We start from the raw sequence: 56,475 nt of genomic DNA on the forward strand, positions 1-56,475 counted from the left end.
ATTTTGGGATGGGAACCTAAGGTATCGCGCAGCGAAGGTTTAAAGATCACGTATGATTACTTTAAATCCCTGCCCGAACAGGAAATAAAACATAAGGACTTTACTTATTATAACAACAGGTAGTTATCAAATATCGTCAGCTTAATTGCTAACAGATAAGATACTTTAACTTTGCTGCTCTAAACACATTTTAATGAAAATATTGGTAACAGGCGGACTTGGATTTATTGGTTCGCATACGGTTGTAGAACTTGTAAACGCGGGTTATGATCCCGTGATTATAGATGATCTTTCTAACTCTAACATTAAAATTTTAGATCAGCTGGCCAAGATAATCGGGTTTAAGCCTGCTTTTCATCAGCTAAATCTTTGCGATGATAAGGCGGTAAGTGAGTTTGCAGAAGCCAATCAGGATATTAGCGGGCTTATACACTTCGCAGCCTTTAAAGCCGTTGGCGAATCTGTAAAACATCCGCTTAAGTATTACCATAACAACTTTTACTCGCTTATTAACCTGCTTAACGCCTATAACGGCAAAGCGCTTAATTTTGTATTTTCATCAAGCTGTACGGTTTATGGCCAACCGGATAAATTACCGGTAACAGAAGATGCGCCGGTAAAACAAGCCCAATCGCCTTACGGGAATACCAAACAGATTGCCGAAGAGATACTAAAGGACGTTGTTGCGGCAGGATCGGCATATAAAATTGTATCGCTACGGTACTTTAACCCTGTGGGCGCCCACAGTACCGCCCTTATAGGCGAGTTACCTATTGGCATACCTCAAAACCTGGTGCCTTTTATTACACAAACAGCAATAGGCAAACGCGAAAAATTAACCGTTTTTGGCGATAAGTATAATACACCCGACGGTAGCTGCATACGCGATTACATACATGTGGTAGATTTGGCAAAAGCACACGTAGCAGCCATAAAACTTATGCAGGAAGAAGGTTTTAATGGTTATGATGTGTTTAACATTGGCACCGGTAACGGCAGCTCGGTGTTAGAGGTGATCAAAGCATTTGAGCAAACTACGGGTGTTAAATTAAATTATGAAATAGGCCCTCAGCGAGAAGGCGATGTAGAGCAGGTTTGGGGCGACGTGACTAAATCTGCTGAGAAACTTAACTGGAAAGCTGAACTTGATTTAAGCACCATGATGTCGTCGGCCTGGGCATGGGAGCAATATATCGCCGAAAACCCGTTATAAATAAACATGCAGTCTACAAAAAAGATAATTATTACCGGCGGTGCCGGCTTCATCGGCTCACATGTAGTTCGCCGCTTTGTAAAAAACTATCCGCAGTATACTATTATCAACCTGGATAAGCTTACCTATGCCGGTAACCTGGCCAACTTAAAGGATATTGAGAATGAACCCAACTACAGCTTTGTAAAAGGGGATATTGTTGACATACAATTTATCAATACGTTTTTTGAGGAACAGCAACCGGATGCGATAATACACCTTGCCGCCGAGTCGCATGTAGACAGGTCGATATCCAACCCGTTGGAATTTGTAATGACCAATGTGGTAGGCACCGTTAATCTGTTAAATGCCGCAAAAAATTTATGGAAAGGGGATTTTGAAAACAAACGTTTTTACCATGTATCAACCGACGAGGTTTACGGTACATTGGGTGAAGACGGTATGTTTACAGAGAATACGGCCTATGATCCGCATTCTCCCTATTCGGCGTCAAAAGCCGGATCAGACCATTTTGTAAGGGCTTACCATGATACTTACGGTTTAAATACGGTTATCTCAAACTGCTCTAATAATTACGGCTCTTTTCACTTTCCAGAAAAGCTGATACCGCTGGCCATAAATAATATTAAGCAAAACAAACCTGTACCAGTATATGGTAAAGGCGAAAACATCCGCGACTGGCTTTGGGTTGAAGACCATGCCCGTGCAATTGATGTTATTTTTCATAAAGCTGCCGCCGGCTCTACTTATAACATTGGCGGCCATAACGAGTGGAAAAACATTGACCTGATAAAACTGTTATCCAGTATACTCGATAATAAACTGGGGCGCGATGAAGGCGAATCGGCAAAGCTGATAACCTATGTTACAGACAGGGCCGGGCACGATCTGCGATATGCCATTGATGCATCCAAACTTAAAAATGAGCTTGGCTGGGAACCATCAATAACATTTGAGCAGGGTTTGGAAAAAACCGTAGACTGGTACCTTGCCAACGAAAAGTGGCTTGATGATGTAACAAGCGGCCATTACCAGGATTATTACAACGAGCAGTATACTAACAGGTAAGGATGTTTGGGTTATTTAAAAAGAAAAAGGAAGAAAAACGCATAATTGACTTTAATTACAGCAGTATTATGGTTGATATGCACTCGCATGTACTGCCGGGTATAGATGATGGCGCTCAAAATCCGGAAGATTCTATAGTGCTTATCAATAAGATGATGAGCCTTGGCATAAAAAAAATAATTGCCACACCGCACATTATGATAGATTTTTACCGTAATGATGCCGACACCATCAACAATGCCCTTAACGTACTTAAATCAGAATTAAAAGCACGCAATATTGAGATAGACATATCTGCTGCGGCTGAACATTATTTTGATGAAACTTTTGAGCAACGGGTGGAAGACCGTAAGGTAATGACCTTCGGCGATAACCATGTTTTGTTTGAGCTTTCATTCATCAACCAACCGCCCAATGTTATTGCAGTAATACAAAAGATGAAGGATATGGGTTATAAACCCATCCTGGCCCACCCGGAAAGATATAATTACATGACTATCGACCAGATGAAGAATATCCGCAGTTGGGGCTGCGACCTGCAGTTAAACACTATATCGTTAACAGGTTACTATGGGCCACAAAGCAAAAAAATGGCAGAAAAAATGGTAGATGAACAGATTGTAGATTTTATATCCAGCGATATGCACCACCCCCGCCATGCGTCGGCCTTTGAAAAAGCGCTGCAAATGCCCTACCTGGAAAAGTTATTGTTTGATTATCCGCTAAAAAATAAGATGCTTTTATAGAGGTGCAGATTGTAAATGTGTAAATTTTAGATGTGCATCTGTGTAAATGAGCTTCTACACAATATGTTTATAATGATGAAGACAGCTTAAAATAACTCAATCTATATTTAATATCTATTTGTACATCTTTAATTTGTACATCTGAAATTTGCACATTAGAGTTACTCATACCGTAACGCCTCTACCGGGTCAAGCGAGGCTGCTTTTTTAGCCGGATAAAAGCCGGATGATAAACCAATAAGCGTACACAAGATAACTGCGGCGATAAGCCAAACCCATGGCACCACAAACGTACCGCTTATTTGCACAGCTATAAGGTTACCGGCACCCATCCCTAATATTATTCCCCCTAAACCTCCCATAAGGCATATTACTATAGCTTCAATCAAAAATTGCTTGCGTATAACTGCCGGTGTAGCGCCGATAGACTTTCGCAGGCCTATCTCGCGCGTACGTTCTGTAACGGATACAAGCATGATGTTCATCAAACCGATGGCCGCTCCTAACAAGGTAATGATCCCGATTGCAAAGCCGGCAACTGTCATACCGGCAAGCTGGCCAGAAAGCTCCTGCTGTATAGAATCGCTGCGAGATATCTCAAAGTTGTCTGGTTGCCCTATGCGTACTCCACGTATGTTTCGCATTAATGAAGTCGCTTCGCCTATGTTGGCATCAAGTACATCGGGGCTGTTCACGTTCACAGTAATAGCGTATGATAGCTTTCTGGATGTATCGGCCATTTGCCTTGCTTTTGCCAGCGGCACAATACAAAATTTATCCCCACCAAAACTATTACTGCCTTTGGGTGCAACAACGCCAATTATCCTGAACTTGTTGCTACCCAGCAATATGTATTTGTTAACAGGATCCTGATTCTTGAACAATTTGGTTTTAACTTCATCACCTACTATCACCACATTGGCACCATGTTCCAGCTCTGATGCCGAAAAGTTACGGCCAAAAGCCAGCTTGTGGCCTTTAATGGCAAGGTAATTATCATTACTGCCTGTTACGGATATATTGGGGTTAGATTTAATACTGTTATATTTGGCTACAGCCGTACCCGTAACGCTAAGGTCTACACTTACACGTGCGGGCAATTTATATAATTTTACAAACCGTTGTGCTTCGGCGTAGGTTATTGAAGGATACATTTTACGATGGCCGCCATTGCCAAAACTGATACCAGAGCCGCGGTTTTGTATGGTAAATGAATTGGCACCCAAACCGGCAAATGCATCGTTGGTAAATTGCTTTATACCTTCAATAGCAGTAAGTATACCAACAAGTGCCATTATCCCTATGGCTATGATTAAAGCAGTAAGAGAGGTACGCAGCCTGTTACCACTGATAGATTGCAATGCTATAGAAATATTTTCGCGAAGAGTGGTTTTTACCGGCATGCTGTAAAAAAATATAAACTTAAACTTTTGACAACAGAGTACAACAATTTGTTACATGCCGGCTAAATATTTATCTTATTTAGTGTTTAAAAGCTGTATCTTAATTCTGCTAAACTTTTCTCATGAAACTGATTGTAGTAATACTTGCCTGCTGCCTTGCAACTTTTAAAACGAATGCACAAAGTACCCAGGGCAAAAGCTCCGAACTCAATGAAAATACCATTGTAAAAGACTCGACAGGTAAAACACTTGCTTATGAGTACTGGCACCAGCGTGTTCTAAGCGGGCAATACACCATAAACAGAACTTATACAGGAAGGGATACAAGCGATTTTATACTTACCTGGCTAACACCAGTGCACAGGAAGCGATTAGACTCTTTAAGAGCAAAATTTCTTGCTGAACACACTCCGGTAAATCAAGCCGGCACCCAACAGGCGATCCCTCCTGTAATTAATAACAGCGTCCCTAAACGCCTGCCACAACAAAGCGATGGATTTAAAAATGGCGAAGAAATGGAGCCGTTTAAAGAAAGGGATATCAACGGCCAGAAAATAGATACTAAAGCTTTAAAAGGTAAAATCGTAGTTTTAAACTTTTGGTTTATCAACTGCCCGGCCTGCAGGGTTGAAATACCCGAATTGAATGAGGTGGCGGCCAGCTATAGCTCTTCTCCGGATATTGTGTTTGTTGGCCTTTGCCTCGATCAGCGCTGGGATATCAAAGACTTCCTTAAAAAAACACCATTCAACTTTCAGCATATTGCCAATGCCCGTTATTACGGAGATAAGTACAAAGTAAACTTATACCCTACTACAGTGGTGCTGGACAAGCAGGGTATCGTCAGGTTCAATTCCGTCGGTGCAGATAATACCGGCTATTGGATAAAGAAAACCATTGAAGATATTAAAGCAGAAAAGCTTTAAATACAAGAAAGCATCCCGGTTGAGGATGCTTTCTTGTGCTAATTATTAAAAAAGCTTATACTGAAAACGATGAGCCGCAGCCGCATGTACTTGCAGCATTTGGATTATTAAACGTAAAGCCGCGGGCATTTAAACCGTCCTGAAAATCTATCTGCATGCCGGCAAGATACAACCCATGGGCTTTATGCATAAAAACCCTTACACCATCAATATTATATTCCTGGTCGCCATCTTTTTTCTGATCAAAGCCTAAAACATAGTTCATGCCCGAGCAGCCGCCGCCTTCCACGCCTACACGCAGGCCAAAGTCTTCGCCAATTTCCTGCTGGTCCTTTAATTTAAAAAGCTCTTTTACGGCACCTTGGGTAAAAGATACAGGTGCAGTTAATGTATCAACAGTAGCACTCATGTTTATTTTTGTTTAACTATATACAAATATAGCGCAAAATACGGATTTTTGTTGCGACCTGATTATTTATGACCTCCTCCTAACATTCATTATTAGATGACAGTTTATAATTATTTACTTGATATTTTAAAGTATACCGTTGCCGGGATTGGTGTTGTATACATCGCTTTTTACCTTTTAAAACCCTATTTGGATAAAACACAAACCATACAGTTGCTTGAGCTAAAAAAAGCCGTCAGCAATCAAACCCTGCCTTTGCGGCTGCAAGCTTATGAACGCATAGTACTGCTTATAGAAAGGATTAACCCTTCAAATATGCTGATCCGCCTTAATGGTAATAGCCTTTCTGCAGCAGAGCTCCACAGTATTATATTAAATGAGGTACGTACCGAGTTTCAGCATAACGCTACACAACAGATATACGTAAGCAGCCAGGCCTGGGCCGCTGTTAAACGCATTAAGGATGATACAGCAAACCTGGTAACCAGCGCTGCGCAAGGGCTGCCTCAGGATGCTTCGGGGCTTGATTTGGGTAGGATCATACTCAGCCATTTAGCCAAGCTTGACCAGGACCCTTATGATATTGCTGCCGCTATTGTAAAAAAGGATATGGAAAACATATTTTAAAATAATGCCCGGAAAAAAATTCACAACCAGCTCTGGCATCGATATCAAGGAGGTTTATACTGTACCTTCAGGCATGAATGAACTGCCCGGTGAGTTTCCTTATACACGGGGGATACAGAAAGACATGTACCGCGGTAAACCATGGACCATGCGGCAGTATGCCGGCTTTTCAACCGCCAAAGAATCTAATAAACGTTACCATTACCTGCTAAGCCAGGGAACTATGGGCCTCTCGGTAGCGTTTGACCTGCCTACACAAATAGGATATGACAGTGACCATCCACTCGCTGAAGGGGAAGTGGGTAAAGTTGGCGTCGCTATAGACTCGTTACGGGACATGGAGATATTGTTTGAAGGCATTCAGCTTAAAGACATTACCACTTCCATGACCATCAACGCTACAGCTTCTATCCTGCTGGCCATGTATATAGCATTAGCTAAAAAGCAGGGGGCCGACCTGAAACAGCTCTCAGGCACTATACAGAATGATATTTTAAAGGAATATGCCGCACGGGGAACATACATTTATCCGCCCGGCCCCTCAATGCGCCTGATAACGGATATTTTTGAATACTGCAGCAAAGAAGTACCTAAATGGAACACTATATCCATATCTGGCTACCATATCCGCGAGGCAGGCTCAACAGCCGTGCAGGAGCTGGCCTTTACCCTGGCCAACGGCAAAACCTACCTGAAGGCTGCCATAGAAAAAGGGCTGGATATAAATATTTTTGCCAGGCGCCTTTCTTTCTTTTTTAACTGCCATAATAATTTTTTTGAGGAGATAGCCAAATTCAGGGCGGCGCGCCGTATGTGGGCAAATATAACCCAACAACTTGGGGCAACCGACCCGGGGGCGCAGAAGCTTCGCTTCCACACTCAAACCGGGGGCTCTACACTTACCGCTCAACAACCTATGAATAATATTATACGGGTAAGTAACCAGGCACTCGCTGCTGTGCTGGGCGGCACTCAATCATTGCATACCAATGGTTACGACGAGGCCCTATCGCTTCCAACCGAAGCGGCGGCTAAAATTGCACTACGTACACAACAGATCATCGCTTTTGAAAGTGGCGTAACAGATACGGTTGACCCGTTGGCCGGCTCATATTTTATTGAGGCGCTCACCAACGACTTGGAAAGTGCAGCCTATACTTATATAGATAAGATAGATGCCATGGGTGGATCTGTAAAAGCTATTGAGCAGGATTATATACAGCAGGAAATAGCTGCAGCATCCTACCAGTATCAAAACGATATAGAAAGCGGCGATAATGTAATTGTTGGTGTAAACAGATTTACTGAAGAGGCTGGAGTAACACCGCCGGTTTTCAGGATAGACGACACCATACGCAGGCAGCAAAGGGAGCAGCTGAACAGGCTTAAACAAGAGCGTAATAACGAAGCTGTGGCTGCAGCGCTGAAAGAGCTAAGGGAGGCTTCGGCGGGTGCGCAAAACCTGATGCCTTACATTTTAAAAGCTGTTGAACACTATGCTACCCTTGGCGAAATTGCTGATGAAATGCGCAGCATTTTTGGGGAATACTAAAAAAGAAAATATTGCTTATTAGTAGATTTTATATCCTATAAATATGCACAATTTTCATTGGCTTTTTTTAGAACTTTCGCATCAATTTGTTGTTGAAACTCGTAAAAATGCCATAGGATAAAACAGAGGCGCTTTTTGCTCTTTTACATGCGAAATATACTATTAAATATGTATTTGCGCCACAAAAAAGGCGTTTTTCGTGAAAAATATATTTCGCAAAAAAGTTCAAAATTTATTTTTTAATCCGCTTTTTTTTAGAATATTCGATGTTCCAAAACGGCCTAATAGGCCACCCGGTTGGGGGACTGGAAATCAAGAAATTACTGATACTTATATGGAAAAAACTTGTACTAACGTTTGGAATAGCTGCCTTCAGATCATAAAAGATAACATCCCGGCACAAAGTTTTAAAACCTGGTTTGAGCCAATTAAAGCTTTACGGATGGAGGGTAGTGTCCTTACAATACAGGTACCAAGTTTATTCTTTTACGAATGGCTGGAAGAGCATTATGTAGGCCTGCTGCGCAAAACAATTAAAAAGCAGTTGGGCGATGAAGGGCGGCTGGAATATAACATTGTGGTAGAGCAATCATCATCTCCAAAGCCTTACACTACAAACATGCCGTCTAACGGAAATGGTGCCGAAGCAAAACATCAAAGTATGCCGATACCTATTTCTATTAATAAGGACATTAAAAACCCATTTGTTATTCCGGGTTTAAAAAAGCTGAATGTAGACCCCCAGCTTAACCGTAATTACACCTTCGAGAGTTTTGTTGAAGGCGATTGTAATCGTTTGGCCCGCTCTGCAGGTTATGCGGTTGCGGCTAAACCCGGCGGCACCTCATTCAATCCGTTGATGATATACGGCGGTGTAGGTTTAGGTAAAACCCACCTTGCACAAGCCATTGGTAACGAGATTAAACGTACCCTGCCCGATAAACTTGTACTATATGTAAGCTGCGAAAAATTTACACAGCAGTTTGTAGATGCCTTAAAACATAACAACATCAACGATTTTGTTAACTTTTACCAGGCCATTGATGTGCTGATAATGGATGATGTGCACAATTTTGCCGGTAAAGAAAAAACACAGGACTTCTTTTTCCATATTTTTAACCACCTGCACCAAAGTGGGAAACAGCTGATCATCACATCAGATAAAGCCCCTAAGGATCTGGCAGGTTTGGAAGAACGCCTTTTATCGCGCTTCAAATGGGGTTTATCGGCAGATCTGCAGGTGCCCGATCTGGAAACCCGAATGGCCATCCTTAAAAACAAAATTTATCAGGACGGTATCGAGCTTTCTAACGAGGTTGTTGAATACGTTGCCCACAACATTGATAACAACGTACGCGAGTTGGAAGGCGCTATGGTATCGTTACTGGCGCAATCAACCCTTAACCGTAAGGAGATCGATCTGAACCTGGCCAAGCAGATGCTTAAGAATTTCGTGAAAAATTCTGCCAAAGAAATTTCAATGGAATACATTCAAAGCCTGGTTTGCGAGTACTTTGAGGTGCCAATAGAAATGGTTAAATCGCAAACCCGTAAACGCGAAATTGTGCAGGCCCGCCAGATATCCATGTACCTGGCTAAGGCACATACCAAAAGCTCTCTTAAGTCAATCGGTCATTTTTTTGGTGGCCGTGACCACTCGACCGTTATCTACGCCTGCCAGACTGTAGAGGATCTTATTGATACCGATAAGAAATTTAAAGGCTACGTGGCCGATATCCAGAAAAAGCTAAAAATGTCATAACCTGCTTAAACTATATTATCATTAAGCCCTGCCGAAAGCAGGGCGTTTTTGTTGATATTCTTAATCAGTCTTCCGAATTTATTTCAGCAAACACATGATTATCCTTATGGTGGATGCTGAAATAAATTCAACATAATTGTCTGATTATATTTATCTTGCCTATACAATTATCACAACCCATGCGAAGTCTTTTTGCTCTTTTAACCTTACTCACCCTTTCGGCACCGGCGTTTTGCCAGACAGATACCGATGATATTAAAAAAACCATCAATACCATGTTTGATGCTATGCGCAAGGGTGATAGTATTCTGCTCAAATCCACCTTCCATCCTGATATGGTTCTGCAAAGTGCGGGAGTTAAAAAGGACGGCTCCACTGTTTTGGAAACAGAAAAGGCTAAAGGCTTTATTAAGGCCGTAGGCACACCTCATAAAACTGTTTGGGACGAGCGTATTACCTGGGGCGATATAAAAATTGATGGGCCGCTGGCCAGTGTATGGACACCTTATAAGTTTTATGCCGGTACTAACTTCAGCCATTGTGGTATTAACTTTTTTCAACTAATTAAAACGGAGCAAGGGTGGAAGATCATTTACATTGTTGATACACGCCGCAAGGATAACTGCCCCGAATAATCTGGCTCTTTCAAACTCCGCAAGTTTCGGGTTTCATCAAGCTTAAGTGCAAGGTAAATTTGTGTTATAAATAACAATTTATGGAAACCCAAGAACACATTGATTACAACCGGGTTGCTGAGGCAATTGGTTATATCAGGCTGAACTTTAAAAACCAGCCAAATTTAGATGAGGTTGCAAAGAAAATAAACCTTAGCCCTTATCACTTTCAACGCATGTTTACTGATTGGGCCGGCATCAGCCCGAAAAAATTTTTGCAGTATCTAAGTGTGGAGTATGCCAAGAACGTTTTAAAAAGTCAACAAGCTACTTTAATGGATGCCGCTTTTGAAACCGGCCTTTCAGGCACTGGCCGCCTGCACGATCTGTTTATTAATATTGAAGGGATGACGCCGGCAGAATACAAAAGCGGCGGCAGGGCACTTGTTATCAACTATAGTTATGCCGAAACGCCTTTTGGGAATGTACTGACAGCCTCAACGCCAAAAGGAATTTGCTATATGGCCTTTGCCGATAATGAAGAATTGGCTTTAAAAGAGTTACAACAGCAATTCCCAAACGCCGCCTATCATCAAATGGTTGATATGGCACAGCAAAACGCATTACAAATTTTCAGGAAAGACTGGTCGGAGTTATCCGAAATAAAACTGCATCTTAAAGGCACTCCTTTTCAGTTGAAAATCTGGGAAACATTATTAGCCATACCTGCCGGCGGTTTAAGCACTTATCAGAGCATTGCAAACAAAGCAGGCATGCCAACTGCCAGCAGGGCTGTGGGCAGCGCTGTTGGGGCCAACCCTGTTGCGTTTTTAATACCTTGCCATCGCGTTATTAAATCAACCGGCGAGTTTGGGCAATATCATTGGGGCAGCAACCGTAAAACAGCCATGATAGGCTGGGAAGCGGCAAACTTAGATATCAAATAGCGCCAACATGAACCTGCACCAGCACATAAAAAACATCAACTGGAACGGGGTAACCGAATGTATGAATGCTAAAGGTTATGCGTTGATCCCCGGTCTTTTATCTTCTGAAGGATGTGATGAAATGATTGCCTTATATCCGGATGAAAAGAACTATCGCAAAACTATCCAGATGGAAAATCACGGCTACGGCATAGGGCAGTATAAATATTTTAGCTATCCCTTGCCCGGCGTTGTACAACAAATCCGCAAGGATATTTACCCCTACATTTCAGTCATAGCCAATCACTGGATGCATGTTTTAGGGCTTAATACTTTACCTGCTTCTTTCAATGAGCTTAATGCACTTTGCCACCAGCACGGGCAGTTGCGGCCAACGCCGCTTATTCTGAAATACAATAAAGGGGGTTTCAATGCATTGCACCAGGATTTATACGGCCAGATATATTTCCCGATGCAGCTGGTGATATGCCTGAACCAAACAGGCGCTGATTTTTGTGGAGGCGAGTTTGTACTGGTTGAGCAAAAACCACGTATGCAATCCAAAGCCTCTGTTATCAACCTTAATAAAGGCGACGCATTGCTTTTTACTACTAACTACAGGCCGGTTAAAAGTGTAAAGGGTTACTACCGGGCAAACATGAGGCACGGCGTAATCGAAATAACCAGTGGCGAGCGGTATACCTTAGGTATAATTTTTCATGATGCTATATGATACGTCATACCGACCTGGGCGCAGGCACTTATAGCAGGGCGAAAGCATTAAGTTTATTATTGCACACTGGCGCTATACAACTGGCCGGAAATTTTAAACTGAAAATATACGGAGCTTTAGACTGTAATTCGGGCAAACGGATGGAAGCTAAAAACAGGGTATTTTTTTCTGAAGAAGGAGAGGCGATAGATAAGGGCTTCAGGCCATGTGGGCACTGCATGCGGACAGCATACAATGAGTGGAAAAAATTAAACCATGCTGGTAACAAAAATTTGGTATAATGTATGAGGGCTGATGAGCGTTAATATATTAGTTTATCTTGAGCCAGGATTATTAATTATAAAATATGCTTAAACGGGCCGCCTTTTTCCTCATACTGATAATTTCATCATTTATAACTCGGGCACAAACGGCTGATGAGGTGTATAACAAGTACCTGGATTTTAACCTGGCACGCTTTGGAGGCGAATCGGAAAAGGCGCTGTCACTCGGTGAGGAGATCCTGCCAAACGTAGATAAGCTGAACGATAAGTCGCGCATTAGCTTTTATTATTCTATCGGCAACCTGTATGAAAACGACAGCCAGTCCGTAAAAGCCATCGAGTATTACGAAAAGGTGGCTGCCGCCGTGCCCGATTATTATGTGGCACAACGTGCATTAGGCTACCTTTACAACAAACAGGCTGATGAGATCAAACAGAAAACAGTTACCGACACTGCTTCACTTCAGCAATACCAGGATGCTATTAAAAAGGCCCTGCCCCACCTGGAAAAAGCACAAGCCTGCGATCCGGATGATGATACATTGGAGCTTATCAAAACCCTGTATACTAACATTAATGATAAGCAGGGACTGGACACATTAAATACCCGGCTGAAAATACTTTCTAAAAATTGTGTCGATTTGCTTGAAGAGAAATAAGCTAAAAATTAAGCGCTCTTCCCTGTTGCGGGTACATAATGCGTAGTTGCAGCTTATTGCGTTCATGCAATTGCTCCTTTATTCTGGCTATCTTATTATAAGGAGGTTTCAAATGTGTAATCACCACGTTTAAGCCTTTTAAAGGCACTCCAGCAAGCGTTTGGAGCTCTGCCATTTCCTGCATCAGCAAGCGTGGTGTCAGATGGCCAAAAAGGCTTTTATCAGGCTGCTCATCCGGAAAAGAAACCTCAATCATAATAGCTTTCAATGCCTTTGACCTTACCAGCGGGGCAACGGCCTGCCAAAGCTGATGCATGTTTTCACTTCTCTCCATACGATCAGCGCCGGTATCGCCCAAGTACAATAGGTAGCTGCCTTTGCTTTGTACCAGAAAAGCAGTACTGGTAAGATTAGAGTGGCTCAGTGGAAAAGCCTGCACCTGCATTGAGGTGTTAGCTATATCAATTTTTTCTCCGGGTTTTAAAATTTGATAATGGTACTTATTTAGTTTTGGAACTTCACCTTCATCTGCAAAATTAGCCCAGCTTTGCCAGGTAAAGTAATGAGTTTTGAGGGTTCCAATAGTGGTGTTCAATCCATAAACATATTTGGCCGTATCTTCGGGCGAATTAATGATCATGCCAGCCAGGTGATCTAAGTGCCCGTGAGAAATGAAATATGCCTTGATCAGCTTTTTTTGTACTTCGTTTACCGGCATAGTAAAGGCTTTATTATTTATTGCCTTTTGGATACCATAATTTATTGTGCCCGCATCCAGGCAAATGTAATTATCATCATGTGTGGGTGCCAGCATATACGCGGATAAGTTACTTTCATCAACACCACCCAATACACCAAGAGGCACTAACCTAAAGGCCGGCTTACTGCTTTGAGCAAAGCTTATAACAGGCCACAGTAAAAAAATCAAAACAGCGGTTTTGCAAATACGGTACATTACCTCAAAATTACTAATTTGGCCGCAATGAAAGCCAGTCAGATTGCCGCTAAAATTGTTACCCGCCTGTTCCTGATATTATTGTTAGTAGCATTGGTGCCTCTACTGCAAGGTGATAACAGTAAAATGCAGCACATTTATCTTGCTCCACAACATCTTTGGACATTAGCTCCACCAATTTTACTGATTCTTGGCTTTATTATCTTGCTGATTGTTTGTGCCCGGCAAAAATACAGCCAGCAGGATTTGAACTGGCTGCTGGTGTTGAACACTGTTATACTGATAATTTATGGCATAACGCTTTACATCCGAGTTTACCAGATGATCAATTAACCTACTCGGTCTTCATCTTTTCCTGCGCAGACTCTTTATACTCATAGTCGCCGCCTAAAAGGTAACCCCAGGGTTTAAGGCTTTCTATGCGGTCGAAAATAATCTTAAATATTGCTATAACCGGGATGGATAAAAACATTCCCGATAAACCCCATAACATCTCTCCAATAACGATACCTATAAAAGAGATCAAAGCGTTAAGCCTTACTTTTGAACCTACTATAGCAGGGAGTAAAAAATTGGCATCAATAGCGTGTATCACCACTACACTTACAGCGGTAGTAAGTGTCTGGCTGATGCTGCCGGTTGCAAACGTAACAAGTGTACTCAACAACAAGGCGCTAAAAATGCCTATGTAAGGTATAATATTGAATAAGCCTACTATCAAACCCAATAGTACAGCATATTTGATTCCTATTATCCAAAAAACAGTAATAGCCATAGTGGCAACAATTACCATCTCTATCATCAAACCGAAAATATATTGCCTTAAAATTTTTTGTATATTTTCCACAATGTCCATAACGATAGCCTTGCTGTCGCCTGAAAAAACGTTTATCAGAAAAGTCAGAAGCAGGCGCCTGTAAAACAATATGAAAAAAGTAAAAATGAGGATAAATACATAAAATAACATTAATGAAGATACCGCTCCAAAAGTTGTCCCCAGCACCTCGGTACCGGATGCCATTATTTTTTTGGCGGTGTTATTTACATACACCATCTGCTTATGGGCGTTAATATGAAAGGCATTTTCTACCCATTGATGCAAATCGCCAATGGATTGATCCACCTGTCTTTTTAACATTGGCCAGTCGTTAGCTATGCCGGATATTTGATTGCCAACAAGATACAATACCCCACCAACAAAACCTACCAGTAATAAAATAGAGATAAAAGAAGATGCGCTGCGCGGTAACCGGCATTTACGTTCAAAAAAATAAGATACCGGTAATAACAATATAGCAAACAAAAACCCGAATATCAGGGGGTCTAACAATTCTTTTGCCGCTATTACCAGATAGCCCACCACGCAAATGCCAATCAGTGTAAGCGCTAAACGTTCATAAAAAGGGGCAAGTAGTTTTTTTGATGGCATAAGTATTTGTGCTATTACCTGCTTGAACAGGCAGAAGTTTTATATGTTTTGCAATTATAGCTGATTATACAGCAATCTTTAACATGCATCTAAATTAAACTGGCAAGTACTTTGCTACATAAAAAGTAATATAATACATACTACCATGGCAAAGTATTCAAAAAAAGCAGGTGACAAGGTTGAAGAAACCATGCACGAGATGAAAGAAGGCAAATTGAAAAGCGGTAGCGGTAAAAAAGTTACCAGTAAAAAACAGGCTGTAGCGATAGGGTTATCAGAAGCCCGCAAAGAAGGCGCAAAAGTTCCTAAAAAAAAGAAGGACTAACATAAAAAGTAAGGCCTGCCAAATTTGGCAGGCCTTACTTTTTATCCTTTGTTATCAGCCTTCATTACATGAGTGGTATTCATGGATTGAATTTTTAACTGTTTTTGTATATGTGCATTAGTATTTACCTCGTGGTTTAAGTGAGGCGCAATAACCAGCGATACTATCGACATCAGTTTGATGAGGATATTCATAGACGGGCCAGAAGTATCTTTAAACGGATCGCCCACGGTATCACCCGTTACAGAGGCCTTATGTGGTTCCGATTTTTTGTAATAGATCTCACCATTAATCTCAACACCTTTTTCAAATGATTTTTTAGCGTTATCCCACGCACCACCGGCATTGCTTTGAAAGATACCCATTAACACGCCTGAAACGGTAACACCGGCCAGTAAGCCACCCAATACTTCCGGGCCAAAGGCAAATCCTATAACAATCGGAGTGATCAGTGCTATTAAGCCGGGCGCTACCATTTCGCGAATTGAGGCTTTGGTTGAGATAGCCACACATTTTTCATACTCTGGTTTTGCCTTGTATTCCATTATACCGGGTATTTCGCGGAACTGGCGGCGAACCTCCTCAACCATTGACATGGCTGCACGGCCCACTGCAGAGATTGCAAGTGCCGAAAAAATAAAAGGTATCATACCGCCAACAAACAAGCCAGCCAGTACATTAGCTTTGTATATGTCGATATGCTCGATGCCTGCAACCCCTACAAAGGCAGCGAATAGAGCTAATGAGGTTAGCGCTGCAGATGCAATGGCAAAGCCTTTACCAGTTGCCGCAGTAGTGTTGCCTACAGCATCCAGGTTATCGGTACGGTGGCGCACTTCCTCGGGCAGGCGGCTCATCTCGGCAATACCACCCGCGTTATCCGCAATAGGGCCGAAAGCATCAATGGCCAGTTGCATGGCTGTAGTGGCCATCATACCGGCCGCGGCAATAGCCACTCCGTATAAGCCTGCAAAAAAGTATGAGCCGTAAATACCGGCAGCCAAAACAATTATCGGCATTACTGTTGATTCCATACCGATAGCCAAACCACCAATAATGTTGGTGGCATGCCCTGTTGATGATTGTTTAATAATGCTCAGCACCGGGCGCTTGCCCATAGCAGTATAATATTCGGTAATGATAGACATTAAAGTACCAACCACCAGGCCTACTAAAATAGAGGCAAATACACCGTTTTTGGTGAACACCAATGCACCCGCTTTAACAGCCCCTGTCTCATCCAGATCACGTGTAAGATGCATGTTGCCGGCAGGCAGCATCCATTGTACAACAAAGTAAGTGGCTATAGCTGTTAATACTATAGATGCCCAGTTACCTACGTTAAGAGCACTTTGCACACTGTCTGTCTCTTTTTTGATCTTAACCATAGCAGCGCCTACTATAGAAAATATCAGGCCTAAGCCCGCTATAACCATAGGCAATAAAACCGGAGCAATACCGCCAAAGTTATCTGCCGAAACAATTTCACGGCCTAATACCATTGTAGCCAGCATAGTAGCTACATAAGAGCCAAACAAGTCGGCACCCATACCGGCCACGTCGCCTACGTTATCACCTACGTTATCGGCAATAGTAGCCGGGTTACGCACATCATCCTCAGGAATACCGGCCTCAACCTTTCCAACAAGGTCGGCGCCTACGTCGGCAGCTTTGGTATATATACCACCACCTACACGGGCAAACAACGCAATAGACTCAGCCCCTAATGAAAAACCTGCTAAAACCTCAAGGGCTTTTGCCATGTCTTCGCCATTTACATTACCACCTACGTTTTTTACATACATGGTATAAAAAACAATAAACAACGAGCCCAGGCCTATAATAGCCAAACCCGCTACCCCAAGGCCCATAACCGTACCACCGGTAAATGATACCTTAAGTGCCTGTGCAAGACTGGTTTTAGCGGCCTGAGTAGTGCGAACATTGGCTTTAGTGGCAATGCGCATACCTATATAACCTGCAAAGGCCGATAAAAACGCCCCTATTAAAAATGATACAGCTATAACAGGGCTGGATGTAGCAACTGTAGTGCCCGACCACGCCAGTAAAATGCCTGCTATAATTACAAAGTAGCTCAGTATCTTCCATTCAGCACGTAAAAATGCCATTGCCCCATCAGCAATGTAACCGGCAAGCTGGTTCATAGAAGCATCGCCCGTTTCCTGTTTGGTGACCCATGCAGATTTACCCGCCATAACGAGTATTCCTATCAAGCCAAAGACGGGGATCAGATAGATTAAGTAATTGTTCAAAAGATCCATAAATTTAGTTTATAAAGTGTTTAAGTGCTTTTTATGTAAAAGCAGATATAATTGGTTGATGCAAAATAGTAAATTAATTATTCACAATAGCGTGTCAAATTATAAAGTTTTTGAATAGTTTAGTGGTTTAAACCCTTTAACCCTAATGGCTAACGAACCCACTCCATCTAAACTAAAACACGAATTAAGTTTGCTCGACGGCACCATGCTGGTTGCCGGTTCCATGATCGGTTCAGGTATTTTTATTGTAAGCGCCGATATTATACGCAATGTTGGTTCATCTGGCTGGTTGATAGCTGTATGGCTTTTAACAGGCTTCATGACACTTACCGCGGCATTGAGCTACGGCGAGCTAAGCGCCATGTTCCCGAAAGCGGGGGGCCAGTATGTATATCTGAAAGAAGCCTACAACAAACTGATCGCATTTTTATACGGATGGAGCTTCTTTGCGGTTATACAAACCGGTACAATTGCAGCTGTGGGTGTTGCCTTCTCCAAATTCGCAGCTTATTTATGGAAGCCGTTAAGCGAGGATAACATTGTTTTTCAAACCGGGTCGCTTAAAATCAGCGCAGCACAGATCGTATCCATCATACTTATTATTTTCCTTACGTTTATTAATACCAGAGGGGTTAAAGGCGGTAAATTAATCCAAACAACTTTCACTTTAACCAAGCTGTTAAGTTTATTCGGGCTGATAGCTTTTGGCTTTCTGGCCTTCAAAGGCGATATATGGCGTGCTAACTGGGCTACACCCTGGGACCTGCATAACCTTGCTAAAGATGGTTCCATCACTCAATTAACAATGGGTGCTGCCCTGGGTGCAATAGCTGCTGCAATGGTTGGTTCTATTTTCAGCAGCGATGCCTGGAACAGCGTAACCTTTGTAGCCGGCGAAATGAAAAACCCTAAGCGTGACGTAGCGCTGAGTATGATGTTTGGTACTATTATCGTAACCGTTATTTATGTACTGGCAAACGTAGTTTATACAGGCGTATTGTCTTTACAGGATATTGCCAGTGCCGATAAAGACCGCGTGGCGGTAACCGCATCGCATGTAATTTTTGGTAACATAGGTACCTATATCATTGCTGTAATGATCATGATATCAACCTTTGGCTGCAATAACGGACTGATACTTTCTGGTGCCAGGGTTTATTATACCATGGCTAAAGATGGTTTGTTCTTTAAACGTACCGGTACCCTTAACCAGTTTGGCGTACCGCAGTTTGGCCTTTGGATACAAGCTTTTGTTGCTTCGTTATTGTGTTTAAGCGGCCGCTACGGCGATTTATTGGATATGATATCATTTGTGGTGGTAGTGTTTTATGTGCTCACTATTTTAGGTATTTATATTTTGCGCAAAAAAATGCCAAATGCCGAACGCCCTTATAAAGCAATTGGTTACCCTGTACTGCCAGCGCTTTATATATTGATGGGAGTTGCTTTTTGCGCACTTTTATGCGTTTATAAGAGCGATTACGTTAAATATGGACTGTTAATTGTGCTGATAGGCATACCAATTTATTATTTGACAAAAGTAAGTAGCCGTAATGAAGATAAAGCAGACGTGGTTAATTAGTTTAATATTCGTTTTTATTGCAGACGCGGTCTGCGCGCAATCTGACCTGCAAAAAAAATTACAATCCGCCTTTAACCGTTTTCAGTCTGACGAACAATGCAAATATGCATCAGTATCATTAACCGTTCTGGACACTAAAACCGGCGAAACTGTTTTCACCGCCAACCCTGATATGGGTTTGGCGCCCGGCTCTACACTTAAAACGGTTACAAGTATTACCGCCTTTAATCTTTTAGGCAAGGATTTTAGATACGAAACTCAGTTAAACTATTCGGGATATATAGATGCATCGGGCACACTTAACGGAGATGTGATTATTAAAGGTGGTGGCGACCCAACTTTAGGCAGTTGGCGGTGGTCTGCAACCAAAGAAAACGCTGTACTAAAAGCAATGGTGGCTGCATTGCAAAAGGCAGGTGTAAAAAGGATTAACGGTGGAATTATAGGCGATAACGGTGTATTCAATCAACAGTCAATCCCGGATGGTTGGATATGGCAGGACTTGGGCACCTATTATGGTGCTGGCATTGCAGGGCTTTGCTGGCGCGAAAACCAATTTGATATTTTGCTCAAGACTGGCAGTGTTGGTAATACCATCACCGTGGAAGGTACGTCTCCTGAAACCAGTTACCTGCAATATAAAAGCGAACTGACCAACGGCGCTGCCAAAACCGGCGATCAGGCTTACCCTTATCTGCCTGCTTTTAACAGCAAAATAATGTACCTGCGTGGCACTTACGCTGTAGATCAAACCAAAAAACGTGTATCTGCCGCCATTCCTGATCCGGCGTTTGATGCTGCGCTTCGGCTGAGCGACACGCTTAAACGCTTAGGCATCCCTGTAAACAACAGCCCGCAATCTTCCCTGATGCTGGCCGAAAAAGATATGCAGGTGCCGGCCAACACTAAAAGCCTTACTGTTATCAATTCACCGGTTTTAAGCCAGATAGTATATTGGCTCAACAGAAAAAGCATTAACCTGTATGCCGAGCAACTGCTTGCCAGTATAGCCTTAAAGGCAGGAAAACAAGCTTCAACTGCCGACGGTGTTGACGCCCTTAAAGCTTTTTGGGAAATGAAGGGTATTGATAAACGCTCCATGAATATTTTTGACGGCAGCGGTCTGTCACCGGAGGATAGAATTACCACATCAACAGTTGCCAGGATACTTCAATCTGCAAAAAAAGAAAGCTGGTTTGATGACTTTTATGACAGCCTTCCCATTTACAACGACATGAAGATGAAAAGCGGCAGTATTAACAGTGTACAGGCTTATGCGGGCTTTCAGGTGCATGATGGCAGGCAGTTATGCTTTTCCATCATGGTAAACAACTATAATGGCCCGGGCAGCGGTATTCGCGAAAAGATGTTCAGGCTGCTGGATGTATTAAAGTAAAAAAGCGATGGGCATAAATCCCATCGCCACAGTTATAGTTAGTAGTCAGCAGTTTAGACGTCGCGGGTAGATTCGAACTACCGTAAAAGGTTTTGCAGACCCTCACCTATCCTCTCGGCCACGCGACTTGTTATTACCCTTTACTTACTTATTGGGCTGAGGTGTCGTTCTCAAATATGGTTTTACTTCCTTAAATCCTTTTGGAAATTTTGAAGGGATATCTTCTGTTTTTATCGAAGGCAATACAACTACATCATCACCGTCTTTCCAGTCGGCAGGTGTAGCAACGCTGTGGTAAGCGGTTAGTTGCAGTGAATCTATCACCCTTAGTATTTCCTGGAAATTTCTGCCTGTAGATGCAGGATAGCTGATGATCAGTTTAATTTTTTTGTCCGGCCCGATGATAAATAATGAACGTACTGTTGCCGTGAGCGAAGCATTTGGGTGTATCATATCATAAGCTTCAGCAATTTTGCGGTCCTCATCGCCAATTATAGGGAAGTTTACCTCAACGTTTTGCGTTTCATTGATATCGTTGATCCATCCTTTATGCGATTCTACATTGTCGGTACTCAATGCAAGCACTTTTACATTGCGTTTATCAAATTCATCTTTTAGCGATGCGGTTTTACCCAACTCGGTTGTACAAACTGGCGTGTAATCTGCCGGATGAGAAAATAAAACTCCCCAGCCGTCGCCAAGATATTCATACAGATCAATTTCCCCCTGTGAGGTTTGTGCTTTAAAGTTTGGGGCGTCGTCGCCAATTCGTAAGCTCATTTTACAAAGTTTTTAGTTAATTATTTACTTACTAATAAGTAAGTTATGTTTAATATTTTCCCAATAAGATTATCCGGAATTAAGCGGCATGCCTAAGCAGAAAAGGAAATATGCCACAGGCATATTAATCATTTAAATCAGCTTATCTGTCTTACAATGCATAAAATCATTGAAGCAGGAATTAGCACCTTTTACCTAAGCGGTACAGGTTGCTAAGACTTCGTTGGGCCCTTCCCTCTGTCTTTCTGGATAAGTATTTAAAGAACGATAACGTCACAAAGATATTTATAAATTCTATAAAACCTATAGACTTTATAATAATTTTTTTGGATTAAGTTTAACTAATTGATAAACAGGAATAAAAAATTGCTAAAATATAAGCGTTACTTACCATTTAGTTTTTTTATCAATTCTACTTCTTCGGGTTTATAGGCTGTGCCATCCTTACGAAAAATGTCATGAAACCATTCCTTAGGTTCACTGCCATCGGGTATTGGGTTGTCCCAGGCATATATAGTATTGGTTTTACCCATTACAAACCCCCAGTTTAAAGCACCAACATTTTCTTGCTTCAGCATAGGCATAATTGTTTCAAAACGGCTGCCGCGTGTACGGGCCATATATTCTGTACATATAAGCGGCTTGCCATGGGTTTTAAGCAACTGTATAGTTTTACGGTGCGATGGTTCTTCCGTATAATCATGGTAAGTTATGATATCGGAATTTAAAGCCTGGTAAGTGTTGAGTTTTTCGAAGGTCCAGTCCCAAAGCCCGGCAGACAATGGCTGATCGGGGCTTACAGCCCGTGCCCATGTAAATACTTTAGTCAGCAGATCATAAGATGCGTCTTTTTTCTTTGAGTTACCAGGCTCGTTATATAAATCCCAAAGCAGTATGCGCTTATCATGCTTAAAAGTTGTTAGCACATCAGTTACATAAGCCTGTAACATTTGCACCTGACCCGGATTATTTAAGCGATTACCGGGGTCCTGCAGCCAGCCAGAGTTATGAACACCGGTTTTTGGTGCCGGCTGCTTACCAATTTTTGCATCCGCATTCCAGCAATCATCAAAAAATACAAACATTGTTTTTATGTGATGCTTATTGGCAATGGCCAGATAATCGTTAACACGCTTTTTAAAGCCGGCTTTATCCTGCTGCCATGCAAGGCTGTATAAAAAAACCCGCATTGTGTTAAAACCAATTTCTTCCGCATAACCCAATTCTTTGTCGATAGTTGCAGGATCGAAACTATCGGCCTGCCACATTTCTAATTGATTGATAGCACTGCTTGGCATAAAGTCGGCCCCGGTCATCCATTTATGCTGTGCATACCACGCATTTGCTTTAGATACGGACCAAACTTTGTTTGGCGCACCCGCGTTTTGGGCGCTACTGTTCAACGCTGTTACGCTTGAAATTAATAATATAAGTACGCTTTTAATAAATCTGTTTTTCATATTAATTGTAAAGGTAATAAACTTAGCAAAAAGGATTGATTTTGACTGCCTTTTGTATATATGAGTTAAGATACTTATGCCATTTAATTTATGAGTTTAGCAAATTATAATATTACCATATTAATGCAATAGTTCAAATTTGATTACCCATGTTAGGACGAGTTCGCTATAATTGTAATATTTTTAACTAAAACTACCTAAACAAACCACATTTATAAACCATACGTATAAATATTGCTTTGTTAATAATTTAGGTATTAAAACAATATATAATAAGCAACAAAGTTATAGAACTAGTGTTTACACACTTAATTAATAGATATTGATAACAGCTTAAATGGGTTCAACTGAAGAACATATTTTTTTTAGCGAAAAAACGGCCCACATTATAGAACTGTTTGATAATATCGATATTGGTGTATGGGAGTACAATCTTAACACAAGGGATATAAAGTGGTCAAGCGGTTTTTATTCTGCATTAGGGTATACTTCAGGAGAAATTGAATGTTCTTATAATTACTTTTTCGAGAACTTATTATACTACCGCGACAGACAGACATTTTTAGAATCCACACGTGCAATCCGAGGCGGAAGCTCACCAATAACACAAATCAGGCTACTCACCAAACTAAATGGCTATCAATGGTTTGAAAGCAAAATACACTATATTAAAAACTTAAGAAGCCCTTTATTATATGGCACTTTTGTTAACATCAACAAACTTAAATTAGCTGAATTAACAGCGGCGGAAAAAGATTTTAAATCTGAAGAGATTGGCAGGATTGCCAAAATAGGCATTTGGGAAATTGATGTGAAAAGTATGGAGCTTATTTTAAGCAAGGAAATTTATGAAGTTTTTGAGCTTGATACTCCAGTACAAATGTCTGTTGATGAAGCCATTAGTTTTTTTGAACCCAAATATCAGCAGCAATTACGTGATGCGCTACAAAATGCTATTGACCTGGGTAAGCCTTATGATTTGGATGCACAATTCAGAACCGCCAAAAACAATGTTGTATGGGTTAAGGCAAAAGGTGTACCTGTAATTAATGATCATGGAAGCTGCATAGCTATAAGAGGCATATTTCAGGATATTGACAGTGTAAAAAAAAGTGGCATTACTTTGCAATCATCTGTTAACCTGCTTGACGACCAGAACAAGCGACTGCAAAACTTCGCTTATATCGTATCACATAATTTACGGTCGCATGCAGGCAACCTAAAATCAATGGTGACTCTGTTTGAAGATACACAACTGGAACAGGACAGGTTGGAGATCTTCTCGCATATCAGCACCATCAGTCAAAGCCTTAGCGCTACAATGGAGCATCTGGATGAAATTGTAAAAATGCAGGCAGAGATTTCTAAAGGGACATCACTGGTCAACTTTGAAAGAACCTTTGGGAATGTAGTATCAGCCCTGGAAACCAACATTAGCGCTACAAACGCAAAAATCAATACCAATTTTGCCGATGCTCCGGAGGTTAACTATATACCAGCCTATCTGGAAAGCATATTTTTTAACCTGCTTACCAATGCGTTAAAATATAAGCACCCTAACCGCAACGCCGTTTTAAATATTACCACACAAAGCAGCGGGAAAGAAATTTATTTAATTTTTGAAGATAACGGTTTAGGCATTGACCTAAACCGTCATGGTAGTGAACTTTTCGGGATGTACAAAACTTTTCATCGAAACAATGACTCTAAGGGAATAGGCCTTTTTATGACACGCAACCAGGTTGAAGCACTTGGTGGATCCATAGTTGTGGATAGCACAGTAAATGTTGGCACAAAATTTACTATTAAACTGGTATAATAATAACAGTTGTGAATAGGGATATTAATATGGTGACCGCCGGGATAATTGATGATGATAAGATCTTTACTTATGGTTTCAAAAAATTAAGCTCGATAAAAGGCATTTTTAACGAGATATTAGAGTTTAATAATGGTAAAGAAGCTATTGATTATTTAACCAATCCTGATAATAATCAGCGCTTACCGGATGTTTTATTTGTAGATATTAACATGCCGGTAATGAATGGCTGGGAATTTAATGAAGCATTTGGGGAAATAAAATCACAACTGGGAAAAGATATCGTTGTTTACACCATCAGTTCATCAATAGATCCAAAAGATATAAATAGGGCAAAAAATAATCCGCTTATAGCGGATTATATTGTAAAGCCAATTGATTTAACTTACCTGGCGAGTATATACGAAAATCTGCAGACAGCCGAAAGAAGGCCCGCTTAAATAGATTATTCAATATAACTCTCAAGTATTTTGAAACCAGCAGTTGTTTCAAGCTCAACTTTCTCAATGGTTTTAGGCAACAAAATGCAATCACCCATTTTTACAGTATAGGATTTGTTATTATGCTTAAGTGTATACCCGCCTTCAACACAAACATGTATTACAAACGAATCGAGGTTTGAATAATCCTTTTCAACGCCATGTGTAGCATCTAAAACGTTTGTGGTAAAGTAAGGGCATTTCACTACATGCACGGTTTCATCCTTTTGGGGCTGATACTGAGTTTTGTACTGATCATAATGCTTGTAATCAATAGCAGCCAATGCTTCTTCAGTATGCAGTTCACGCTTTTGGCCTTTATCATCCACACGGTCAAAATCGTAAATACGATAAGTGATATCTGAAGTTTGCTGAATCTCGGCAATTAAAAGCCCTTTGCCTATAGTATGCACGCGGCCCGCAGGTAAAAAGAAAACATCACCTGCTTTAGCCTCTTCACGGTTCAGTATATCCATGATATGTCCACTGTTTAAAGCGTCGACATATTTTTGTTCATCCATTTCCTGGTTAAATCCGGTAATCAGTGTCGAACCCGGATCAGCTTCTATGATATACCACATTTCGGTTTTACCGAAGGAGTTATGGCGTTTTTTTGCCAGTTCGTCATCCGGATGCACCTGTACGCTAAGGTCATCGTTGGCATCAATAAACTTCACCAGTAGCGGGAATGTATCGCCAAAATGCTGATAAACTTTCTCCCCTACCAGTTCGCCTTTATATTGCTCAAGCAAAGCAGCTAACGATTGCCCTTCAAGCTCACCGCCGTTCACAACCGATACATCAGATTTTACGCCTGATATTTCCCAGGTTTCGCCGCAGTTTGGCAGGTCGCCAATATTTTTATGCAGATAGCTTTCAATTTTGTGGCCTCCCCATATTTTATCCTTAAATATGGTTTTAAATTTTAGCGGGTATAATGCTGACATGATGGTTATGTATGATGTATGTTTAGTGAGACGTTAAAAAAATGTTTTTCTGCTGCTAAATTAGCCATTTCGATAATGTGATATAAAGGTTTTTTACAAAAAGTATTTTATAGAAATGTTAATATTCAATGAAACATCCGGTTTGATTTCTTGATATGGTGAGATATTTTTATCTTTAAAACACCTAATCTTTTTCTGTGAACGAATCCTTGAACCCTCAATCATCAGACGTCCCTGAAGTGTTATCATGCAAAAACTGTAATGATTTAGATGTTGTGCATGGTTACCCAATTTTACTTTGTGCCAATTGCCGTAACAAATTCATCAATTATCCTATACCATTATGGGTCAGACTATTCGGTGCCGGTATATGCTTGATATTAGTAATATCACTCATATGGTTACCTGCAAATTTTACCGCCGCCATTGCTATATCGAGAGCTGAAAAAGCAGAAAAGAATAAAGATTATATAACTGAACAGCATGAGCTTGAAAAAGCTTTTAAAACTGCCCCCAATTCTTCGGATGTATTGGAACATTTAATGATTGCAAGCTTTTATAATGATGACTTTGAAACGTTATCAGACGCATCTGCGAAATTGGGAAACAGGCCAATCGAAGATAGTGTCATGCTTAACAAACTTAACTACATTATTACTCAAAGCAGATTATATGCGCCATCAGATACATTTAATATCGTGTTTAAAAATTATGCGGCTAAAAAGATTCCTGATTCAACATTAGCGAGATATGTCAAGCATAATCCCTTTGACATCTATGCATCTTATCTATTAGCTTCAACATACGACGAAACAAAACAATATGAACTTGCAGATCCTCTTTTATCTCACATATTAGATATCGATAGCGAATACATCCCTGCCATTTACTATAAAACAAAAGTAAAAAGGGCATTAAATCAAATTGACTCTTCGTTATTTTATTGCAATCGTATACTTCAACTAAACCATCAATCAGTTTATGGGCTTGCCGCAAAGGCACGTACTTTATTAAAAACCGGAAATTTACAAGAGGGGCTTAAACTGGCACAACAAAGTCATGACCTCAATAAAAATGATGGCTATGGTACGGCTACGCTGGCTATAGCTTATCATTTAAACAAAAATTTCAAAAAAAGAGACTTCATTTTACAAACTGCTGCAAAAGATTCTTTGACAACTTATTACATAATCTTTGCCAAAGATGTAATATCAAATAAAAATCAACTTTAGCCTTTACTATGTTCATTCCCGGAATTTTAATAACAATTGCCACCTTTCCAGGCGTAATCATACACGAACTTGCCCACCAACTATTTTGCCGCTGGTTTAAAGTACCGGTATTCAAAGTTGTTTATTTTCAACCATCCAATCCAGCCGGCTACGTACAACATGAAATCGTAAGCAACAAATGGCATTCTTTGTTAATCAGCGTAGGACCGTTTATCATAAATTCTCTTATAGCTATGATTGTTGCATTCCCCACTGCCTTACCTGTATTTAAATTTGATAATGCCAACATTGCCGACTACATACTTATTTACCTGGGAATATCTATTGCAATGCATGCGTTTCCAAGTATTGGTGATGCCAAAAGCATTTGGCAAGATGTAAAGGATCCTGCAACGCCGTTTTGGGCCAAAATCGTAGGCTATCCTGTAATTGGTTTAATTTACATTGGTTCAATTGGAAGCTTTTTTTGGCTGGATTTGGCGTACGGTGTTGCATTGGCGGTGGGTATACCCAATCTCTTAGTTAATATTTTAGCTTAGTACTTATAATTAATAAACTAAGAAAGCCCGTCTTGCAATCAAGACGGGCTTTCATATTTCAAATAAACAGATAATTACTTACCCAGCTTTGCTTTTAAATTCTGGTCGATAGCTTCTAAAAACTCCTCGGTGTACAGGTAATCGGTACCATGCTCTACCTTAGACTTTATGGTAATGGCCAAATCCTTGGTCATTTTACCGCTCTCAACAGTTTCTATACAAACCTGCTCTAAAGTATGGCAAAAATCAATCAGTTCCTGGTTGTTATCCAGCTTGCCACGGAACTCCAATCCACGTGTCCAGGCAAAAATAGAGGCAATTGGGTTAGTAGATGTAGGGCGGCCGGCCTGATGCTCGCGATAGTGGCGGGTTACCGTACCGTGTGCAGCCTCGGCTTCCATAACGGTACCATCCGGAGTAACTAAAGTAGATGTCATTAATCCTAATGATCCAAAACCCTGCGCTACGGTATCGCTCTGTACATCACCATCATAGTTTTTACAAGCCCAAACAAAGTTACCATTCCATTTAAGCGCCGATGCAACCATGTCGTCAATTAAACGGTGCTCATAAGTAATGCCGGCAGCATCAAATTTAGCTTTATAATCGTTTTGATATATTTCTTCAAAAATATCTTTAAAACGACCATCATATTTTTTCAGGATGGTGTTCTTGGTAGACAGGTATAAAGGCCAGCCTTTCATAAGCGCCTGGTTAAAGCAGGCATGTGCAAAGCCTTTTATAGATTCGTCGGTGTTATACATGGTTAATGCAACACCATCTCCCTTAAAATTATAAACTTCAAATGACTGTGCTTCGCCGCCATCCTCTGGGGTAAACGTTACAGTCAATTTACCTTTACCTTTGGTAAGAAAGTCTGTTGCGCGGTATTGATCGCCAAAAGCATGACGGCCTATGCATATCGGGGCTGTCCAGTTTGGTACCAAACGCGGCACGTTGCTCATTACTATCGGCTCGCGAAAAACGGTACCATCTAATATATTACGGATAGTGCCATTAGGCGACTTCCACATTTGTTTTAATCCAAATTCTTTTACGCGCTGCTCGTCAGGCGTAATGGTAGCGCATTTGATACCTACGCCATATTGTAAAATAGCATTGGCAGCATCTACGGTAACCTGGTCATCGGTTTCATCCCGATACTCGATACCCAGATCATAATATTTAATATCAAGGTCAAGATAAGGGATAATCAGTTTATCTTTTATAAACTTCCAGATGATGCGGGTCATTTCATCACCGTCCAGTTCAACTACCGGGTTTTCTACTTTAATTTTTGACATACCTTGTTATGGTTATTTTTAACGGTTTCAAACATACATATTTTTTTATATGTAAATATTTACAGGCTTAACTAATTGAAAAAAGTTACCTTAATGGATAATAATTTGTTTAGCCGGCATTCAACAAAACCATAATAAAAACGTTATGGTAAAAACAAAAAATCAATTTGTTTTAAATACAGCCATTGCTTTTTAAAACTTAGATACTACTTTTAGGAAATTTTAAACACCTGCTGTTTAGCAGAACTTGCCTCTGTTTATGACGAATCTGTTTTCAAAAAAAATATTTTTCACCTTAATTTTTTCTGTTGCAGCAATAGTTTCAAAGGCGCAGATCGGCTTTGATTATGCACAGTACGATTTGGGCTTAGGTGGTGCTTATAATAAGCTCTATGGAGATGCCGAATCCACAAAAGGCACTGTTTCTGCACATGCAAGCTTTATTTACAATGAAACGCCTTATGTAAATTACGTTTTTGAGGTACAGGCTGGTTCATTAGAGGGCGGCAATCGCCTTGCGGCTTCTGGCAGGTATTTTAAAAACAATTTCACAGCCCTGGTTTTCAGAGGGCAGTTACAGGCAGGCGAAATAATTGATTACTCTGGCAGTACGCTGATGAATGCGGTAAAAAACCTTTACCTTTCTACAGGCGTTGGGTATATTCTTAATAATATCAAAGACGAGAACATTAACCGGGTATCTAATACAACACCACAGTATGTTACCGGTGGCTTAAATAAAAGCAATGAGCTTTATATACCTGCCAGGATTGGTTACGAGTTTAAATTTTATAATCAGTATAACCAACCATCTTTTAAAGTAGACGTAGGTTATCAGGTTAATTTCGACCTTACCGACAATATGGACGGATTTACAGCAGGCGCTCGGAATGACACCTGGGTACAATTTTCAATAGGAGTTAAATTTGCATTAGGTGGTGTAACCTCTTACCGAAAATCGGTACAGTAAATTTTAAGGCGTAAAATTTGGCAGGATTTTGGCATTAGGCATAATAAATAATACAACCTATGATACCAGAAGAACAAGACCAGGATTTTGTAACCGATCCTGAAGATAGAAACAACCCAATTGAAGGAGCTAACGATGAAATTGTAGATGATGAGAACCTGACCTACAATGAAGAATCCAACAGCTATGAGTATGATGTAAAAGGCGACAACCCTGATTACGATCATCCCGACCCTTACGACACAACAGCTAATAATGGTGATGATTTCGACTCTACTTACGATGAGGCAAATCCTTACGACACCAAAGGAGAATACGATCCTGAAAGATCTTTAGAAACTGATGTTGATGCCTTAGGCATGCATATAGACAGTGGAAAAATCGTAGAGATCAACCCTCGTGATGAGGCTTTGGCCCATACACCCGAAGATGACCGGGAAGACCTTGACGAAGAAGGTTACCCGATAAATGACACACCTAAGAAATAAGAATTGCAGACCCTCATAAAAAACAATGGCGCCCATAAGGCGCCTTTTGTTTTTTATGAGGATTTATCAATCAAAGTCAAGATTAAATTTATTTTTCAATTCAATTAACTGCGGGTTTTTTGACGCCAGATACTGGAATTTTTCTGACGATGTATAAGGCTTACGCACAGCAGTGGTTTCTTCTACACGAGCATTTACCTCTATATTAAAGTTTTTTAATGTTGTACGCAGGTAGTTTAAAAGGTAAGGCCGCTCCTCCCTGAAAGAAGCTTCCTGTACTTTGTTAGATACAACAATTTCATAATTTTCTGCACTTAACGCCCGTGGCGCGTTAGCAGTAAAAATGGTGACCAAACTCATGGCTTTACCTTCAGCTTTTATTTTGGCTGCATAGTTGCTCCAGGTTTGCAAAAACTGATCGCTGGTAAAGGGCTCTTTATCCTCACCTTTTAAATAAGGATCCTCTTCGGCTGCTTTCTCCTCTTCTACTATCTTACCCAGTTCATTAAACTTAGGTATTTTGATAGATGATGTTGCAGCATGCAGATTCGGGATAAATACCTTAGTCTTTTCGGCAGGTGGTTCAGGCGCATGTTTGGTATCAGCTACTGCATTAGCTATAACTGCGGAGGGCTGAGTTAATGCGGAAGCGTTTTTAGCATCTGTAGTATAAGAAACCGGTGCATCGCGCACAACATCCAAATCATCATTAACAGGTGCTGCTGTAGGAACAGGGGGTGGATTTACTGAGGTATCAGGTTTTTTTTTTACCTCCCCGTTTGGGGCAGCTCCGTTTTCTGCAACCGGCATATTCGCCATGTTAAACACCGATTGCAGATTACTCATCTTTAACAAGGCAAGCTCCACCTGTAACCGCTGATTTTTGCTTAATTTGTAACTGATGTCACATTGGTTGGCAATATTGAGGGCCGACAACAGGAAAGATACCGATGCGGTTTGCGATTGCTGCAAATAACGGGTTTTAATAGTTTCGCTTACTTCAAGCAGTTTAATAGTAGACGCATCTTTTCCTACCAGTAAATTGCGTAAATGCTCTGATAAACCTGATATAAAGTGCGCCCCATCAAAACCTTTTGAAAGTATCTCATCAAACAGCAGCAGTGTCTGCGCGCTGTTTTCCTGCAATAGTGTGTCTGTTATATTAAAATAATAGTCGTAATCAAGTATGTTCAGATTGTCTATAACTGCCCTGTAAGTTACGTTAGCGCCACTAAAACTTACAATCTGGTCAAACATCGAAAGCGCGTCTCTTAAACCTCCATCAGCTTTTTGAGCGATGATGTGCAATCCGTCATTTTCGTAACCAATGTTTTCTTTTTTGGCGATACCTGCAAGGTGGGCAGCCATGTCCTCCACCCTAATACGGTTAAAGTCAAATATCTGGCAGCGCGATAATATGGTAGGCAGTATCTTATGTTTCTCGGTAGTAGCTAATATAAAAATAGCATAGTTAGGCGGTTCTTCCAGCGTTTTTAAAAACGCGTTGAACGCCGCCTGGGATAGCATGTGCACCTCATCTATAATATACACCTTATAACGGGCGGCCTGAGGCGGGATGCGTACCTGGTCTATCAGGCTGCGTATATCATCAACAGAGTTGTTGGATGCGGCATCCAGCTCATGTATATTAAAAGAATTACCATTTTGAAAAGCCCGGCATGAATCGCATTCGCTGCATGCTTCGCCATTAGGCTGCAAATTGGTACAGTTAATGGTTTTTGCTAATATACGGGCACATGTTGTTTTTCCTACTCCACGCGGCCCGCAGAATAAAAATGCCTGCGCCAGCTGATTACTTTTAATAGCGTTTTTTAACGTATTAGTTATATGTTGCTGGCCAACAACGGTATCAAACGTTGCCGGGCGATATTTACGTGCCGAAACAATAAAATTATCCACAGCCACTAAGGTAGCAAGAAAATGCTTTATCTGAAAGGGTTAAAAGGCATTGTTGGCAACTTAGGGTTACCGTTATTGCAATTCTTCTTCAGGCAAATGGTCGTCTTCTTCGGGGTTGGGTTCACCAAGATCATCATCTACCTGTATCTCATGCAGATCGTTACGGGTTTCGGTTTCATCGTCAAAATCCTCGTCGTCTTCATCACCCCAACTGCCTTCACGGGGCATATCTTCATCCGGTGATTCCAGGTTGAGATTATCAGCCAGATCATTATGATCATCACTATCATTATAAGCCGACATCATAAGCAAAACAGCAGATTCTACCCCGTTAAAATCGTATGAGTGATATATATAATTCATGGCAGTGTTATTTGCATTAACAAGGGCAAATAACATGCCATTAATACCTAAAAAACCTATTGCAAAATTTCAATCGCGGTTATTTCTTTTACCTGATAATAACCCTTAGCCGCGGGCAGGTAAGCTTCCGTTTCCTGCCAGGTAACTTTCAGTTTTTTTCCTGCTAACCGAACGGTAGAGTTCATAAAAGCTTCAGATCCTGAAAACTGTTTAAACCACAAAAACGATTTTTCTTTACCCTCGCTGTTTAATACTATGTAATTGAACCCTTTGTTTTCTATACGTTTGAAGGTCCCGATAGTTGATCTGACACGCTCTTCTTTAGTATTGTCTTTACCGGCCATTTTAACTGCAAGCGTCATAAACCCAGTACACTTTTGCTTCATTAAGGCAACGCCTATGTCGTTGCCAATTTTGTTCATTGCTTCATCATCAGTCATCTCTACACTTCTTTCAGCTGCCACATCAGGTAATAAATCGGCTTGATTTTCAAAGCAATTCATAAAAGCCTGTTTAGCTTCCTGTGCATTATTAATTTTTGACTGATCAAGTTTGGATATGCATTCGCATAAAGCAGTAGTTAATTTTACTTCAGCAGGGCCGGTGTAGTTGTTTGTGCCTGAACGCTGATAAACGGAATAATTGTAATAAGGATGAGTAAAAGTTTTTTCATTGAGTAATCAAATAGTTTAAGGGCCTGAAATTACGATAAACATCACTTTGATTATAAAATATTTCTTTCTACATTTGCAGCCCCGATATACCGGGTAAATAATTAAAAATCAAAATAGTAATGCAACAGTACGAAACCGTTATCGTTCTAACCCCGTTGCTGTCTGAAGACGTTGCGAAAGAGGCAATTGCCAAATTCACAAAAGTTTTAACTGACGGCGGAGCCGAAATTGTCCAGGAGGATAATTGGGGTTTGAGAAAATTAGCGTACCCTATCCAGAAAAAAACTACAGGGTATTATCACTTAACTGAATACAAGGCTCCGGGTGAATTAATTAACAAACTTGAAGTTGAATTCAGACGTGATGAGCGCGTTTTGCGTTTCTTAACTATTGCTCTGGACAAACACGCCATTGCTTACAACGAGAAAAAGCGCAGCGGTGCTTTCAATCAGAAAAAATCACCTAAAGCAGAGGAGGCAGCAAACTAATGGCAAACGACCAGATTAAATACGTTACCGCTCCAAAGGTGGAGGATAACCGCAAAAAATACTGCCGTTTTAAAAAGAACGGTATTAAGTATATCGACTACAAAGACGCAAACTTCCTTTTAAAATTTGTTAACGATCAGGGTAAAGTATTACCTCGCCGTTTAACAGGTACTTCTTTGAAGTTTCAGCGTAAAGTGGCCCAGGCCGTTAAACGGGCACGCCACATCGGTTTATTACCTTATGTTACAGACTCATTAAAATAATCAAGGAGGTAAACAAATGGAAGTTATTTTAAAACAAGACGTAAAAAACCTCGGCGATAAAGACGATGTAGTGAATGTAAAGCCGGGTTACGGCCGTAACTACCTTATCCCTAAAGGTTATGCTATATTAGCTACCGAAAGCGCTCGTAAGGTTTTAGCTGAGAACATTAAACAAGCTCAGTTTAAGCAAGAAAAAATACGTAAAGATGCTGATGCTATTGCAGCCCGTTTAGAAGGCGTTAAACTTTCTATAGGCGCCAAAGCCGGCGAAAGCGGTAAAATCTTTGGTGCTATCAATACCATACAGGTTGCTGATGCCCTTAAGAAAGAAGGTTTTGATGTTGACCGCCGCCGCATCACTTTTGAGCAGGAGCCTAAAGTATTGGGCGAATACGTTGCAAACGTAAACCTGCACAAAGAAGTTAAAGTTCAGGTACCTTTCGAGGTAGTAGCTGAGTAATCTGATTTCAGACTTACGATTTTAGATCTACGAATCAGACATACCTGATAATATAAAGGTGTTTAGTATTTACTGAACACCTTTTTTATTTGCATACCAGTTTATGGCAAAGAAGATACAGCGTGGTAAGAGCGCAGGCAAAAGAAACGGACTTTTCAGGAACAGTATTGTAAAACTGATATTACGTGTTGTAAAACTTGCCGTTATTGCATTTATAGCTGCCAGTTTATTTGGGGTTATACTTTACCGTTTTGTTAACCCACCCGTAACCTGGCTGATGATACAGCGCGGCTTTGAGCGTAAAGGCAGAGGACTTGACTGGAAAATTGATAAGACATGGGTAGATTTTGATGAAATTGCCGACCCGATGAAACGCGCCGCTGTAGCTGCCGAAGATCAAACCTTTCTGGAGAACCATGGCTTCGATTTTCGTGCGATAGAACGGGCCATCGAAAAAAATTCCAAAAGTAAAAAACTGATCGGTGGCAGTACCATAACCCAGCAAACTGCCAAAAATGTTTTTTTATATCCTGGCCGCTCCCTCCTGCGCAAAGGGCTTGAAGCATGGTTTACAGTGTTGATAGAAGCTTTTTGGGGCAAAAAACGTATTATGGAAGTTTATCTTAATGTTATTGAAATGGGTGATGGTATTTATGGCATTGAGGCAGCATCACAAGCTTACTTTCATAAACCGGCTTCAAAATTAACCAAACGGCAGGCGGCAGCTATTGCGGTGATATTCCCAAGTCCGCTAAAATGGTCGGCCACTAAACCAACCAAATATTTAAGGCACCGCCAATACCTTATTCTAAAAAACATGCGCAGGCTTGGCCCGCTGGAATTTTAACTATTAAAGCGATAAGGCTGCTATCCATCCTACCTTCTCCAAATAAGGATCACAATCTTTCTTTATCTTACCTCTGACATACAATACCATAAACGGCATTACTAAATGACGCTTAAAATATAGCGGATATTTAATTAAGCCTTACTCTTCGACAACCGCTGCAATTAACCTTAAATTAATTAGAGCTGTTAATAAATTTATTTCACGAAATTATTTGCATAATACTTTAGTTTTTAGATATTAGTAAATAACTAAAACTAAATTTTAATGAAAAATTTTAAAGACTACCAAAAGAAACGACTAACCAGGGAAGAGGCCAGGAATGTATTAGGCGGTGTGCGTAACCCGGACGATGATTGCCCGGCTGGTACACATGAGTACATTTGCGTAACTACAGCACCAGGCGGCCAATCTGGTTTAGACGATCTTATCTATTTAAGGTATTGCGTACAGGATGGTCAGCCTAACCCTCCATGCTCTGGGCCTATATAATTAAAATTAACAATCCGGTTCAATGAGCCGGATTATTTATTTTCCAATCATCTCTCAAACACAATAATAACAAATGCTATGAAAGAATTTCGCAACAAATTTAAACAACTATCGCGGGAAGAAGCGAAAGCGGTATTAGGCGGCGTACGTGACCCAAATTCACCACCAGAGCAATGCCCAAGCGGCACTCACAAATTCACCTGCCTTTACGGTACCGACAGGATTGAATATTGTGTTGACGATAACGTAGGCAACCCAGACTGTGGGTCTGGTTATCCGGGCTGGCCAATTCAGGATCCAGTAGGTGTATAAAATGGAATAAATAAACAATGCCGGTATAAAAAAACCGGCATTGTTATTTAAACTATTTTTAGCGACAAGTATTTATCTTACAATTTGCTTTAACAACGGATGCGATTGTGATGAAAGGAACTCTGTAATAGTAAACTCGGCAAGTTTATGTTTATGGAAGGGATCATCCGCAATAATCATTTCCAGTATTTCCCTTGAATCGGCCTGGGCGATAATGAGGCCACCCGTACGGGGCACCTTTCTGCCGCTTATCAAAAAAACATCAGCTTTATAATATTTTTGCAGATACTTTACATGCGCACTCATGTGTTTATCAATTTCTTCCAGTGGCGCAGTATATTGCAGCTCTATAACAAACATTTCAGCATATATTAAGCTACCAGGTCACTGAATAACTGGATATGCCAGCTGTCCTTAAACGGCACTTCCCATTTATGCTGTAACTCTGTAAGGTTTTGCGCCAGGTTATTGAACACAATGGTATCTGTGCCGATTTTACCTTGCTTTATCAGTTCTTCAAACTGGTGCCGCGAAGCCGACAACACCTTATCACCTTCACGGTACGCCAAATTAAACCTATCAAACAAGCTAATGCCGAATTGCTGCTCTATCTGCTTCATGAAGTTTACGGATTTATCAATGGAGCAGCCACTTGCACCCGCCTGGCTTTCATCTACAATCAGTATCAGGAAACGATTATAACGTACCTCGGCCTTAGCCAGTAACTGATTGTTGTGTGCCGTCCAACTACGGGTAAAACTATCCAGTAAAACCTTTATTTGCTGAACCTCGGCAGCCGTCAGTTCCCTGTCTGCCTGATAAATCCATACTCTTGATCGCAAAGAAAATTCCATTTTGCAAATTTATCGATTAAACAGCAGTTTTTAAGTCATGCCATTATTATAATCCGTTAGCTCTTACCGTTATTTCGGCAATATCCAATACCTTAATTTCCGCTTCCTTTTCGATATGCTTAACTCCATCAGTAAGCATGGTCATGCAAAACGGACAACCTGAAGCAACAATATTTGCCTTGGCACCTAATACATCCAGCATACGTTCGTCGTTGATATCCTTATTCCCGGGTTCCGGCTCTTTGAACATCTGTGCCCCTCCGGCGCCGCAACAAAGTCCATTGCTTTTACAACGCTTCATTTCAACAAGTTCTGCATCTAGTATTTCCAGCGCTTTGCGCGGAGCTTCATATATATTATTGCCACGGCCAAGGTAACATGGGTCATGAAAGGTAATACGCCGGCCCTTAAAGCTTTCGCCACCTTCGGCCTTTAATTTGCCCTCATCAATCAATTGTTGTATCAGTTGCGAGTGATGTATCACTTCATAATTGCCGCCCAAACCCGGATACTCGTTACGTATGGTGTTAAAGCAATGCGGGCAGCCTGTAACTATCTTTTTAATGTTATAACCATTCAGAACTTCAATATTCATCATGGCCTGCATCTGAAACAGAAATTCGTTACCGGCACGTTTGGCCGGATCGCCTGTACAGCTTTCCTCGGTACCTAACACGGCAAAACTAATGCCTACATGCTGTAGTATCTTGCATATATCGCGGGTTATTTTTTGCGCGCGCTCATCAAAGCTGCCGGCACATCCTACCCAGAATAAAACTTCAGGCTCTTTTCCTTCCGCAGCCATTTGGGCCATGGTTATTGGTTGATAGTCCATAATTAATAATTCATGGTATTATTCATCTGATGGTTTCACTGCCATCTGTAAAAACATCTGTTTTGATTACTCAGCCTTCGCCCAATTAAATCTGTCAGCCTGGCTGTATTTCCATGGGGCACCATTATTTTCGGTATTGCCAAACATGTTATTTAAACTGGCCGGCGCCTGCGATTCTTCCATCACCATATAGCTGCGCATTTCGATAATGATTTCCAGCGGATTAATATTGACCGGGCAGGCCTCTACACAGGCATTGCAGGTAGTACATGCCCATAGTTCTTCTCGGGTTATATAATCATCAAGCAGTGCTTTATTATCTGTAAAATCCTTGCCGTTTTTATCCATGTTATCACCAACTTCAGTAACCCTGTCGCGCGTATCCATCATTATTTTTCGCGGGGATAACTTTTTACCTGTAATGTTTGCCGGGCAAACCGAGGTGCACCTGCCGCACTCCGTACAGGTGTATGCATCCATCAGGTTTTTCCAGGTGAGGTCGGTAACATCTTTGGCGCCAAAGCGCCCGGCCTCTGTTGCGGCTGGTACAAATGAGGGATCAAGCATAGCCTTAACCTCATTAGTTACCGAAGCCATATTACTGAACCTGCCCTTAGGATTTAGGTTTGAATAATAAGTGTTGGGAAATGCCAGCAGGATATGAAAATGTTTTGAATATGGCAGGTAATTTAAGAATGCCAATATACCTATTATGTGGAACCACCAGCAAAACCGTTCTACAAAAGCCAGCGACGCAGCATTGGCGGGTAATAAAGGCCCAATAAAATCACTCACCGGGAAACTGCCTGCTTGTACATAATGGCCATAATGAAGCAGCTGCAGTTTATGGTCGGCAGCGTTCATTGTCAGGAATGCGGTCATCAGTAAAATTTCAGTGATGAGGATATAATTGGCATCAGATTTTGGCCAGGCCGTCATCTCCTGGCCTGTAAAACGTTTCAAACGCAAAATATTTCGCCTGATCAGGAATATCACGCAAGAGGCTAACACTAATATAGCCAACACCTCAAAGCTGCCAATGAACAAACCATACAAACTGCCTAAAGGTTTGGAAAATACGCGGTGAGCCCCGAATACACCATCTATTAATATCTCTAATACCTCGATATTAATAATAACAAACCCAACATATACAAATAAGTGCAGTATAGCCGCTATCGGGCGTTTGGTCATTTTACTTTGACCTAATGCAACTTTGGCCATTATCCGCCAGCGTTGCCCGGGCACATCAGTGCGATTAACCTCTCTGCCTAATAAAATATTGCGACGGATTTTGGCTGCGTTTTTCCAAAACAGGTAAATAGCAGCCCCTAATACAATAAAAAAAATTAGCTGACCAATCATTAATTTATTATGCAAGCATAGTATTAAATAACTAAATTACTTATTTGTTTTAATGTGTCAAGGTAGTTAGCGTAATTTTATAAGATATGAATTTGTGGTTTATTTTTATTGATAATTAATTTCCTGATTATCAGTAACAGTACGTGAAATATGAATCTATTTTCAAAAAAAAGTTTTTAAAAATGAAAAAAACGCTACATTTGCAGACCCCAAACGGGATGATGGTATCATAGCTCAGTTGGTAGAGCAAAGGACTGAAAATCCTTGTGTCGCTGGTTCGATTCCAGCTGATACCACCAGAAAAAGCCGCTTACTTGAAGTAAGCGGCTTTTTAGTTTGTATGATTCGAGCTGAATCAGTTTCAAAACTTTTGGTAATTGATCCGCATACCTTAATGATGTTTATTTTCCACTAAGCCGGGCGTTTAGCGCTTTTGTATGTTGATTGGGAAGCAGCTGTTCTGCGCGTTTGGCCCATAGCGCAGCATCATGTAATGCAGGATCACCAGGGGGTAAAATTTCTGCAAAAGCATTAGCTACCTCATATAGTAACGTAGCTACTTTGCCGGAGTATTGTGTTGATGCAAGTCGTTTTTCTTCAGCAAAACCAGCTATTTTTGTGCTATCCTGTTTGCCGCTTATAAAAGGGGCCATTACTTGTTGAAACAACTCTTTATCTTTATTACGGGCAAAAGAAGTATCAATAGCCATTTGTTTTGCAGCCAATCGATATCCCGCCCTTTTAAGGCCTTCCGTCAATTTTAATTTATGGCAATGATAAACGGCAGCGTGGTCCGCTGTGAGTTGCCGGTTCGTGTCAAGCAGCGGGTACAAACGCTCTGAAGCTGCTAACGCTTGTGCTGCAATTGGCCGGTTTCCCTCCGTGGCTGCGGTTCCCCAAACAAAATAGAGCGTATTTTCAAAAAACTGCCCGGCCATCTGTCTGCGCTCAGGCATATCAAACATTTGTAAATTATCTGCGATAACCGGTATCGCGGCAGACCACGTCCGCCCGCTATTGTTGATCAGGAACCGGAGTTCATCAACATTTAAAGGCTTGCCTTTAAATGTTTTCAAGTAAGCATTCAGCACGTCAGCGTTATCCAGTTGCAAGGCAGTACGCATCTTTATATATTCACGCAAAAATCCAATGCTTCTTTCGCCAATACGAAAACGCTGATCAAAAGCCGAAAGCTGTCCCGAAACGCTATCCTGCCCAAGTGCCGCTTTCCCAGCCTCAATAAAATCAGGGGCTGGCATATAATCAGTACGCCGGTTTTGTAAAGATCCACTATTACTAAGGTACAACCAGGTTGGATAGGCCGTAATGCCAAATTTTTTTGATAAAGCAGGCCCTTCACCATTTTCTGCATTAAAGCGATAACAAATAAAATTGTTATTATAATACTCACCTACTTCAGGCAACACAAATATCTCCTGCTCCATACGCTTGCATGGCGCACACCAATCCGTGTAAACATCTACAAAAATAGGTTTGTTTTGAGCCTGAGCTGCAACAAGCAATTGTTTCCAGGTACCTTTAAAAAATTGAATACCTTCTGTTTTTTGCCCCCTTGCAATATTAGTCAGTCCAGAGATAGCAAATAGGCAAATAAGAAACCTGATAACAACTCTTTTGGGAAAATATAAAGAGATCAAAAGCGACATAAAATTCATAGGTATAAGAGGTAAAATATAATACAAATATAGGTTGTTATATTCGTTGTCTTAATTATTAACCAAGCAAAAAGCCTTCGGTACATTCCGAAGGCTTTACTACTTACTATAACTTATGCTAATATTGTGCTATATCAGCATCAATCCATTTCAGCCGTTTACGCAAAAAGTCTTTTACATAATCAACCTCTGCATCATAGTTACCAAGCACAACCGCGTTTGGCCAAACATATTGATCCAGTATTGGCCATTTGGTAAAGTTTTTTCGCTGTGAATATTTTAAATAAGCGGCAGTTTCGTCGATATCTGTAAAAATCGAATCGACCGCCGTGTGCCGGATCTCGTTCCAGCGTACTTTTACCTTGCTTCTGAAGTTTACATCTTTAAACAGGTTGATCATCCAGCTGGCATCACGTATATACCAACTATCCGGATCCTTGGCAACCGAATAATCCACATTGCCCGAGCTGAGATCAAAATCCCAAACAGGTCCCATCCCCAGCTTGCCGCCACGGTCTTTATAATAGTAAATACTGCTAAAATCACGTCCGTCCTGATTTTTAACTACCTCCTCAACAAAAAACCAGTTCATGAAAGATTGCACGTTGATATATTTAGCATAGCCATTAACCGGGTCGGCAGAGTTTGCAGCAAACAAAGCATCTTCCGTTGCCTGCATATAGTTTTGTATGTAGGCCAGTTGCTGTGGTGTAATATCTTCAGGCGATTTAATGGTAAAGGGAAGGTTCTTTTTTGTTACAAACCAGTATTTTTCGTCCTTACGCTGATCAAGTTCCAGTAAATAGCCGCCTGTAAGTGCGTCTCCCGAATTATCACCACTGCCCATCTCGGTGATATTAACCCGCTTACTATTTACTTCAACCTGGCTGGTAAGCAAGTAATTCCCTAAAAATTCGCCATTCATAATAACTTCCACAAAGCGGCTTTGCGGTGCAAAATCAGATCCTATGCGGCGCGCGAATTCCAACGCTATGCGATTGCGTAGTAAAGTTTTATCATCATAATTGGCAAGCAGCACCCAGTTTTTTGCAGCCGGCATACCCAGCATGGCGGCTTTGTCATTAAATTTCAGGCGGTAAGGCTTTTTCGGAAAGTTTGCCCAGGTGGAGTTACCACGGCCTTTTATTTTTAACGGAATAGAAGTAACCTCCTGTGTATAACGGTTATTACCATCAACTACAACGGTACCATTTACATAATTATCCTTTGATACAACCGGCCCATCTGTTGTTAAATAAAGTATCGGGATGCCGGTAAATACCCTTACTGTAAATTTGTATTGCCTTTTTGTGCCTTTTGCAGATGTTAATGTGTAAGTAACCGGCTTACGCAGATCAAGCTTGGTTTGCCCGCTTACCTGCAGCGTATCATCCTTACTCACCGTTGAGTTATGTGCTGTAAAAGTAATAACAAGCTTTTCATCCAGCTTCATTACATCGGGCAGTACTGCATTAATCTCATTAGCGTTGATATCGCAATTTATATCAGCCGTAATAACACCCGGATTTTTTTTAGCCTCCAGTTTTACAGATACCATGGAAACGCTGTCGGCGTTTTCATCAGGCGTTGGTTTAGGCTGCTCTTTGATGATCACCTCTTTGCGGCAACCAAAAACAGCAATAGTTATGAACAGTACTGGTAAAAGTTTTTTAATCATATAGTATCAATTAGCGAGGGGCTAAGATACTAAGAATAAATAATTTAACGGTTAAAAAAATTAACAGCTAACTTAACCTGTTATACTTCGCTCAAGTATTTGTGAACAAAACTGATGGCCATAGAGCCTTCGCCAACGGCGGATGCAACACGGTTCATGGCCCCTGCCCTAACATCGCCGGCGGCAAAAATACCAGGGCAACTGGTTTCAAGCAGGTACGGGTCCCGGTCATTTTTCCAGGTCTTTTCAAAATCAGGGCAGTGGTTCAGGTCGCGCCCGGTCTCTATAAACCCTTTATCATTTACGATAATGTCTTTGCAAAGCCATTCGGTAAAAGGCCTGGCACCAATAAAGATATAAAGCGCATCAGCATCAACCATCTTTACCTCGCCGGTATTCAGATCTTTAATTTTAAGTTGCTGCAGGTTGGTATTGCCCAAAGCTTCAGTTATTTCTGTACAAGGCATTACTTTGATATTGCTTTGCCCCCCAAGCTGATCAATAAGATATGACGACATGGTTTCGGTAAGGCTTGGCTTTCTGATGAGTATAAAAACTTCTTTAGCGAATTTTGAAAGGTACATAGCTGCCTGCCCTGCCGAGTTACCTCCGCCTACCACATACACATGCTTGTCTTTACAGGATGCGGCCTCGGTCATGGCGGCGCCATAGTAAATGCCCGCGCCGGTAAATTTATCAATGCCTGTTGTGGTAAGCTGCCTATAATCTACCCCTGTTGTTATCACAATTGCTTTGGTAAGCACCTCTGTATCGTCCTCAAGTACGATAGTTTTGTAATTACCATTGGTTTTTATTTGTTTAACCGCTCTTGGCGATAAAAAATCTGTCCCGAAACGGGTTGACTGCGTGATGGCGCGGCGGGTAAGGTCGGCACCGCTTAAGCCTGATGGAAAACCCAGGTAATTTTCAATGCGCGAACTCGTACCGGCCTGCCCGCCGGGTACTTTTCTTTCTATCAGCAGTGTTTTCAAACCTTCGGACGATCCATAAACCGAAGCTGCCAAACCAGCCGGCCCTGCTCCTATAATAACTACATCATACAAATCATTCCTTACCGACTGGCTGAGGCCTATTTTCCCTGCTATATCATTTACGGTTGGTGTTTTAAGAACTGCGCCATCTGCGCAAATAATAGCCGGAAGGTCTTTAGCTTCCAGCTTATTCAGCTTTATTAATTGTTTGGCTTCATCAGTATTGGCATCAAGCCACTGGTATGGTACAAGGTAGCCAGATAAAAACTCCTTAATATCATGCGACTTGGGCGAATACTGATACCCTACTACTTTAATACCATGAAAATCGGGCTTATAATTACCCTGCCAATCATCCAGCAGATCCGTGATAACCGGATACAGCTTTTCTTCGGGCGGGTCCCAGGGTTTGGTAAGATAATAATCAAGCTTAACCTCATTGATCGCCTTTATAGCCGCATCGGTATCGGCATAGGCGGTTAGCAATACCCTTTTAGCATTCGGAAAATACTGCATGGTGCGGCACAAAAAGTCAACCCCGTCCATTTCGGGCATACGCTGGTCCGACAGGAACAAGGCTACTGTTTCACCCTTATTTTTAAGTTCGAGCAAACTATCCAAAGCTTCTTTGGCCGAAGCAGTATTCAGTATACGGTAGTGCTCCCGGTATTGGGTTTTCAGGTCGCGGCTTATAGCGCGCAGCACCTGCTGGTCATCGTCAATAACAAATATAATAGGCTGGTTCATGTGTAGGGGTTAGTTGTCGTTAATAGGGAAACAAACAGTAAATTCGGTATTACCAGGCTCAGATTTTACTTTAACCGTGCCATTATGCTGCTGACTTATGCGGGTAACCACATCCAGGCCAAGGCCGGTGCCTTTGCCCATATCCTTGGTAGTAAAAAACGGGTCAAATATCTGCGATTGTAACTCCGCCGGTATACCCGGGCCATTATCAGTTATGTAAACGCATACAAATTTTCCGTCTTTTTTAGTTTTAATAGTTAAGACGCCCTTACCATTAGTTTCCATAGCATCAACGGCATTATCTATCAGGTTGGTCCATACTTGGTTAAGTTCGCCGGGAAGTGCTTTAACCTGTGGTATCTGCATATCAAAATCTTCGATCACCTCAACATTGGCTTTACGGAGCTTATGGTTCAACAGGGTGAGCGTATTGCGAATACCTGAATGTATATCAAGCAGCTGCTTATCGGTGTCCTTATCCATGTGGGTAAAGGTTTTTACGGAGCTCACCAACTCCGAGATGCGGTGAGAGGCATCCCTTATATCAGCCACCATTTTTTCCTGCAGCAGATAATTGTTCATCCAGGCCAGTACTACGTTCAGTTTAGGCGAAGGCGTGCAACTATTGAGATGGTCAAGATCGTCAGGGCCAAAATCAAACTCCACAAAATTTTCGGCCATGTCCAAATCTTTAATTTCATGGTCCAGCAGCCAGTCAGTAATTTGGTCCTCTTTATCGGCGCGCTGCATCATGGTAAGCATCTGCTTGTTTTGCTGGCCGGTTTTACTGATCAGCAGGTTATTGATGCTGTCGATCTTTTCGGACGCAATATTAAGGGAAGCCACATCTTTGAACAGTTCGGGGAGTAACTTTACCTGGCATTGCAGTGCCGCCGCCCCCCGGGTGATGGCCGATGCCGGATTATTCAATTCGTGCGCTAAACCTGCCGATAGTTTGCCTAACGCAAACATTTTTTCGTTTTGCTGCTGCATGGACGTAAAATCGCGCACACGGCTGGTCATGGCATGTACAAGCGCCTCAGTCAATTCATAATGCTGCTTAATGGCATCCTGTAACTTTGCTTTTTCAATTTTGAGCATGCGCATATATTGCATAGCCTCGCCGTATCCAAAGGCATTGGTAGCGCGGCTAAAAGGCAGATAGCCGGTAATGGTATGCTCTTTTACAATAAGTACCTCGCGTATTTTAGTGCCCTGCATAGCACATATCCTGAAACGTCCCTCGATAATTATATAAGTTTTATCCAGCGGGTCGCCTTTTTGAAAAAAGCGCTCACCTTCGGGCACCTCAATAGTCTGGCCATTGGCAATCAGCCAGTTTAACTGTTCTTCGGGGACGTGTTCAAGAGCCTGTACGGCCTTTAGTTCATCTAAAGTTATGTTTTTCATGCGGTAAGCTAAGATAATACAAGTATAGTGGATATTTTAATGAAATATGCCTGATTGAGTTGCTGTCACTCCACAATTGCATTCAACAACTTAATCCCTTTTTAAGAATAAAAACATCATCCGGCCCGACTTAAAAACACAGGGAATGGACAGGACGGTTTGTGTTATACTTTTGATTGTAAATTATGTTAGCTGAGTATTAATCGTCAATTAACTCATAACTTAATTAACTAAAATCCTTACCTTTGCGGCTCAAAAAATACCCGTCGTAATGAGTCATTCTGTTCAAATTAAAAACGCGCTGATTTCTGTTTATTACAAAGACAACCTGGAGCCTATAATCCATGAGTTGAACCGCCTTGGTGTAAAAATATATTCCACCGGCGGTACCGAAACTTTTATCCGCGACCTGGGTGTTGATGTAATTGCTGTTGAGGACCTTACATCATATCCATCTATTCTTGGCGGCCGTGTAAAAACCCTGCATCCAAAGGTGTTTGGCGGTATACTTGCCCGCAGAAGTTTTGACAGCGATGAGCAGCAGCTTGCTCAATACGAAATACCGGAGATCGACCTGGTAATTGTTGACCTTTATCCGTTTGAAGAAACCGTAAACTCAGGCGCCAGCCAGGAAGATGTAATCGAAAAGATAGATATCGGCGGAATATCGCTTATCCGCGCGGCAGCAAAAAATTATAAAGACGTTGTAATTGTTGCCTCTAAAGACGATTACACCGAGCTGGAAGAAATGCTAAAAAGCCAGGAAGGCTCTACTACAATAGATCAGCGCCGCCGTTTTGCGCAAAAGGCATTTAATATTTCATCAAATTACGATACCCATATTTTCCAGTATTTTGACGAAAGCGAGCCAATGCCTATATTTAAACAAAGCATACAGCGCAGCATGACCTTGCGTTACGGCGAAAACCCGCACCAGAAAGGTACATTCTACGGTAATCTGGATGCTATGTTTACCAAATTGAATGGAAAAGAGCTATCCTACAATAACCTGGTTGACGTGGATGCGGCAGTATCATTGATTGATGAATTTACTGACCCTACAGTTGCCATATTAAAGCACACTAACGCTTGTGGTATTGCTACACGCGAGCACATTAAAGATGCCTGGATAACAGCCCTGGCCTGCGACCCGGTGTCGGCCTTTGGTGGTATCATCATTGCTAATGATGAGATTGACGCCGCTACAGCTACAGAAATAGATAAGATATTTTATGAGGTGCTTATTGCCCCTGCCTACACCGATGAGGCGCTGCAGATTCTCCAGGCAAAAAAGACCCGCATTGTACTGATACGTAACCGTGTTGAACTGCCGAACAAGCAATTTAAAACCTTGTTAAATGGCGTTATAGAACAGGACAAAGACCTGGTTGTTGAAGGCCCTGATCAAATGACTCCTGTTACAGAAAAACAGCCTACCACACAGGAATTGAAAGACCTTCACTTTGCCAATAAAGTTGTAAAACATACCAAATCAAATACTATTGTAATTGCTAAAAACAATCAGTTAATAACCAGTGGTGTTGGCCAAACTTCAAGGGTTGATGCATTAAGGCAGGCTTTGGTTAAAGCTGCAGAATTTGGTTTTGATGTACATGGTGCGGTAATGGCATCAGATGCGTTTTTTCCGTTTGCAGATTGTGTTGAGATTGGTGCCGATGCAGGTATAACTGCTGTATTGCAACCTGGTGGTTCTAAAAACGACAGTCTTTCGGTAGATATGTGTAACAGCAAAGGCATCGCGATGGTTACTACAGGCGTACGTCACTTTAAGCATTAATTTGGTGAGTAGTAAGCGATGAGTGTAGAGTAATTCTACTTTTTTAATTCGCTGAAATCTCAAATAAAAAATACGATTTACAAAAAAACGGAGTTATTAAATACTAATTAGTTTTTACCCTTAAAAATGATGATCTTCAACCGATTTCATATCAAGTAGGGTACTTAATTACTAACTTTGCAAAATATTTGACACATACGCCTCATGGGTTTATTTAATTTTTTTACACAGGAAATTGCCATAGATCTGGGTACTGCCAATACCCTCATTATACATAATGATAAAGTTGTTGTTGACGAACCATCAATTGTAGCTTTTGACCGCACCACCAATAAAGTTATTGCAATTGGCAGGCAGGCCATGCAGATGGAGGGTAAAACCCACGATAACATCCGCACGGTGCGCCCGCTAAAGGATGGCGTAATTGCCGACTTTAACGCAGCCGAACTAATGATACGCGGTATGATCAAAATGATCAACCAGGGCAAAGGCTGGTTCTTCCCCTCGCTGCGTATGGTTATTTGTATACCATCCGGCATTACCGAGGTTGAAAAACGTGCGGTACGGGATAGCGCTGAGATTGCCGGGGCCAAAGAGGTTTACCTTATTTATGAGCCAATGGCTGCTGCCGTGGGTATTGGTATAGATGTGGAGGAACCTATGGGTAACATGATCATTGATATTGGCGGTGGTACTACCGAAATTGCGGTTATCGCCCTTTCAGGTATCGTGTGCGACCAATCGATACGCGTGGCCGGTGATAACTTTGATTCAGACATCGTACAATACATACGCCGCCAGCACAATATCATGATAGGCGACCGTACTGCTGAAAAGATAAAAATTGAGGTGGGTGCTGCCCTTCCAGAGCTCTCTGAACCGCCTGCAGACTTTGCCGTTCAGGGCCGTGATCTAATGACAGGTGTACCTAAGCAGATCACCGTATCGTACACCGAGATTGCTCATTGCCTTGATAAATCAATATCTAAAATTGAAGAGGCTATATTGAAAGCATTGGAGATTACCCCACCTGAGCTTTCTGCAGATATTTACCAAACCGGCATTTACCTAACCGGCGGTGGTGCACTGCTGCGTGGCCTGGACAAGCGTGTAGCTGCCAAAACCAAACTGCCGGTACACGTGGCAGAAGACCCGCTGCGTGCCGTAGTACGTGGCACAGGCACAGCGCTAAAAAATATTGGTAACTTTAAGTTTTTAATGCAATAATTTTGATGGTGAATGGTGAATAGTTGATTTGGTGAGTAGTTAAACTTACCAGATAACTATTCACCACTCACACAATCAACTACTCTCTTAAACAAATGCGTAACCTCCTGATATTTATCACTAAGTATAACGCATTCTTTTTGTTCCTGATTTTTATGATAAGTTCGCTTATCATTTTTGTTAAATACAACTCATTTCAAAAAGCATCTTTCATCAACAGCACCAATGAGGTAACCGGCACGCTGTATACCCGTGCCGATGAGCTGAAAAGTTACCTTTCGCTTAAAGATGTTAATGACAGGCTGGCCAGGGAAAATGCCGCCCTGCGTAATCAGCTCCGTTCGTCTCAATACGCAGATACGGCTGCCCGCCATACGGTTACAGATACCATTTACAAACAGCAGTATGAGTATATTGCCGCCAAGGTGATTAATAATTCTGTTAATAAACGTAATAACTACCTTACCATTAACAGGGGCAGTAACGATGGTATTGAAAAAGGCATGGGTGTAATATCAGGCGCGGGAGTTGTTGGCAAAGTGGTTTTAGTTAGTCCACATTTGTCTATAGTACAATCGTTGTTGCATAAAGACTCTCGGGTAAGTGGTATGCTTTTGAGTAATAAAGAAATAGGCTACCTGGAATGGGGGGATGATATGGACCCGCATAAGGCGCTGCTGGTTGATGTATCTAACAATGCGCAGCCAAAAATTGGCGAGCAGGTGGTCACATCAGATCTTTCGCTTTTCCCGGCAGGTACAGCCTTGGGTAAAGTGAGCAAGTTAAAGGTAAAAGGTGTAGGTTTTTTCCTGAATATGGAGGTTACGCTTGCAGTTGATTTTAGTAAGCTGGAGTACGTTTATGTAGTATTAAACAAGTTTGCCAAAGAGCAGGCGGGACTGGAGGCCCAGGAAAAGCAGGATGAGTAGAATAATACTGATAAACCTGATGCGTTTTGTAGTGCTGGTACTGTTGCAGGTGTTTTTACTTAAAAACATCTCGCTTTACAATTTATCTACGCCCTACCTCTATATCTTATTTATCTTGCTGCTGCCGTTTGAAACGCCCAATCTGGTTTTGTTTGCTTTATCATTTATACTGGGTTTAACTATTGATGCCTTTTACAATACCCCTGGTTTACATGCCGCGGCTTGTACCTTACTGGCATTTGTTAGGGTGCTGTTCATCAGTATAACCGTACAAAAGGATGGGTTTGATAACGAGCCCGAGCCAACCCTGAGTATAATGGGCTTCAGGTGGTTTTTTACTTACGCGCTAATTCTTACCTTATTCCATCATTTTTTTCTGTTTAACCTTGAAGTTTTCAGATGGAATGAAATTACTTACACATTAAGTCGTTTTTTACTAAGTACGGTATTTACGGTATTTTTAATGCTGGTATCGGGCTTATTATTTTTCAGAAAGAAAGAGCGTAAATGAATAGTTTTTTTGAACGCAGGTACGTCATTTCGGGCATTTTTATTGTTTTGCTGCTGATATTGCTTGCAAGGCTTTTTTATATCCAGGTAATTGATGACCGGTATTTTTTGTACGCGCAAAATAATGTGGTACGCAGGCTGATACAGTATCCTGCACGCGGCCCCATACTTGACCGCAACGGCCGCATCATGGTACAAAACGAACCTGTTTATGACATTACTGTAATACCCAAACAGGTAAAGCCATTTGATACACTTGAATTTTGCAAACTTTTAAATATTGACACGGCAGGATTTAATAAACGCATGATCAAAGCCCGCAAATATTCCCCGTACCGTACCTCTGTTTTTGAGAAACAGATATCTGCACAGCAATACGCATCTTTTCAGGAGCGGCTGTCGGAATTTCCGGGGTTTAATGCGCAGCAAAGACCGGTGCGTACCTATCCAGACTCATGTGCTGCGCAATTTTTAGGTTATATAGGCGAGGTTACCGATTTGATGATCAAAAAGTCTAACGGTTACTATAGCCCTGGTGATTACGTAGGCATCACCGGCGTTGAAAGATCTTATGAAACCGTTTTACGCGGTCAGCGCGGCGTTCGCAACCTGATATATGATTCACACAATGTGCCAAAAGGCAGTTACGCCAATGGCATGTATGATACTGCTGCAGTAGCCGGCGATCGTTTAATATCCTCATTAGACACCCGGATACAAAAGCTGGGCGAAAAGCTGATGCAAAACAAAGTAGGTAGTATTGTAGCCATTGAACCCTCAACCGGTGAGATACTTTGCTTTGTAAGCTCTCCAACTTACGACCCTAATTTACTTGTAGGCCGCGAACGTGGCAAAAATGCAGGCAGATTGTATAAAGACCCTTACAAGCCCTTTTTTACCAGGCCTATACAAGCCTATTACCCACCAGGTTCGTCGTTTAAACCGCTGAGCGCTTTGATAGCCATGCAGGAAGGGGTTATTACACCGCAAACCGTATATCATTGCCCAGGGTATTACCAGTCGGGCAACCGTCGTATCAGATGTTTCCAGGGCGAGGTACATGGCGATGTGAACCTGGCCAGCGCTGTGGCTCACTCATGCAATGGATATTTTGATATGGTTTTTGAAAAGCTGATCAACCGGAACGGCGCCCGCAAAACAGATACATCATTTAATTACTGGCGAAACAATGTGGCAAAATTTGGTCTGGGCGGAAGGCTTGACCTTGACCTGCCGAGCGAAGGCCGCGGTAACCTGCCAAAAGCATCGTATTATGATAAATTGTATCATAAAGGCGGCTGGCGCTCAAGTACTGTTATCTCTCTGGGTATAGGCCAGGGTGAATTGCTGGCCACACCATTGCAATTGGCAAATATCGAAGCTACTATCGCCAACCGGGGTTATTATTATAAACCGCATTTGATAAAATCTATCGGAGATAAGCAGGTAATACGTAAAGAATATACCAAGCGTAATTATGTAGGGGTAGATTCTCAATTTTTTGAGCCTGTTATAAACGGCATGCAAAGCGTAGTTGATTATGGCACTGCTTCCGGCTCAAAAATACCGGGCATTATCATGTGTGGTAAAACCGGTACCGCCGAGGTTAAAAACCATAAAGATAACTCCGTATTTGTGGCTTTTGCCCCGCGCGATAACCCTAAGATAGCCATTGCGGTTATAGTTGAAAATTCGGGCCAGGGGGCTACCTGGGCTGCGCCTATAGCCAGCTTTATAGTAGAAAAATACCTGCGCGATTCAATAACGCGCCGTCCATCGGGCATTAATCCGGACTATTACATTAACAAAAACCTGCTGCCTGAGGTTCCGGGCTCTCCTGCTGAAAAAGCGCGTAAGAGGCTTGATAGTTTAAGGCGGGTAAGGCTTGACTCGTTAAGGAGGATAAAGGCTGATTCTGTAAAAAAGGCCATTGCCGATTCAGTTAACCAGAGCAGGATCAGGTCCGCGCAAAATATCCCGGCCAGAAAAAACACAGATGGACAATTGACCGCCATGCTGCCAAAAAGGAGGGATGATGAATAACCAGCGAAGTTTCTTCTTTAACGTTGACTGGATTGCGGTGCTCATTTATTTAGCCCTGTGCGTTATTGGCTGGTTTAACATCCATGCAGCAGTATATGATGAAACACATCCCCACATACTTGATTTGGAAACTGAGTATGGGAAACAGTTTGTTTATATTATATCAGCTTTGATTCTTGGCGGGGTAATATTACTGCTGGAAAGCAGGTTTATAACGGCACTGGCGCCTGCATTTTATATTGTGACCGTACTGTTATTGTTACTGGTGCTGGTAATAGGGCGTAATGTTGGCGGCAACCAGGCCTGGATAGATCTGGGCGCAGGGTTCAGGTTACAGCCTTCGGAATTTGCCAAGTTTGCCACTTGTTTGCTACTTGCACGATACCTTAGTTCTACCAACGTAAAAGTAACCGATCCAAAATCGTTTTTAATAGCCGGGGCTATTATCTTTTTACCTATGCTGCTGATCAAGTTGCAGCCTGATGATGGCTCTACACTCGTATTCTGCTCCTTGATACTGGTGCTTTACCGCGAAGGCTTGTCGGTATATTTTTTGGTTGTAACGGCGCTTATAGCAACTTTATTTGTACTATCGCTACTATACAGCGCGTGGGCAATCATTATAGGTTTGGTTGCTGTTGCTGTGCTGCTGTTGCTGATGGCAAGGCGTAACCGTAAATTTTCATTAGGCGTAATTATTGGTTTAATACTCTCTATAGGCTTTGTATTTGTTGTTAAACCGCTTTACTATAATGGCCTGAAGCCGCACCAGCGTGCGCGTATAGATGAGGTGCTTGGCCTTAATAATGATAAGCGTGGAGTAGGTTACAATCAAAACCAATCAAAAATTGCCATAGGCTCGGGCCGTGTTTGGGGTAAAGGATATTTGCAGGGTACACAAACTAAATACTCGTTTGTCCCTGCACAAAGCACCGACTTTATTTTTTGTACCGTTGGCGAGGAATGGGGCTTTGCCGGCTCTGTAGTAGTGCTTGGCCTTTACCTGTTCTTACTGCTGCGTATAGTTTTGATTGCCGAACGGCAAAGGGCGCCGTTTTCGCGTATCTATGGGTACGGAGTAGCATCCATCCTATTCTGCCACGTATTGATAAACATTGCAATGGCCATTGGCTATATGCCCGTAATAGGTATACCATTGCCATTCATCAGCTATGGGGGCTCTTCATTATGGAGCTTTACAATATTGCTGTTTATCCTGCTTAAGCTGGATTCTAACCGTATGGGCCTGGTTTACGCGTAACGCCTTTTTAACAGCGCGTAAAATTTATCGGCAGTGGCTTGTTTAGCTTCCCAGTTATTTTTGGCTACATAATTGGTCCGTAAAAAACGGTCGGCTTCTTCAAAGCTGTTAAAGCGGTTCACAATCTCGATAGCTTCGCTGTAGGCTAGGCTGTAGCCGTTAAACAGGTCTTTAACAAATAAAAGCTTATCATTAAGGCTAATGGCTGATTTAAGATCCTGTATAGGCGCGCCTTGCTGTTGCGGCTGCTGAGTAGTAGCTCCTCCCTGCTGTGCTCGTAACCTTTCATTTAGCGTAAGCGGGCGTTCTTCTTTTACCGGTTCGGTCTTGTAAAGGTCGGCCAGGCTTGTTGCTGAAGGCTGTTGCTGTGGTGCAGGCTGGTCTGCCTGTGTTTTTGATGTATTATCTATAACAGGTTCGGGATTGGAAGGCACTATGTTGGGTTGCTCTGTTTCATCTGCCGGCTTATCCTGTGGCAAATCTTCTGATAGCACAGGCACTTCTGCGGCAACTTTCTTTTCTGGTATTGGCAGGTCAGTATCTTGTGTTCTATCAAAAGTAAAAGTATCGGCTTCGTTTACCGTTAACTCTGGTCTTGAAATTTCAGGTTCACTGCGCTCAAATGCATAGCTGTCTTTATCCGCACCGCCCTGCAAATCAATATGTGGAACAGGCTTTTCTTCAGTAAACTGAATTTCTTCCGCCTGTACAGGTTTTATAGGCTGTTCCGGCTCTGGCCTGAACGGAGGGCGCTCTGTTACAGGCTTTACTGGGTGCACCAATGGCTCAAAATATTTAGGCTCTTCGTTAACAATCTTTGGCCCTTCAAACCTTAAAGCATCCGGCTTAAAGGCTTCTTCTTTTACAGGTTCGATCTTAATTACTTCGGGCGCTACTATTTCTGGCTTGGAGCATTCCTGCTGCATTATCTCAGGCTTTATCTCATCGACATGCGGGGGCAGCACTTGTTGCTGCTGCGAACGCTGCAGGTTCAGCTTCCGTAATATTTCTGCATGATCCTTTAAAAAGTGGGTATTAGCCACAAACAGTTCAAGTTCAAGGTCATTAAGTTCATCTGCTGTACTTTGCAGATATTCGTATTGATCTAAAAGTTCTTTAATTATTGCGCCGGTCTTTCTAAATACTTCCTGCTGCTTCATAGGCTTCAATGTTAAGAAAATGCTTACCAAAAATAGCATAAAATTCTGATATTAGCCCCTCACAAAAGTTTTGAGAGATTGTACACAGAGGAAGTTTTTAAGCGAAGAAGTGAGGTAGGCGGCAGTATTGAAGTGATCTGCGGATCGATGTTTTCGGGTAAAACCGAGGAGTTGATGCGGCGGGTTAGCCGGGCGCGTATAGCAAAGGTAAGCGTCGAAATATTTAGTCCGGCGTCAGATATTCGTTATGATAAAAGCGCCCTTGTATCGCATAATGCAAAATCAATTCCCTCAAAAGCAGTGGAGGACGCCGCCTCTATTTTAAAGCTTGCCGATGGCACCGAAGTGATCGGCATTGATGAAGCACAGTTTTTTTACGATGAGCTGCCACAAGTTTGCCAGACACTTGCCAATAAAGGCGTACGGGTAATTGTAGCCGGTTTGGATATGGATTATAAGGGTCGTCCCTTTGGTGTTATGCCCCAGTTAATGGCCCTGGCCGATGCTGTTACCAAATTGCATGCAGTATGTATGAAATGCGGCCGCCAGGCCATGTACTCCTATCGCCTGGTACCTAACGAAAGCCAGATACTCTTGGGCGAAAAAGAAAGCTATGAAGCCCGCTGCCGCGAATGCTACAACCTGGATGGAAAAATATGACGCAACATTTTGCTGCTTAATCCTTCACTACAGCTAAATATTTTAACCATATTGCCCCTGCCCTGCTTACCAGCCCGGTTGATATAAAATATTTTACGGTTTAATAATCCTTTAAACACCGTTTATAAACAATAATGCCCATATACTGTTATTATACCAGCAGTAGGGAATTGACCCGGCCGATATAAAACAGTTTAACATTTGCTTAGGTTATGGCTAAAAAGATTTTGGTTATTGAAGACGATAAAGATATACGCGACACTGTTACTTATGCGCTGGAAAGTGAAGGATACGAAGTTATCTCATCAGAAAATTCGCGCATACTAAAATCCCTTGATGATTACAAGCCCGACCTTATACTGCTTGACAACTGGCTTACCGAATGGAAAAGTGACGCCAACGGACAGCAGCTTAGCCGCGAGCTGAAAACCAACCCTAAAACAAAGCATATACCGGTAATCATCGTATCGGCAGTTAACAACGTTGCCGAAATTGCCGAAGCCGGCCTGGCCGACGCTTACATCAAAAAGCCTTTTGATCTGGACGATCTTTCAGCTATCGTAAAAAAACATTTAAATTCCTGATCAGAAGGATGCTAAATATAATAAAGCCCAACTTATACA

Annotated in this window: 57 protein-coding genes, 2 tRNA genes, 1 pseudogene and 1 riboswitch; of the genes and pseudogenes, 38 read left to right on the top strand and 22 right to left on the bottom strand. The window is 41.7% G+C overall.

The window, feature by feature from the left end; all coding sequences use genetic code 11:
• The 4 genes and pseudogenes from ACFQZX_RS11770 to ACFQZX_RS11785 all read left to right on the top strand — a co-directional run.
• Positions 1-123 (top strand): annotated as a pseudogene (locus ACFQZX_RS11770) (SDR family NAD-dependent epimerase/dehydratase); the annotation flags it as partial.
• Between the two features lie 70 nt (positions 124-193).
• Positions 194-1,213 (top strand): UDP-glucose 4-epimerase GalE, encoded by a 1,020-nt coding sequence (galE, locus tag ACFQZX_RS11775; protein WP_377115441.1) that lies wholly within the window; start codon positions 194-196, stop codon positions 1,211-1,213.
• A 6-nt stretch (positions 1,214-1,219) separates the two neighbouring features.
• Positions 1,220-2,281 (top strand): dTDP-glucose 4,6-dehydratase, encoded by a 1,062-nt coding sequence (rfbB, locus tag ACFQZX_RS11780; RefSeq protein ID WP_377115443.1) that lies wholly within the window; start codon positions 1,220-1,222, stop codon positions 2,279-2,281.
• A 2-nt stretch (positions 2,282-2,283) separates the two neighbouring features.
• On the top strand, positions 2,284-3,027 hold the full coding sequence (locus tag ACFQZX_RS11785; RefSeq protein ID WP_377115446.1) for a tyrosine-protein phosphatase: 744 nt from the start codon (positions 2,284-2,286) through the stop codon (positions 3,025-3,027).
• Between the two features lie 161 nt (positions 3,028-3,188).
• Here ACFQZX_RS11785 and ACFQZX_RS11790 read toward each other — a convergent pair whose 3' ends face one another.
• Positions 3,189-4,430, bottom strand: coding sequence for an ABC transporter permease (locus ACFQZX_RS11790; protein WP_377115449.1), 1,242 nt, complete (start codon positions 4,428-4,430; stop codon positions 3,189-3,191).
• A 122-nt stretch (positions 4,431-4,552) separates the two neighbouring features.
• Between ACFQZX_RS11790 and ACFQZX_RS11795 the strand changes: the two genes are divergently transcribed.
• The gene (locus ACFQZX_RS11795) at positions 4,553-5,356 is read left to right on the top strand and encodes a TlpA family protein disulfide reductase (protein ID WP_377115452.1); all 804 of its coding nucleotides are present in this window, start codon (positions 4,553-4,555) and stop codon (positions 5,354-5,356) included.
• Between the two features lie 55 nt (positions 5,357-5,411).
• On the opposite strand, the gene ACFQZX_RS11800 is transcribed toward ACFQZX_RS11795, so the two are convergent.
• Entirely contained in the window at positions 5,412-5,765 is a 354-nt protein-coding gene (locus tag ACFQZX_RS11800) for a HesB/IscA family protein (RefSeq protein WP_377115455.1), read from the bottom strand.
• Between the two features lie 96 nt (positions 5,766-5,861).
• Between ACFQZX_RS11800 and ACFQZX_RS11805 the strand changes: the two genes are divergently transcribed.
• The 8 genes from ACFQZX_RS11805 to ACFQZX_RS11840 all read left to right on the top strand — a co-directional run bounded on the left by ACFQZX_RS11805 (position 5,862) and on the right by ACFQZX_RS11840 (position 12,901).
• The gene (locus tag ACFQZX_RS11805) at positions 5,862-6,392 is read left to right on the top strand and encodes a DUF7935 family protein (protein ID WP_377115457.1); all 531 of its coding nucleotides are present in this window, start codon (positions 5,862-5,864) and stop codon (positions 6,390-6,392) included.
• Between the two features lie 4 nt (positions 6,393-6,396).
• A complete protein-coding gene (locus tag ACFQZX_RS11810) occupies positions 6,397-7,944 on the top strand; it encodes an acyl-CoA mutase large subunit family protein (protein WP_377115460.1) in 1,548 nt (515 codons plus the stop codon).
• Between the two features lie 334 nt (positions 7,945-8,278).
• Positions 8,279-9,706 carry a chromosomal replication initiator protein DnaA gene (dnaA, locus tag ACFQZX_RS11815; protein ID WP_377115462.1) on the top strand — a complete coding sequence of 476 codons (1,428 nt, stop codon included), beginning with the start codon at positions 8,279-8,281 and terminating at the stop codon, positions 9,704-9,706.
• 179 nt (positions 9,707-9,885) lie between these two features.
• A complete protein-coding gene (locus tag ACFQZX_RS11820) occupies positions 9,886-10,341 on the top strand; it encodes a nuclear transport factor 2 family protein (protein ID WP_377115464.1) in 456 nt (151 codons plus the stop codon).
• Positions 10,342-10,421: 80 nt separating this feature from the next.
• Positions 10,422-11,267 carry a bifunctional helix-turn-helix domain-containing protein/methylated-DNA--[protein]-cysteine S-methyltransferase gene (locus ACFQZX_RS11825; protein ID WP_377115466.1) on the top strand — a complete coding sequence of 282 codons (846 nt, stop codon included), beginning with the start codon at positions 10,422-10,424 and terminating at the stop codon, positions 11,265-11,267.
• A 7-nt stretch (positions 11,268-11,274) separates the two neighbouring features.
• The gene (locus tag ACFQZX_RS11830) at positions 11,275-11,979 is read left to right on the top strand and encodes a 2OG-Fe(II) oxygenase (RefSeq protein WP_377115469.1); all 705 of its coding nucleotides are present in this window, start codon (positions 11,275-11,277) and stop codon (positions 11,977-11,979) included.
• Entirely contained in the window at positions 11,976-12,260 is a 285-nt protein-coding gene (locus ACFQZX_RS11835) for an Ada metal-binding domain-containing protein (RefSeq protein WP_377115472.1), read from the top strand. The genes ACFQZX_RS11830 and ACFQZX_RS11835 overlap by 4 nt, the downstream gene beginning before the upstream one ends.
• 65 nt (positions 12,261-12,325) lie before the next feature.
• Complete coding sequence (locus ACFQZX_RS11840) at positions 12,326-12,901, top strand: hypothetical protein (protein WP_377115474.1); 576 nt, start codon at positions 12,326-12,328, stop codon at positions 12,899-12,901.
• Between the two features lies 1 nt (position 12,902).
• Here ACFQZX_RS11840 and ACFQZX_RS11845 read toward each other — a convergent pair whose 3' ends face one another.
• Entirely contained in the window at positions 12,903-13,829 is a 927-nt protein-coding gene (locus tag ACFQZX_RS11845) for an MBL fold metallo-hydrolase (RefSeq protein WP_377115476.1), read from the bottom strand.
• Positions 13,830-13,883: 54 nt separating this feature from the next.
• On the opposite strand from ACFQZX_RS11845, the gene ACFQZX_RS11850 reads away from it, so the two are divergent.
• Positions 13,884-14,189, top strand: coding sequence for a hypothetical protein (locus ACFQZX_RS11850; RefSeq protein ID WP_377115479.1), 306 nt, complete (start codon positions 13,884-13,886; stop codon positions 14,187-14,189).
• Between the two features lies 1 nt (position 14,190).
• Here ACFQZX_RS11850 and ACFQZX_RS11855 read toward each other — a convergent pair whose 3' ends face one another.
• The gene (locus ACFQZX_RS11855) at positions 14,191-15,285 is read right to left on the bottom strand and encodes an AI-2E family transporter (RefSeq protein ID WP_377115481.1); all 1,095 of its coding nucleotides are present in this window, start codon (positions 15,283-15,285) and stop codon (positions 14,191-14,193) included.
• 145 nt (positions 15,286-15,430) lie between these two features.
• On the opposite strand from ACFQZX_RS11855, the gene ACFQZX_RS11860 reads away from it, so the two are divergent.
• Positions 15,431-15,610, top strand: coding sequence for a DUF6496 domain-containing protein (locus ACFQZX_RS11860; RefSeq protein WP_377115484.1), 180 nt, complete (start codon positions 15,431-15,433; stop codon positions 15,608-15,610).
• A 41-nt stretch (positions 15,611-15,651) separates the two neighbouring features.
• Here the strand turns inward: ACFQZX_RS11860 and ACFQZX_RS11865 are convergent, their stop codons facing one another.
• Positions 15,652-17,892 carry a sodium-translocating pyrophosphatase gene (locus tag ACFQZX_RS11865; RefSeq protein ID WP_377115487.1) on the bottom strand — a complete coding sequence of 747 codons (2,241 nt, stop codon included), beginning with the start codon at positions 17,890-17,892 and terminating at the stop codon, positions 15,652-15,654.
• Positions 17,893-18,037: 145 nt separating this feature from the next.
• Here ACFQZX_RS11865 and ACFQZX_RS11870 point away from each other — a divergent pair, with 145 nt between their 5' ends.
• Positions 18,038-19,474: an APC family permease gene (locus tag ACFQZX_RS11870; protein ID WP_377115489.1), complete on the top strand. Its 1,437-nt coding sequence runs from the start codon at positions 18,038-18,040 to the stop codon at positions 19,472-19,474.
• Entirely contained in the window at positions 19,446-20,870 is a 1,425-nt protein-coding gene (gene dacB, locus ACFQZX_RS11875) for a D-alanyl-D-alanine carboxypeptidase/D-alanyl-D-alanine endopeptidase (protein ID WP_377115492.1), read from the top strand. The genes ACFQZX_RS11870 and dacB overlap by 29 nt, the downstream gene beginning before the upstream one ends.
• A 57-nt stretch (positions 20,871-20,927) precedes the next feature.
• On the opposite strand, the gene ACFQZX_RS11880 is transcribed toward dacB, so the two are convergent.
• The 3 genes from ACFQZX_RS11880 to ACFQZX_RS11890 all read right to left on the bottom strand — a co-directional run bounded on the left by ACFQZX_RS11880 (position 20,928) and on the right by ACFQZX_RS11890 (position 23,110).
• A tRNA-Cys gene (locus tag ACFQZX_RS11880) sits at positions 20,928-20,998 on the bottom strand.
• Positions 20,999-21,014: 16 nt separating this feature from the next.
• Positions 21,015-21,650 (bottom strand): peroxiredoxin, encoded by a 636-nt coding sequence (locus ACFQZX_RS11885; protein WP_377115494.1) that lies wholly within the window; start codon positions 21,648-21,650, stop codon positions 21,015-21,017.
• Between the two features lie 139 nt (positions 21,651-21,789).
• Positions 21,790-21,906: riboswitch (SAM riboswitch) on the bottom strand.
• Between the two features lie 127 nt (positions 21,907-22,033).
• Entirely contained in the window at positions 22,034-23,110 is a 1,077-nt protein-coding gene (locus ACFQZX_RS11890) for a 1,4-beta-xylanase (protein ID WP_377115496.1), read from the bottom strand.
• A gap of 337 nt (positions 23,111-23,447) precedes the next feature.
• On the opposite strand from ACFQZX_RS11890, the gene ACFQZX_RS11895 reads away from it, so the two are divergent.
• Positions 23,448-24,929, top strand: a complete 1,482-nt coding sequence (locus tag ACFQZX_RS11895; protein WP_377115499.1) for a PAS domain-containing sensor histidine kinase — start codon at positions 23,448-23,450, stop codon at positions 24,927-24,929.
• An 11-nt stretch (positions 24,930-24,940) separates the two neighbouring features.
• Positions 24,941-25,369: a response regulator gene (locus ACFQZX_RS11900; protein WP_377115501.1), complete on the top strand. Its 429-nt coding sequence runs from the start codon at positions 24,941-24,943 to the stop codon at positions 25,367-25,369.
• Positions 25,370-25,374: 5 nt separating this feature from the next.
• Here ACFQZX_RS11900 and ACFQZX_RS11905 read toward each other — a convergent pair whose 3' ends face one another.
• Positions 25,375-26,355: a type I phosphomannose isomerase catalytic subunit gene (locus ACFQZX_RS11905; RefSeq protein WP_377115504.1), complete on the bottom strand. Its 981-nt coding sequence runs from the start codon at positions 26,353-26,355 to the stop codon at positions 25,375-25,377.
• A 197-nt stretch (positions 26,356-26,552) separates the two neighbouring features.
• Between ACFQZX_RS11905 and ACFQZX_RS11910 the strand changes: the two genes are divergently transcribed.
• Complete coding sequence (locus ACFQZX_RS11910; protein ID WP_377115506.1) at positions 26,553-27,587, top strand: tetratricopeptide repeat protein; 1,035 nt, start codon at positions 26,553-26,555, stop codon at positions 27,585-27,587.
• Positions 27,588-27,595: 8 nt separating this feature from the next.
• On the top strand, positions 27,596-28,126 hold the full coding sequence (locus tag ACFQZX_RS11915; RefSeq protein WP_377115509.1) for a DUF3267 domain-containing protein: 531 nt from the start codon (positions 27,596-27,598) through the stop codon (positions 28,124-28,126).
• 74 nt (positions 28,127-28,200) lie between these two features.
• On the opposite strand, the gene ACFQZX_RS11920 is transcribed toward ACFQZX_RS11915, so the two are convergent.
• The gene (locus tag ACFQZX_RS11920; protein ID WP_377115511.1) at positions 28,201-29,430 is read right to left on the bottom strand and encodes an NADP-dependent isocitrate dehydrogenase; all 1,230 of its coding nucleotides are present in this window, start codon (positions 29,428-29,430) and stop codon (positions 28,201-28,203) included.
• Between the two features lie 259 nt (positions 29,431-29,689).
• Here ACFQZX_RS11920 and ACFQZX_RS11925 point away from each other — a divergent pair, with 259 nt between their 5' ends.
• Together ACFQZX_RS11925 and ACFQZX_RS11930 are read left to right on the top strand one after the other, a co-directional pair.
• A complete protein-coding gene (locus tag ACFQZX_RS11925; protein WP_377115514.1) occupies positions 29,690-30,400 on the top strand; it encodes a hypothetical protein in 711 nt (236 codons plus the stop codon).
• Positions 30,401-30,459: 59 nt separating this feature from the next.
• On the top strand, positions 30,460-30,888 hold the full coding sequence (locus ACFQZX_RS11930) for a hypothetical protein (RefSeq protein WP_377115516.1): 429 nt from the start codon (positions 30,460-30,462) through the stop codon (positions 30,886-30,888).
• A gap of 66 nt (positions 30,889-30,954) precedes the next feature.
• On the opposite strand, the gene ACFQZX_RS11935 is transcribed toward ACFQZX_RS11930, so the two are convergent.
• The 3 genes from ACFQZX_RS11935 to ACFQZX_RS11945 all read right to left on the bottom strand — a co-directional run bounded on the left by ACFQZX_RS11935 (position 30,955) and on the right by ACFQZX_RS11945 (position 33,674).
• Positions 30,955-32,808, bottom strand: a complete 1,854-nt coding sequence (locus tag ACFQZX_RS11935; protein WP_377115519.1) for a DNA polymerase III subunit gamma/tau — start codon at positions 32,806-32,808, stop codon at positions 30,955-30,957.
• Positions 32,809-32,880: 72 nt separating this feature from the next.
• On the bottom strand, positions 32,881-33,171 hold the full coding sequence (locus ACFQZX_RS11940; RefSeq protein WP_377115521.1) for a hypothetical protein: 291 nt from the start codon (positions 33,169-33,171) through the stop codon (positions 32,881-32,883).
• A 56-nt stretch (positions 33,172-33,227) separates the two neighbouring features.
• The gene (locus tag ACFQZX_RS11945; RefSeq protein WP_377115523.1) at positions 33,228-33,674 is read right to left on the bottom strand and encodes a hypothetical protein; all 447 of its coding nucleotides are present in this window, start codon (positions 33,672-33,674) and stop codon (positions 33,228-33,230) included.
• Positions 33,675-33,964: 290 nt separating this feature from the next.
• Here ACFQZX_RS11945 and rpsF point away from each other — a divergent pair, with 290 nt between their 5' ends.
• The 6 genes from rpsF (at position 33,965) to ACFQZX_RS11975 (ending at position 36,707) form a co-directional block, all read left to right on the top strand.
• The gene (gene rpsF, locus ACFQZX_RS11950) at positions 33,965-34,333 is read left to right on the top strand and encodes a 30S ribosomal protein S6 (protein WP_377115526.1); all 369 of its coding nucleotides are present in this window, start codon (positions 33,965-33,967) and stop codon (positions 34,331-34,333) included.
• Entirely contained in the window at positions 34,333-34,596 is a 264-nt protein-coding gene (rpsR, locus tag ACFQZX_RS11955; RefSeq protein ID WP_095705209.1) for a 30S ribosomal protein S18, read from the top strand. The genes rpsF and rpsR overlap by 1 nt, the downstream gene beginning before the upstream one ends.
• A gap of 16 nt (positions 34,597-34,612) precedes the next feature.
• Positions 34,613-35,056 (top strand): 50S ribosomal protein L9, encoded by a 444-nt coding sequence (gene rplI / locus ACFQZX_RS11960; RefSeq protein WP_377115529.1) that lies wholly within the window; start codon positions 34,613-34,615, stop codon positions 35,054-35,056.
• A gap of 103 nt (positions 35,057-35,159) precedes the next feature.
• Positions 35,160-35,903 (top strand): monofunctional biosynthetic peptidoglycan transglycosylase, encoded by a 744-nt coding sequence (gene mtgA, locus ACFQZX_RS11965; protein ID WP_377115532.1) that lies wholly within the window; start codon positions 35,160-35,162, stop codon positions 35,901-35,903.
• A 267-nt stretch (positions 35,904-36,170) separates the two neighbouring features.
• The gene (locus ACFQZX_RS11970) at positions 36,171-36,395 is read left to right on the top strand and encodes a hypothetical protein (protein ID WP_377115534.1); all 225 of its coding nucleotides are present in this window, start codon (positions 36,171-36,173) and stop codon (positions 36,393-36,395) included.
• Between the two features lie 78 nt (positions 36,396-36,473).
• Positions 36,474-36,707 (top strand): hypothetical protein, encoded by a 234-nt coding sequence (locus ACFQZX_RS11975; protein WP_377115537.1) that lies wholly within the window; start codon positions 36,474-36,476, stop codon positions 36,705-36,707.
• A 72-nt stretch (positions 36,708-36,779) separates the two neighbouring features.
• Here the strand turns inward: ACFQZX_RS11975 and ACFQZX_RS11980 are convergent, their stop codons facing one another.
• The 4 genes from ACFQZX_RS11980 to ACFQZX_RS11995 all read right to left on the bottom strand — a co-directional run bounded on the left by ACFQZX_RS11980 (position 36,780) and on the right by ACFQZX_RS11995 (position 39,761).
• Entirely contained in the window at positions 36,780-37,067 is a 288-nt protein-coding gene (locus ACFQZX_RS11980; RefSeq protein WP_377115540.1) for a YciI family protein, read from the bottom strand.
• An 11-nt stretch (positions 37,068-37,078) separates the two neighbouring features.
• A complete protein-coding gene (locus tag ACFQZX_RS11985) occupies positions 37,079-37,561 on the bottom strand; it encodes an ABC transporter ATPase (protein ID WP_377115543.1) in 483 nt (160 codons plus the stop codon).
• 46 nt (positions 37,562-37,607) lie between these two features.
• The gene (locus tag ACFQZX_RS11990) at positions 37,608-38,396 is read right to left on the bottom strand and encodes a (Fe-S)-binding protein (RefSeq protein ID WP_377115545.1); all 789 of its coding nucleotides are present in this window, start codon (positions 38,394-38,396) and stop codon (positions 37,608-37,610) included.
• A gap of 66 nt (positions 38,397-38,462) precedes the next feature.
• Positions 38,463-39,761 carry a 4Fe-4S dicluster domain-containing protein gene (locus tag ACFQZX_RS11995; protein WP_377115548.1) on the bottom strand — a complete coding sequence of 433 codons (1,299 nt, stop codon included), beginning with the start codon at positions 39,759-39,761 and terminating at the stop codon, positions 38,463-38,465.
• Between the two features lie 223 nt (positions 39,762-39,984).
• On the opposite strand from ACFQZX_RS11995, the gene ACFQZX_RS12000 reads away from it, so the two are divergent.
• Positions 39,985-40,060: transfer RNA gene (locus tag ACFQZX_RS12000), tRNA-Phe, on the top strand.
• 102 nt (positions 40,061-40,162) lie between these two features.
• Here ACFQZX_RS12000 and ACFQZX_RS12005 read toward each other — a convergent pair.
• From ACFQZX_RS12005 to ACFQZX_RS12020, 4 genes are all read right to left on the bottom strand, one after another.
• A complete protein-coding gene (locus ACFQZX_RS12005; protein ID WP_377115549.1) occupies positions 40,163-41,428 on the bottom strand; it encodes a thioredoxin family protein in 1,266 nt (421 codons plus the stop codon).
• Positions 41,429-41,555: 127 nt separating this feature from the next.
• On the bottom strand, positions 41,556-43,115 hold the full coding sequence (locus tag ACFQZX_RS12010; protein WP_377115552.1) for a CotH kinase family protein: 1,560 nt from the start codon (positions 43,113-43,115) through the stop codon (positions 41,556-41,558).
• An 80-nt stretch (positions 43,116-43,195) separates the two neighbouring features.
• Complete coding sequence (locus ACFQZX_RS12015; protein ID WP_377115554.1) at positions 43,196-44,854, bottom strand: FAD-dependent oxidoreductase; 1,659 nt, start codon at positions 44,852-44,854, stop codon at positions 43,196-43,198.
• Positions 44,855-44,863: 9 nt separating this feature from the next.
• Positions 44,864-46,264, bottom strand: coding sequence for an ATP-binding protein (locus ACFQZX_RS12020; protein ID WP_377115558.1), 1,401 nt, complete (start codon positions 46,262-46,264; stop codon positions 44,864-44,866).
• Positions 46,265-46,535: 271 nt separating this feature from the next.
• Between ACFQZX_RS12020 and purH the strand changes: the two genes are divergently transcribed.
• The 6 genes from purH (at position 46,536) to rodA (ending at position 54,032) form a co-directional block, all read left to right on the top strand.
• On the top strand, positions 46,536-48,062 hold the full coding sequence (purH, locus tag ACFQZX_RS12025; protein WP_377115561.1) for a bifunctional phosphoribosylaminoimidazolecarboxamide formyltransferase/IMP cyclohydrolase: 1,527 nt from the start codon (positions 46,536-46,538) through the stop codon (positions 48,060-48,062).
• Positions 48,063-48,266: 204 nt separating this feature from the next.
• Positions 48,267-49,289 carry a rod shape-determining protein gene (locus tag ACFQZX_RS12030; protein WP_067054626.1) on the top strand — a complete coding sequence of 341 codons (1,023 nt, stop codon included), beginning with the start codon at positions 48,267-48,269 and terminating at the stop codon, positions 49,287-49,289.
• Between the two features lie 95 nt (positions 49,290-49,384).
• On the top strand, positions 49,385-50,218 hold the full coding sequence (mreC, locus tag ACFQZX_RS12035) for a rod shape-determining protein MreC (protein WP_377115563.1): 834 nt from the start codon (positions 49,385-49,387) through the stop codon (positions 50,216-50,218).
• Positions 50,211-50,729 carry a rod shape-determining protein MreD gene (gene mreD, locus ACFQZX_RS12040; RefSeq protein WP_377115566.1) on the top strand — a complete coding sequence of 173 codons (519 nt, stop codon included), beginning with the start codon at positions 50,211-50,213 and terminating at the stop codon, positions 50,727-50,729. The genes mreC and mreD overlap by 8 nt, the downstream gene beginning before the upstream one ends.
• Entirely contained in the window at positions 50,726-52,771 is a 2,046-nt protein-coding gene (mrdA, locus tag ACFQZX_RS12045) for a penicillin-binding protein 2 (protein WP_377115569.1), read from the top strand. The genes mreD and mrdA overlap by 4 nt, the downstream gene beginning before the upstream one ends.
• A complete protein-coding gene (rodA, locus tag ACFQZX_RS12050) occupies positions 52,764-54,032 on the top strand; it encodes a rod shape-determining protein RodA (RefSeq protein WP_377115602.1) in 1,269 nt (422 codons plus the stop codon). Before mrdA ends, rodA begins: the two co-directional genes overlap by 8 nt.
• Here rodA and ACFQZX_RS12055 read toward each other — a convergent pair.
• The gene (locus tag ACFQZX_RS12055) at positions 54,023-55,192 is read right to left on the bottom strand and encodes a hypothetical protein (RefSeq protein ID WP_377115572.1); all 1,170 of its coding nucleotides are present in this window, start codon (positions 55,190-55,192) and stop codon (positions 54,023-54,025) included. The genes rodA and ACFQZX_RS12055 overlap by 10 nt on opposite strands.
• 78 nt (positions 55,193-55,270) lie before the next feature.
• Here ACFQZX_RS12055 and ACFQZX_RS12060 point away from each other — a divergent pair, with 78 nt between their 5' ends.
• Entirely contained in the window at positions 55,271-55,852 is a 582-nt protein-coding gene (locus ACFQZX_RS12060) for a thymidine kinase (protein WP_377115574.1), read from the top strand.
• 212 nt (positions 55,853-56,064) lie between these two features.
• The gene (locus tag ACFQZX_RS12065; RefSeq protein WP_377115577.1) at positions 56,065-56,436 is read left to right on the top strand and encodes a response regulator; all 372 of its coding nucleotides are present in this window, start codon (positions 56,065-56,067) and stop codon (positions 56,434-56,436) included.
• The last annotated feature ends 39 nt before the right edge of the window (positions 56,437-56,475 follow it).

This window comes from Mucilaginibacter litoreus, from assembly GCF_042676805.1.
Taxonomy (GTDB): Bacteria; Bacteroidota; Bacteroidia; order Sphingobacteriales; family Sphingobacteriaceae; genus Mucilaginibacter; species Mucilaginibacter litoreus.

What these genes read in the sequence shown, in the direction of transcription:
- galE (WP_377115441.1), top strand. Translation starts at nt 194, where the DNA reads ATGAAAATATTGGTAACAGGCGGACTTGGATTTATTGGTTCGCATACG.
- rfbB (WP_377115443.1), top strand. Translation starts at nt 1,220, where the DNA reads ATGCAGTCTACAAAAAAGATAATTATTACCGGCGGTGCCGGCTTCATC.
- ACFQZX_RS11785 (WP_377115446.1), top strand. Translation starts at nt 2,284, where the DNA reads ATGTTTGGGTTATTTAAAAAGAAAAAGGAAGAAAAACGCATAATTGAC.
- ACFQZX_RS11790 (WP_377115449.1), bottom strand. Translation starts at nt 4,430, where the DNA reads ATGCCGGTAAAAACCACTCTTCGCGAAAATATTTCTATAGCATTGCAA.
- ACFQZX_RS11795 (WP_377115452.1), top strand. Translation starts at nt 4,553, where the DNA reads ATGAAACTGATTGTAGTAATACTTGCCTGCTGCCTTGCAACTTTTAAA.
- ACFQZX_RS11800 (WP_377115455.1), bottom strand. Translation starts at nt 5,765, where the DNA reads ATGAGTGCTACTGTTGATACATTAACTGCACCTGTATCTTTTACCCAA.
- ACFQZX_RS11805 (WP_377115457.1), top strand. Translation starts at nt 5,862, where the DNA reads ATGACAGTTTATAATTATTTACTTGATATTTTAAAGTATACCGTTGCC.
- ACFQZX_RS11810 (WP_377115460.1), top strand. Translation starts at nt 6,397, where the DNA reads ATGCCCGGAAAAAAATTCACAACCAGCTCTGGCATCGATATCAAGGAG.
- dnaA (WP_377115462.1), top strand. Translation starts at nt 8,279, where the DNA reads ATGGAAAAAACTTGTACTAACGTTTGGAATAGCTGCCTTCAGATCATA.
- ACFQZX_RS11820 (WP_377115464.1), top strand. Translation starts at nt 9,886, where the DNA reads ATGCGAAGTCTTTTTGCTCTTTTAACCTTACTCACCCTTTCGGCACCG.
- ACFQZX_RS11825 (WP_377115466.1), top strand. Translation starts at nt 10,422, where the DNA reads ATGGAAACCCAAGAACACATTGATTACAACCGGGTTGCTGAGGCAATT.
- ACFQZX_RS11830 (WP_377115469.1), top strand. Translation starts at nt 11,275, where the DNA reads ATGAACCTGCACCAGCACATAAAAAACATCAACTGGAACGGGGTAACC.
- ACFQZX_RS11835 (WP_377115472.1), top strand. Translation starts at nt 11,976, where the DNA reads ATGATACGTCATACCGACCTGGGCGCAGGCACTTATAGCAGGGCGAAA.
- ACFQZX_RS11840 (WP_377115474.1), top strand. Translation starts at nt 12,326, where the DNA reads ATGCTTAAACGGGCCGCCTTTTTCCTCATACTGATAATTTCATCATTT.
- ACFQZX_RS11850 (WP_377115479.1), top strand. Translation starts at nt 13,884, where the DNA reads ATGAAAGCCAGTCAGATTGCCGCTAAAATTGTTACCCGCCTGTTCCTG.
- ACFQZX_RS11855 (WP_377115481.1), bottom strand. Translation starts at nt 15,285, where the DNA reads ATGCCATCAAAAAAACTACTTGCCCCTTTTTATGAACGTTTAGCGCTT.
- ACFQZX_RS11860 (WP_377115484.1), top strand. Translation starts at nt 15,431, where the DNA reads ATGGCAAAGTATTCAAAAAAAGCAGGTGACAAGGTTGAAGAAACCATG.
- ACFQZX_RS11865 (WP_377115487.1), bottom strand. Translation starts at nt 17,892, where the DNA reads ATGGATCTTTTGAACAATTACTTAATCTATCTGATCCCCGTCTTTGGC.
- ACFQZX_RS11870 (WP_377115489.1), top strand. Translation starts at nt 18,038, where the DNA reads ATGGCTAACGAACCCACTCCATCTAAACTAAAACACGAATTAAGTTTG.
- dacB (WP_377115492.1), top strand. Translation starts at nt 19,446, where the DNA reads ATGAAGATAAAGCAGACGTGGTTAATTAGTTTAATATTCGTTTTTATT.
- ACFQZX_RS11885 (WP_377115494.1), bottom strand. Translation starts at nt 21,650, where the DNA reads ATGAGCTTACGAATTGGCGACGACGCCCCAAACTTTAAAGCACAAACC.
- ACFQZX_RS11890 (WP_377115496.1), bottom strand. Translation starts at nt 23,110, where the DNA reads ATGAAAAACAGATTTATTAAAAGCGTACTTATATTATTAATTTCAAGC.
- ACFQZX_RS11895 (WP_377115499.1), top strand. Translation starts at nt 23,448, where the DNA reads ATGGGTTCAACTGAAGAACATATTTTTTTTAGCGAAAAAACGGCCCAC.
- ACFQZX_RS11905 (WP_377115504.1), bottom strand. Translation starts at nt 26,355, where the DNA reads ATGTCAGCATTATACCCGCTAAAATTTAAAACCATATTTAAGGATAAA.
- ACFQZX_RS11915 (WP_377115509.1), top strand. Translation starts at nt 27,596, where the DNA reads ATGTTCATTCCCGGAATTTTAATAACAATTGCCACCTTTCCAGGCGTA.
- ACFQZX_RS11920 (WP_377115511.1), bottom strand. Translation starts at nt 29,430, where the DNA reads ATGTCAAAAATTAAAGTAGAAAACCCGGTAGTTGAACTGGACGGTGAT.
- ACFQZX_RS11925 (WP_377115514.1), top strand. Translation starts at nt 29,690, where the DNA reads ATGACGAATCTGTTTTCAAAAAAAATATTTTTCACCTTAATTTTTTCT.
- ACFQZX_RS11930 (WP_377115516.1), top strand. Translation starts at nt 30,460, where the DNA reads ATGATACCAGAAGAACAAGACCAGGATTTTGTAACCGATCCTGAAGAT.
- ACFQZX_RS11940 (WP_377115521.1), bottom strand. Translation starts at nt 33,171, where the DNA reads ATGAATTATATATATCACTCATACGATTTTAACGGGGTAGAATCTGCT.
- ACFQZX_RS11945 (WP_377115523.1), bottom strand. Translation starts at nt 33,674, where the DNA reads ATGAATTGCTTTGAAAATCAAGCCGATTTATTACCTGATGTGGCAGCT.
- rpsF (WP_377115526.1), top strand. Translation starts at nt 33,965, where the DNA reads ATGCAACAGTACGAAACCGTTATCGTTCTAACCCCGTTGCTGTCTGAA.
- rpsR (WP_095705209.1), top strand. Translation starts at nt 34,333, where the DNA reads ATGGCAAACGACCAGATTAAATACGTTACCGCTCCAAAGGTGGAGGAT.
- rplI (WP_377115529.1), top strand. Translation starts at nt 34,613, where the DNA reads ATGGAAGTTATTTTAAAACAAGACGTAAAAAACCTCGGCGATAAAGAC.
- mtgA (WP_377115532.1), top strand. Translation starts at nt 35,160, where the DNA reads ATGGCAAAGAAGATACAGCGTGGTAAGAGCGCAGGCAAAAGAAACGGA.
- ACFQZX_RS11970 (WP_377115534.1), top strand. Translation starts at nt 36,171, where the DNA reads ATGAAAAATTTTAAAGACTACCAAAAGAAACGACTAACCAGGGAAGAG.
- ACFQZX_RS11975 (WP_377115537.1), top strand. Translation starts at nt 36,474, where the DNA reads ATGAAAGAATTTCGCAACAAATTTAAACAACTATCGCGGGAAGAAGCG.
- ACFQZX_RS11980 (WP_377115540.1), bottom strand. Translation starts at nt 37,067, where the DNA reads ATGTTTGTTATAGAGCTGCAATATACTGCGCCACTGGAAGAAATTGAT.
- ACFQZX_RS11985 (WP_377115543.1), bottom strand. Translation starts at nt 37,561, where the DNA reads ATGGAATTTTCTTTGCGATCAAGAGTATGGATTTATCAGGCAGACAGG.
- ACFQZX_RS11990 (WP_377115545.1), bottom strand. Translation starts at nt 38,396, where the DNA reads ATGGACTATCAACCAATAACCATGGCCCAAATGGCTGCGGAAGGAAAA.
- ACFQZX_RS11995 (WP_377115548.1), bottom strand. Translation starts at nt 39,761, where the DNA reads ATGATTGGTCAGCTAATTTTTTTTATTGTATTAGGGGCTGCTATTTAC.
- ACFQZX_RS12005 (WP_377115549.1), bottom strand. Translation starts at nt 41,428, where the DNA reads ATGTCGCTTTTGATCTCTTTATATTTTCCCAAAAGAGTTGTTATCAGG.
- ACFQZX_RS12010 (WP_377115552.1), bottom strand. Translation starts at nt 43,115, where the DNA reads ATGATTAAAAAACTTTTACCAGTACTGTTCATAACTATTGCTGTTTTT.
- ACFQZX_RS12015 (WP_377115554.1), bottom strand. Translation starts at nt 44,854, where the DNA reads ATGAACCAGCCTATTATATTTGTTATTGACGATGACCAGCAGGTGCTG.
- ACFQZX_RS12020 (WP_377115558.1), bottom strand. Translation starts at nt 46,264, where the DNA reads ATGAAAAACATAACTTTAGATGAACTAAAGGCCGTACAGGCTCTTGAA.
- purH (WP_377115561.1), top strand. Translation starts at nt 46,536, where the DNA reads ATGAGTCATTCTGTTCAAATTAAAAACGCGCTGATTTCTGTTTATTAC.
- ACFQZX_RS12030 (WP_067054626.1), top strand. Translation starts at nt 48,267, where the DNA reads ATGGGTTTATTTAATTTTTTTACACAGGAAATTGCCATAGATCTGGGT.
- mreC (WP_377115563.1), top strand. Translation starts at nt 49,385, where the DNA reads ATGCGTAACCTCCTGATATTTATCACTAAGTATAACGCATTCTTTTTG.
- mreD (WP_377115566.1), top strand. Translation starts at nt 50,211, where the DNA reads ATGAGTAGAATAATACTGATAAACCTGATGCGTTTTGTAGTGCTGGTA.
- mrdA (WP_377115569.1), top strand. Translation starts at nt 50,726, where the DNA reads ATGAATAGTTTTTTTGAACGCAGGTACGTCATTTCGGGCATTTTTATT.
- rodA (WP_377115602.1), top strand. Translation starts at nt 52,764, where the DNA reads ATGAATAACCAGCGAAGTTTCTTCTTTAACGTTGACTGGATTGCGGTG.
- ACFQZX_RS12055 (WP_377115572.1), bottom strand. Translation starts at nt 55,192, where the DNA reads ATGAAGCAGCAGGAAGTATTTAGAAAGACCGGCGCAATAATTAAAGAA.
- ACFQZX_RS12065 (WP_377115577.1), top strand. Translation starts at nt 56,065, where the DNA reads ATGGCTAAAAAGATTTTGGTTATTGAAGACGATAAAGATATACGCGAC.